Annotated in this window: 49 protein-coding genes (1 of these 49 running past the window's edge); 21 read left to right on the top strand and 28 right to left on the bottom strand. The window is 47.5% G+C overall.

Annotated features, from left to right (window positions below; all coding sequences use genetic code 11):
• On the bottom strand, positions 1-773 hold the 5' end (the start) of the coding sequence (locus AWU77_RS06780) for a CPBP family intramembrane glutamic endopeptidase (RefSeq protein ID WP_062060666.1). It extends 2,575 nt beyond the left edge of the window; 773 of the gene's 3,348 nt are visible here — the first part of the coding sequence; it begins with the start codon at positions 771-773; its stop codon lies beyond the left edge, outside the window.
• A 264-nt stretch (positions 774-1,037) separates the two neighbouring features.
• Here AWU77_RS06780 and mobA point away from each other — a divergent pair, with 264 nt between their 5' ends.
• The 3 genes from mobA to AWU77_RS06765 all read left to right on the top strand — a co-directional run bounded on the left by mobA (position 1,038) and on the right by AWU77_RS06765 (position 2,813).
• Positions 1,038-1,661: a molybdenum cofactor guanylyltransferase MobA gene (mobA, locus tag AWU77_RS06775; protein WP_062060663.1), complete on the top strand. Its 624-nt coding sequence runs from the start codon at positions 1,038-1,040 to the stop codon at positions 1,659-1,661.
• A gap of 97 nt (positions 1,662-1,758) precedes the next feature.
• A complete protein-coding gene (locus AWU77_RS06770; protein WP_062060660.1) occupies positions 1,759-2,142 on the top strand; it encodes a VanZ family protein in 384 nt (127 codons plus the stop codon).
• 56 nt (positions 2,143-2,198) lie between these two features.
• A complete protein-coding gene (locus AWU77_RS06765; RefSeq protein ID WP_062060657.1) occupies positions 2,199-2,813 on the top strand; it encodes a DUF1287 domain-containing protein in 615 nt (204 codons plus the stop codon).
• Here AWU77_RS06765 and AWU77_RS06760 read toward each other — a convergent pair.
• From AWU77_RS06760 to AWU77_RS06735, 5 genes are all read right to left on the bottom strand, one after another.
• A complete protein-coding gene (locus tag AWU77_RS06760; protein WP_062060655.1) occupies positions 2,782-3,795 on the bottom strand; it encodes an alpha/beta hydrolase in 1,014 nt (337 codons plus the stop codon). The genes AWU77_RS06765 and AWU77_RS06760 overlap by 32 nt on opposite strands.
• A 179-nt stretch (positions 3,796-3,974) precedes the next feature.
• The gene (gene aceF / locus AWU77_RS06755) at positions 3,975-5,591 is read right to left on the bottom strand and encodes a dihydrolipoyllysine-residue acetyltransferase (protein WP_062060652.1); all 1,617 of its coding nucleotides are present in this window, start codon (positions 5,589-5,591) and stop codon (positions 3,975-3,977) included.
• A 95-nt stretch (positions 5,592-5,686) separates the two neighbouring features.
• On the bottom strand, positions 5,687-8,338 hold the full coding sequence (aceE, locus tag AWU77_RS06750) for a pyruvate dehydrogenase (acetyl-transferring), homodimeric type (RefSeq protein WP_062060649.1): 2,652 nt from the start codon (positions 8,336-8,338) through the stop codon (positions 5,687-5,689).
• A gap of 452 nt (positions 8,339-8,790) precedes the next feature.
• The gene (locus tag AWU77_RS06740) at positions 8,791-11,700 is read right to left on the bottom strand and encodes an insulinase family protein (RefSeq protein WP_238582333.1); all 2,910 of its coding nucleotides are present in this window, start codon (positions 11,698-11,700) and stop codon (positions 8,791-8,793) included.
• A gap of 118 nt (positions 11,701-11,818) precedes the next feature.
• Entirely contained in the window at positions 11,819-12,079 is a 261-nt protein-coding gene (locus tag AWU77_RS06735) for a sulfurtransferase TusA family protein (protein ID WP_152625294.1), read from the bottom strand.
• A gap of 212 nt (positions 12,080-12,291) precedes the next feature.
• On the opposite strand from AWU77_RS06735, the gene AWU77_RS06730 reads away from it, so the two are divergent.
• Positions 12,292-13,776, top strand: a complete 1,485-nt coding sequence (locus tag AWU77_RS06730; protein ID WP_084618155.1) for a M48 family metalloprotease — start codon at positions 12,292-12,294, stop codon at positions 13,774-13,776.
• Positions 13,777-13,795: 19 nt separating this feature from the next.
• Here the strand turns inward: AWU77_RS06730 and AWU77_RS06725 are convergent, their stop codons facing one another.
• The 3 genes from AWU77_RS06725 to AWU77_RS06715 form a co-directional block, all read right to left on the bottom strand.
• A complete protein-coding gene (locus AWU77_RS06725; RefSeq protein ID WP_062060644.1) occupies positions 13,796-16,363 on the bottom strand; it encodes a bifunctional diguanylate cyclase/phosphodiesterase in 2,568 nt (855 codons plus the stop codon).
• A gap of 195 nt (positions 16,364-16,558) precedes the next feature.
• Positions 16,559-16,780 carry a SlyX family protein gene (locus AWU77_RS06720; protein ID WP_062060642.1) on the bottom strand — a complete coding sequence of 74 codons (222 nt, stop codon included), beginning with the start codon at positions 16,778-16,780 and terminating at the stop codon, positions 16,559-16,561.
• Between the two features lie 16 nt (positions 16,781-16,796).
• Entirely contained in the window at positions 16,797-17,987 is a 1,191-nt protein-coding gene (locus AWU77_RS06715; RefSeq protein ID WP_062060640.1) for a serine hydrolase domain-containing protein, read from the bottom strand.
• A 99-nt stretch (positions 17,988-18,086) separates the two neighbouring features.
• Here AWU77_RS06715 and yciH point away from each other — a divergent pair, with 99 nt between their 5' ends.
• From yciH to AWU77_RS06665, 10 genes are all read left to right on the top strand, one after another.
• Positions 18,087-18,416 carry a stress response translation initiation inhibitor YciH gene (gene yciH / locus AWU77_RS06710; protein WP_062060638.1) on the top strand — a complete coding sequence of 110 codons (330 nt, stop codon included), beginning with the start codon at positions 18,087-18,089 and terminating at the stop codon, positions 18,414-18,416.
• Between the two features lie 2 nt (positions 18,417-18,418).
• Entirely contained in the window at positions 18,419-18,640 is a 222-nt protein-coding gene (locus tag AWU77_RS06705) for a DUF3820 family protein (protein WP_062060635.1), read from the top strand.
• Between the two features lie 188 nt (positions 18,641-18,828).
• Positions 18,829-19,365: a hypothetical protein gene (locus tag AWU77_RS06700; RefSeq protein WP_062060632.1), complete on the top strand. Its 537-nt coding sequence runs from the start codon at positions 18,829-18,831 to the stop codon at positions 19,363-19,365.
• Between the two features lie 185 nt (positions 19,366-19,550).
• Positions 19,551-20,636 carry an AI-2E family transporter gene (locus AWU77_RS06695; protein WP_062060629.1) on the top strand — a complete coding sequence of 362 codons (1,086 nt, stop codon included), beginning with the start codon at positions 19,551-19,553 and terminating at the stop codon, positions 20,634-20,636.
• 38 nt (positions 20,637-20,674) lie between these two features.
• Positions 20,675-21,001 (top strand): rhodanese-like domain-containing protein, encoded by a 327-nt coding sequence (locus tag AWU77_RS06690; protein WP_152625293.1) that lies wholly within the window; start codon positions 20,675-20,677, stop codon positions 20,999-21,001.
• 227 nt (positions 21,002-21,228) lie between these two features.
• Positions 21,229-22,446 (top strand): hypothetical protein, encoded by a 1,218-nt coding sequence (locus AWU77_RS06685; protein ID WP_062060626.1) that lies wholly within the window; start codon positions 21,229-21,231, stop codon positions 22,444-22,446.
• 65 nt (positions 22,447-22,511) lie between these two features.
• Positions 22,512-23,030, top strand: coding sequence for an FMN-binding protein (locus AWU77_RS06680; protein ID WP_062060623.1), 519 nt, complete (start codon positions 22,512-22,514; stop codon positions 23,028-23,030).
• Positions 23,031-23,101: 71 nt separating this feature from the next.
• The gene (locus AWU77_RS06675) at positions 23,102-25,615 is read left to right on the top strand and encodes a YgiQ family radical SAM protein (RefSeq protein ID WP_062060620.1); all 2,514 of its coding nucleotides are present in this window, start codon (positions 23,102-23,104) and stop codon (positions 25,613-25,615) included.
• A gap of 122 nt (positions 25,616-25,737) precedes the next feature.
• On the top strand, positions 25,738-27,927 hold the full coding sequence (locus AWU77_RS06670) for a bifunctional serine/threonine-protein kinase/formylglycine-generating enzyme family protein (protein WP_152625292.1): 2,190 nt from the start codon (positions 25,738-25,740) through the stop codon (positions 27,925-27,927).
• A gap of 93 nt (positions 27,928-28,020) precedes the next feature.
• Positions 28,021-28,857, top strand: a complete 837-nt coding sequence (locus AWU77_RS06665) for a hypothetical protein (protein ID WP_062060614.1) — start codon at positions 28,021-28,023, stop codon at positions 28,855-28,857.
• 91 nt (positions 28,858-28,948) lie between these two features.
• Here AWU77_RS06665 and AWU77_RS06660 read toward each other — a convergent pair whose 3' ends face one another.
• From AWU77_RS06660 to rpsB, 18 genes are all read right to left on the bottom strand, one after another.
• Positions 28,949-29,896, bottom strand: coding sequence for an acetyl-CoA carboxylase carboxyltransferase subunit alpha (locus AWU77_RS06660; RefSeq protein WP_062060610.1), 948 nt, complete (start codon positions 29,894-29,896; stop codon positions 28,949-28,951).
• Between the two features lie 253 nt (positions 29,897-30,149).
• Positions 30,150-30,602, bottom strand: a complete 453-nt coding sequence (locus AWU77_RS06655) for a CBS domain-containing protein (RefSeq protein ID WP_062060607.1) — start codon at positions 30,600-30,602, stop codon at positions 30,150-30,152.
• A gap of 188 nt (positions 30,603-30,790) precedes the next feature.
• Complete coding sequence (gene dnaE, locus AWU77_RS06650; protein WP_062060603.1) at positions 30,791-34,324, bottom strand: DNA polymerase III subunit alpha; 3,534 nt, start codon at positions 34,322-34,324, stop codon at positions 30,791-30,793.
• A 26-nt stretch (positions 34,325-34,350) separates the two neighbouring features.
• A complete protein-coding gene (gene rnhB / locus AWU77_RS06645; RefSeq protein ID WP_084618153.1) occupies positions 34,351-34,959 on the bottom strand; it encodes a ribonuclease HII in 609 nt (202 codons plus the stop codon).
• A 19-nt stretch (positions 34,960-34,978) separates the two neighbouring features.
• Positions 34,979-36,124: a lipid-A-disaccharide synthase gene (lpxB, locus tag AWU77_RS06640; protein ID WP_062060600.1), complete on the bottom strand. Its 1,146-nt coding sequence runs from the start codon at positions 36,122-36,124 to the stop codon at positions 34,979-34,981.
• A 67-nt stretch (positions 36,125-36,191) separates the two neighbouring features.
• Entirely contained in the window at positions 36,192-36,962 is a 771-nt protein-coding gene (gene lpxA, locus AWU77_RS06635; RefSeq protein ID WP_062060597.1) for an acyl-ACP--UDP-N-acetylglucosamine O-acyltransferase, read from the bottom strand.
• Positions 36,963-36,995: 33 nt separating this feature from the next.
• Positions 36,996-37,433 carry a 3-hydroxyacyl-ACP dehydratase FabZ gene (fabZ, locus tag AWU77_RS06630; protein WP_062060595.1) on the bottom strand — a complete coding sequence of 146 codons (438 nt, stop codon included), beginning with the start codon at positions 37,431-37,433 and terminating at the stop codon, positions 36,996-36,998.
• Positions 37,434-37,462: 29 nt separating this feature from the next.
• A complete protein-coding gene (gene lpxD / locus AWU77_RS06625) occupies positions 37,463-38,488 on the bottom strand; it encodes a UDP-3-O-(3-hydroxymyristoyl)glucosamine N-acyltransferase (protein ID WP_062060593.1) in 1,026 nt (341 codons plus the stop codon).
• A gap of 17 nt (positions 38,489-38,505) precedes the next feature.
• Entirely contained in the window at positions 38,506-39,018 is a 513-nt protein-coding gene (locus AWU77_RS06620) for an OmpH family outer membrane protein (protein WP_238582331.1), read from the bottom strand.
• Positions 39,019-39,055: 37 nt separating this feature from the next.
• On the bottom strand, positions 39,056-41,710 hold the full coding sequence (gene bamA / locus AWU77_RS06615; RefSeq protein ID WP_084618151.1) for an outer membrane protein assembly factor BamA: 2,655 nt from the start codon (positions 41,708-41,710) through the stop codon (positions 39,056-39,058).
• Positions 41,711-41,782: 72 nt separating this feature from the next.
• Positions 41,783-43,135, bottom strand: a complete 1,353-nt coding sequence (gene rseP, locus AWU77_RS06610) for an RIP metalloprotease RseP (protein WP_062060589.1) — start codon at positions 43,133-43,135, stop codon at positions 41,783-41,785.
• 22 nt (positions 43,136-43,157) lie between these two features.
• On the bottom strand, positions 43,158-44,357 hold the full coding sequence (ispC, locus tag AWU77_RS06605; RefSeq protein ID WP_062060587.1) for a 1-deoxy-D-xylulose-5-phosphate reductoisomerase: 1,200 nt from the start codon (positions 44,355-44,357) through the stop codon (positions 43,158-43,160).
• On the bottom strand, positions 44,358-45,212 hold the full coding sequence (locus tag AWU77_RS06600; RefSeq protein ID WP_062060585.1) for a phosphatidate cytidylyltransferase: 855 nt from the start codon (positions 45,210-45,212) through the stop codon (positions 44,358-44,360).
• On the bottom strand, positions 45,205-45,939 hold the full coding sequence (uppS, locus tag AWU77_RS06595; RefSeq protein WP_084618149.1) for a polyprenyl diphosphate synthase: 735 nt from the start codon (positions 45,937-45,939) through the stop codon (positions 45,205-45,207). Before uppS ends, AWU77_RS06600 begins: the two co-directional genes overlap by 8 nt.
• Positions 45,940-46,087: 148 nt before the next feature.
• On the bottom strand, positions 46,088-46,645 hold the full coding sequence (frr, locus tag AWU77_RS06590; RefSeq protein WP_062060581.1) for a ribosome recycling factor: 558 nt from the start codon (positions 46,643-46,645) through the stop codon (positions 46,088-46,090).
• On the bottom strand, positions 46,642-47,376 hold the full coding sequence (pyrH, locus tag AWU77_RS06585) for a UMP kinase (protein WP_062060579.1): 735 nt from the start codon (positions 47,374-47,376) through the stop codon (positions 46,642-46,644). Before pyrH ends, frr begins: the two co-directional genes overlap by 4 nt.
• Positions 47,377-47,580: 204 nt before the next feature.
• Positions 47,581-48,450, bottom strand: coding sequence for a translation elongation factor Ts (gene tsf, locus AWU77_RS06580; RefSeq protein WP_062060577.1), 870 nt, complete (start codon positions 48,448-48,450; stop codon positions 47,581-47,583).
• A 124-nt stretch (positions 48,451-48,574) separates the two neighbouring features.
• Entirely contained in the window at positions 48,575-49,312 is a 738-nt protein-coding gene (gene rpsB, locus AWU77_RS06575; RefSeq protein WP_152625291.1) for a 30S ribosomal protein S2, read from the bottom strand.
• Positions 49,313-49,715: 403 nt separating this feature from the next.
• Between rpsB and map the strand changes: the two genes are divergently transcribed.
• The 7 genes from map (at position 49,716) to AWU77_RS06540 (ending at position 57,420) form a co-directional block, all read left to right on the top strand.
• A complete protein-coding gene (gene map, locus AWU77_RS06570) occupies positions 49,716-50,486 on the top strand; it encodes a type I methionyl aminopeptidase (protein WP_062060573.1) in 771 nt (256 codons plus the stop codon).
• A gap of 99 nt (positions 50,487-50,585) precedes the next feature.
• Positions 50,586-53,276, top strand: coding sequence for a [protein-PII] uridylyltransferase (locus AWU77_RS06565; RefSeq protein ID WP_062060772.1), 2,691 nt, complete (start codon positions 50,586-50,588; stop codon positions 53,274-53,276).
• An 18-nt stretch (positions 53,277-53,294) separates the two neighbouring features.
• Positions 53,295-54,494: a succinyldiaminopimelate transaminase gene (gene dapC / locus AWU77_RS06560; RefSeq protein ID WP_062060571.1), complete on the top strand. Its 1,200-nt coding sequence runs from the start codon at positions 53,295-53,297 to the stop codon at positions 54,492-54,494.
• Positions 54,491-55,174: an endonuclease III gene (gene nth, locus AWU77_RS06555; protein WP_062060569.1), complete on the top strand. Its 684-nt coding sequence runs from the start codon at positions 54,491-54,493 to the stop codon at positions 55,172-55,174. The genes dapC and nth overlap by 4 nt, the downstream gene beginning before the upstream one ends.
• A 4-nt stretch (positions 55,175-55,178) precedes the next feature.
• Positions 55,179-55,523, top strand: coding sequence for an ArsC family reductase (locus AWU77_RS06550; RefSeq protein WP_062060567.1), 345 nt, complete (start codon positions 55,179-55,181; stop codon positions 55,521-55,523).
• A 27-nt stretch (positions 55,524-55,550) separates the two neighbouring features.
• Positions 55,551-56,582: a 2,3,4,5-tetrahydropyridine-2,6-dicarboxylate N-succinyltransferase gene (dapD, locus tag AWU77_RS06545; RefSeq protein WP_062060565.1), complete on the top strand. Its 1,032-nt coding sequence runs from the start codon at positions 55,551-55,553 to the stop codon at positions 56,580-56,582.
• Positions 56,583-56,718: 136 nt separating this feature from the next.
• Complete coding sequence (locus AWU77_RS06540; protein ID WP_062060563.1) at positions 56,719-57,420, top strand: YebC/PmpR family DNA-binding transcriptional regulator; 702 nt, start codon at positions 56,719-56,721, stop codon at positions 57,418-57,420.
• Between the two features lie 43 nt (positions 57,421-57,463).
• On the opposite strand, the gene AWU77_RS20725 is transcribed toward AWU77_RS06540, so the two are convergent.
• Positions 57,464-57,671: hypothetical protein (locus tag AWU77_RS20725; RefSeq protein WP_238582330.1), on the bottom strand; the 208-nt coding region annotated here is incomplete at its 5' end.

Raw genomic sequence — 57,671 nt, 5'->3', positions numbered from 1 at the left:
AACAGTACCGCCATAAAATAACTGGCGATTTGACTAATCTGGGTGTTGAGCGAACGCATTTCATTAAAGCGCTGATCAAAAGCCTCGGGGATATGTTTGAAGGTATCGACGGCGATTAATTTGTCGCCCGCCACTTTCAACTCCAGCCGAAAGCGCGCCTCGTTTGCACTAAGACTGCTGTGCTCATAGGTAAAACTGTAATCCACACGCCCGGACGCTTGGCGTTTTTGTTTAGTCTCCAAGGTTTTATAAGCGTTGAAACGCTCGCCCATAAAAGAGCGTGCGCCCGCCTCGGCAAGCTCACGCGCAGCAGACTCATCTAACGCGGCTCCCGGTGTTTTATCTGGCATCAAATACGCAAACGAGATTGGCTCGCCGCGCGGGCTGAACGCCATAATTAACTCTTCCTCTTGCCCCGCTGCAAAATTGCGCACTTTCCAGTAGTGCGTCACCGCATCCAACTGCGGGATCAACTGTTGAAATGCATCGACCCCACCCGCTTCCAACTCCACATAATTTTGCAAGCCACGATCACTCACAAACACAGTGGCAGAGCGCTCGGTGGTTAACTCCGGAAATTGACGCTGTTGGAATTGCTGCGCAGCGGCAACGGCTTGTTCGCGGGAAAAGGTGATATCGACATTGAGACCCGGTGCAGCCACAAACATCAACTTGATGGCGGCTACAGCTGCAATCAATGCAGCGACTAAAAAAATCGCCCAGAACAACCGGGATTGAAATGAAAAAAAGTGCTGGGAAGAAACCTGCATCATCCATTTTCCTTATTGATTATCGTGATATTGTCCATCACGGAAACACATTGAATAGACAAGGTGCGAATCCTATAGGGAATTACAAAGGAGGGAAAGTTTGTGGCAAATCCACACACTGGTCAGCACTTCACATAAAAATCATGGTGATGCGCTCACTCAACAGCTACACTAGACACTATATGCAAACAATGATTAATGTGCCAAACACTAGGATGCGCACCAGATTAATCGCCAACGATAATTCTGAGCCAGTCAAAAACACCTATGAGTAATTTCCAATCCGTTGTCGGTATTATTCTTGCCGGCGGACTTGCCAAGCGTATGGGCGGGGGTGATAAATGCCTGCTGCCTCTGGGTGGCAAAACACTACTACAACGGACTGTCGAGCGCGCCCAGCCACAAGTTAGCCAACTGCTACTCAACGCCAACGGCAATAGCCTGCGTTTCGCCCGCACTCGCCTGCCGGTGATTCCAGATGTTTACCCCGGCAATCTCGGCCCGCTGGCAGGTATTCACGCGGGTTTATCCTGGATGCAAACCAAGAACCCGGATGCGGAATGGCTGGCCAGCTTTGCATCGGACACGCCCTTCTTTCCTGCCGATTTGGTTACTCGTTTATTCGATGCTGCCACAGGCCAACATGCGCAGCTCGCCGTCGCCAAATCCCAGGATCGTACCCACCCTATTTTTGCACTCTGGCATGCATCGCTGTTGGGTAAGATTGATCAACAACTGCAAACGGGCGATACACCCCGCCTACAGGATTGGATCAAACAACAAAAGCTGGTGGAAGTAGAATTTGCAGTAGAAAACTACGATCCTTTTTTTAATATTAATGTCCCGCAAGACCTATACGCCGCAGAACCGCTAGTCGCACTGGTCAAGTAAATTAGCCCGGCAATAACCCTATTGCTGAACGCAATCGTTACATCAGCCCACTTCAAAAAACTGTTATGCTCTGCCGAACTTTTACGGAGAGCGAATTATGCTTTGGCGTTGTTTGTGCGTGATGCAATTTTATGGCTTGTTAGCGATTTATACCTACCTGGGTTTAACACCCCACCCTGAAAATAACATTCCAGTGTTTAATGATTTGCTGATGCACTTTACGGGTTACTGTATTGCAGCATTTTCGATTAGTTTTGCGCGGCCGACTTGGCCTATATGGCAACGCGCAGCATTTTTAATTGCCTACTCCATTGCGATTGAAGTCGGCCAGTATTTCAATCCGCCGCGCACATTTAGCGGAATGGATATTCTTGCCAATAGCGGCGGCGTTTTATTAGGGTTAACGATAATTATGCTTTTGGAAAAAACAGTAGCGCCTTTTGCCAAGCTGTTGTATTGGAACAGCAAAACTCAGCAGTAAACCTCCAGACTGAAGAGTAACCCCCTATACGTAATTTAAACTTAAGGATAAGTCCGATGACTAAATTATTAACATCTTTTCTCAGCGGGTTGATATTTCTCGTCGCACAATATTGCAACGCAGAAAATATTACCGCGCACGCAGATAAGACCCAGCAACTAATTGCAGCAGCAGTGGCGCAAACGCAAGAGCGGGTAACCTACAACGGAGCCTACTTTAAAATCACCTACCCCATGGGGGATGTACCGGCGCAATACGGTGTATGCACTGATGTAATTATTCGCGCGTACCGCAAGCTTGGGATCGATCTGCAACAATTAGTGCATGAAGATATGCGCAAAAACTTTGCACTTTATCCAGCAAAAAAGAATTGGGGACAAAACAAAACGGATACCAATATCGATCATCGCCGCGTGCCCAATTTACAAACTTTTTTTACTCGCCACGGCAAAAAGCTCGCAATATCAAACCAAGCACAAGCCTATCAAGCAGGCGATTTAGTCACTTGGATGCTGCCGGGGAACTTGCCGCACATTGGCATTGTAACGAATCGCTTTTCCGCCGATGGTCTGCGCCCATTAATTGTCCACAACATTGGCGCAGGCCCACAGCTTGAAGATATGTTATTTGACTACAAGATTAGTGGGCATTATCGCTACGCGCTGTTTTGAACTGCCGATCTAAAAAATTCACTACAACCTCCACCGAAGGCTGCAGCCAGGGATCGAACAGCCAAAAAGAATGTGGTGAATTCGGAATTTGAGCTACTTGGTAGGGAATACCAAAAGGCTTCATTTTTTCAATCATCTCTTTATGCCCAACACTAAAACGCTCTTGCGCGCTGATTAGAAATAAAATCGGCGGCGTGTTTTGGTTTACATAAAAAGTTGGCGATGCCTCATGCCACAATGCAGTTTTTTCAGCGTAGCGCCCGCCAAACCAGGCGCCCGCTGCCGAAGGATTCTTGCGCGGGTCATCCTCATGGAAACGTGCCGCTTCCGAGGTAAAATCAGACAGACCATCTATATTCACAATCGCTTGTACTGCACTTAAAACAGATGATTCAGTTGCTTGCGGATCAAAATTTTCCAAACCATTGGTCATGCCTGTCAAGCTGGCAATTTGCCCGCCCGCCGAACCACCACCCACGGCAATTTGATCAGGGTTGACGCCATATTTTTTAGCATTTTTGCGCAACCAGCGAATAGCCGCCTTCACATCGTGAATCGCCGCAGGATATCGTGCCTCCGGAGACAAGCGATAACTGATGGTTGCTGCTACATAGCCGTGCTCCGCCATAGCAATCGCCATGGGGGTAAAGTTAGTGCGATAGCCCGCACGCCAACCACCGCCATGAACAAACACAATGCCCGGCTTTTTATGGGATGACGCAGATTTAGGCAGATATAAATCCAACTGCAATGCGCGCTCACCGTAACGAACATAGGTGATATTTTTAATTTCCCTTACAGACTCAGGCACAGCACGGCTGGCAATATCAATAAACGGAAATTCGCCGATCAGTTTTTGGTAAGTCGTTTCGGGGGTATATGTGTTGGTAGGATCATCGATTTGCGTAATGCTTTGGCAGCCAATTAAAGCAGCAAACCACAGCATTATCGAAAAGCGCAAAATATTTGTTACATAGGTCATCGTTATATCACTCAGTAGAGAAATCACATGACCAAATAATTGCCGATAAAATTTTTTATTAAGTGTAACTAGCTATAACCAAAAAGCAAAACTGATAAAAACATCAAACAAAAACAAAAACAAAAACAAAAAAGGGCCAGCAATTGCCGACCCTTTTGTAACTGCACAAACTCAAATTATTACAATAACAAGCGACGCAAATCGCCGATTACCGATACCAGATAAGTCATAAAGCGACCGGCATCAGCACCGTTTACTGCACGGTGATCGTAAGACAATGACAGTGGCAACATATTGCGCGGAATGAACTCTTTACCATTCCACACAGGCTTCATTTGTGCACGGGACACACCCAAAATACCCACTTCAGTTGGTGCAGATACCATTGGTGTAAAGCCGTTTCCACCCATAGCGCCCAAGCTGGAAATGGTGAAGCAACCACCCTGCATCTCTGCTGGGGTCAACTTGCCATCACGTGCTTTTTTGGCGAGCACATTAATTTCATCGGCCAGTTCAAACAAACCTTTTTTATCCACGTTGCGAACAACCGGCACCAACAAACCATTGGGTGTATCAACTGCGATACCAATGTGTACAAACTTTTTATGCACAATACTTTCGTTGTCTTGATGCACAGAAACATTAAAGGAAGGCTCTGCAACCAAAGCAGCAGCCACTGCCTTAACAATAAACGGCAATGGAGTCAATTTACTGCCACGCTTCTCTGCTTCAGCTTTCATGCTGTTGCGGAAAACTTCCAGATCCGTGATATCAGCATCGTCAAACTGGGTGATGCGCGGAACATTCAACCAACTACGAGTCATGGCATCAGCAGTCAGTTTTTTGATTTTGCTCATTTTAACAATTTCGATTTCACCAAACTTGGAGTAATCGACTACGGGTAATGCGGGAATGCCTGAACCGCCAAAAGATGCGCCGGATTGCGCCGCTTGCACTATAGGTTTTACATAAGCGCGTACGTCGTCTTTCAACAGGCGACCACGTGGGCCAGTGCCAGACACTTTGCCCATATCAACACCGAGTTGACGAGCCAGTTTACGCACCGCTGGGCCAGCATAAACATCGCCGGTTTGAGCAACATCAGCAACTGGGGCAGACGCCGCCTTTGGTGCTTCTACTTTCGGAGCGGCTACGGCAGGAGCTGCTTCTGCTTTAGCCGGTGCAGCCGCAGGTGCTGCTGCAACAGGAGCGCCGCCGCTGGTGGCGAGCACACCAATTACTGAACCTTGAGAAAGCTTATCGCCCACTTTTACCGCAAGGCTAACAATTTTACCGGCAGCTTCGGCCGGAATTTCCATAGAGGCTTTATCGGTTTCGAGCACGATCAATGAATCGCCAGCATCAACCTCATCGCCAACATTTACCGAGATCTCGATCACTTCGACACCCTCGGCGCCACCTATGTCCGGAACTACCATTTGTACTTCGGTTCCGGCAGCCGATGCTGTGGCAGTGGCAGCAGCAACTGGCGCAGGCGATGCAGCAGGTGCAGGTGCCGGAGCCGCCGCTTGTGGAGCCGGAGCAGCAGCGGCACTGCCTTCTGCTTCCACTTCAAGCAATACAGCATCTTGCGATACTTTATCGCCAAGATTTACTTTAATAGCGACAACCTTGCCTGCAACATCGGCCGGGATTTCCATTGAAGCCTTGTCGGTTTCCAGCACGACAATCGAATCGCCTTCAGCGATAACATCGCCTACATTTACGGAGATCTCGATAACTTCAACGCCTTCTGCGCCGCCAATATCAGGCACTTTAATTGTTTGAATTGCCACTGTAGTAGTTCCTCGCTAATCGGTTATTTCTACATTTGATAAATGTTTTGGACGGATACAAACAACATCGCCCTCTTTGTGAGAGGGCGACGGTTTTATACGCTCATTGGATCCGCTTTTTCCGGATCAATGCCAAACTTTTTGATGGCCTTGGCAACCACATCGGCTTTAATCTTGCCTTGGTCCGCCAAAGATTTAAGTGCTGCAATCACCACAAAGTAGCGGTTTACTTCGAAGAAATGACGCAATTGGGTACGGGTGTCACTGCGACCAAAACCTTCAGTACCCAATACGGTGTACGAACCTGGAATATAGGCACGCAACTGTTCAGAGTAGGTTTTCAAGTTATCAGTTGAAATAATGAATGGACCTTCCGCCGCTTCTAACACTTGAGTGATATAAGGTTTACGCGGAGTTGCAGTCGGATTCAACATATTCCAACGGGTAGCGCGCTGACCATCGCGAGTCAGTTCATTCACGCTGGTTACGCTCCACACATCGGCTTCAACATCAAAGTCGCTGCGCAGAATTTCTGCAGCAAAACGCACTTCGCGCAAAATAGTACCGGCACCCATCAATTGAACGCGGTTTTTGGCTTTGCCAGTACCTTTCTCTAGTTGATAAATACCTTTGATAATGCCTTCTTGTGAACCTTCTGGCATTTCAGGGTGTTGATAATTTTCATTCATCAAAGAGATGTAATAGAACACATTCTCTTTATCGTGATACATGCGCTTGATGCCGTCCTGAATGATCACCGCTAACTCATAAGCATAGGTTGGGTCATAGGTACGGCAGTTAGGAATGGTATTCGCCATTACGTGACTATGGCCGTCCTGATGCTGCAAGCCTTCGCCGTTCAAGGTAGTACGGCCAGCGGTAGCACCGAGCAAGAAACCACGCGCTTGCGAGTCGCCCGCTGCCCATGCCAAGTCACCGATACGTTGGAAACCAAACATGGAGTAGTAAATGTAGAACGGAATCATGGGTACACGGTAGTTGCTGTAGGCAGTTGCTGCAGCAATCCACGAAGCCATAGAACCTGCTTCGTTAATACCCTCCTCCAGAATCTGGCCAGTAGCCGACTCATGGTAAGACATCATTTGGCCAGCATCATGAGGGGTATATTTTTGACCTTCGGATGAATAAATACCGATGGTTTTAAACATACCTTCCATACCAAAGGTACGCGCTTCATCCGGCACGATTGGCACAATTTGTTTGCCGATTTGTTTGTCCTTAACCAGTGACGACAGAATCCGTACAAAACTCATGGTGGTAGAGATTTCACGCTCGCCGGTGCTTTTCAGCTGTGCAGCAAAAGCCTCTAATGCAGGCGCTACAACTGGATCGAAATCCGATTTGCGCGATGGTAAATAGCCGTTCAGGGTATTGCGGCGCGAACGCATGTATTGCATTTCAGGACTATCATCCGCTGGACGATAGTAAGGCAGCGAAGCCAATTCTTCATCTTTAAACGGCAACTCAAAACGGTCGCGGAATTTCTTTAAATCTTCAACCGCCAAAGACTTGGCAGAGTGAGTTTTGTTGATTGCTTCGCCCGATGAACCCATGCCGTAACCTTTAACGGTTTGAGCAAGCACAACAGTTGGTTGACCCTTGGTATTCACTGCATTGTGATAGGCGTTATAAACCTTTTTAACGTCGTGGCCGCCGCGCGCAAGATACAGAATATCTTGGTCAGACATATCGCTTACTAACTCCAACAACTCCGGGTATTTACCAAAGAAATGCTCACGAGTATAAGCTCCGCCATTTGCTTTGTAGTTTTGCATTTCGCCATCGACTACTTCGTCCATGCGCTTTTGCAACAGGCCAGTTTTATCTTTTTCCAGCAGGCGGTCCCAACCGGAACCCCACAGAACTTTAACTACATTCCAGCCAGCACCGCGGAATACACCCTCAAGCTCTTGCACGATCTTGCCGTTGCCGCGTACCGGGCCATCCAAACGTTGTAAATTACAGTTGATCACAAAAATCAGATTATCGAGTTTCTCACGCGCCGCGAGAGAAATTGCACCCAAGCTTTCCGGCTCGTCACATTCGCCATCGCCTAGGAATGCCCATACCTTGCGGTCACTTACCGGAGTAAGACCACGGGCTTCCATATAGCGGTTAAAACGCGCTTGATAGATTGCTTTGATTGGCCCCAAGCCCATAGATACGGTAGGGAACTGCCAGTAGTCCGGCATTAACCATGGGTGAGGATAAGACGACAAACCGCCACCGTTTACTTCACGACGGAAATTGTCCAAATGAGATTCATCGAGGCGACCCTCAACATAAGAACGGGCATACATGCCAGGTGATACGTGACCTTGGAAGTAAACCAAGTCACCAGGAACTTCACCGTCATTACCACGGAAGAAATTGTTGAATGCTACATCGTATAAAGTAGCGGAAGACGCAAATGAAGCAATGTGACCACCTAAACCATCATCGTTATCGTTGGCCTTCATTACCATGGCCATAGCGTTCCAGCGAATGATCGAGCGAATTTTACGCTCCATTTTCAGATCGCCAGGATAGTCAACTTCTTGTTCGACAGGGATGGTATTGCGATAAGCGGTACGAATAGATGAAGGCTGTTCAATGCCATGGTTAACGGCGGACTCAGACAGTGATTTCAACAACTCAGCAGCGCGGTCTTTACCGGCGTGACGTACGACTGACTTTAGGGCGTCCAGCCACTCTTTTGTTTCAATGGCATCAATATCTTGTAGCATTCAAATCTCCTCAGCTATGCGCATAGCGCATATCACGTAGCAGTAGTATCTAATACAGGAATTTGGATCTGGGCATCGCACAAAATTTACTCATTAGTTGAAAAATGAGCAGAGATTTCATGGAGTTACAGGAGGAATATTCCTTTTACTTGTGTAAAAAATCCCCGAATTCTTGCATAAATGGGAATTTTTTACCAGCCCTAGCCAATTTGGTAACACTCTGGAGGGGCACAACTTTAGTGCACAAATCGCTGAACCAAGCGCTTTAAATACAGCTGCGCTGTTAAAAAAACACGTTCGCAACAAGGCTGGCATTATTACCCAAACTTTTGTGATTCACCAAGCAGTAATCAGTAAAAATAATGATAAATTTCTTTTTGCTTGCACCAAAAAACAGCATTAGAACGAATGAACTTGCAACTCCGAGCTTTATATATCCCATCATGCACCAACTAAGGCTGTGCAATACTTTGCATCTGCTGTTTATGCATCAGCAAATCATTGACACGAAAAAAATTTTCATGCTCCGAAAGAGCATCCGATGTTAACCAGAGCCTTCTATTTTTATCCATAAATACCACGCGATAAAAATCAGCGAGCGAATCAGGTGTGATGCGTGCTACTGCATCAGCAAGCTCAAGACGGCGAGAGAAGTGATTATTGTAGGTAGTGATTAGGCTCCAGTAGCGCTCGCCCTGCTCTTTCAGCGAACGCGCAGGTTCGCGCATTTTTTTTATCAGTGATTGCTGATTCGCGTTAAAACCCTCAGATAATTGCGTGTACTGCTCATCCAAAAACAGATCAATTTCTTGAATAATTTTTTCTTCAGTCACATTAGGGGATTGAACAATAAGCAAACTATTTTCGAGATTAAGTAGTGGCGCTGCCGCAGCGGCCACGACATAGCCAAATTGTTTCTCTGTACGCAACTGATTATAAAATGCAGGCTGCAACAATTGCAGCGCAAGCATCATATGTGCTGTATCGTCAACTGACAGAGACGGGCTTTGAATAAGTAACTCAACTACTTTATCGCCATGCTCTAACGGATGGGTATAAAGCCAAGGTTTATCTGTACCTTTAGGCAAGAATAATAATTTTGTGGGGGGTAAATCGCGCCCAGTCTGGCGACCTAATAATTCATGCTCAACCAAAACAGCAAGCTTTAATGCTTCAGCGCGAAAATAGTTACCATAAAAAAGCGCATCCACTTTTGCATCAATTAACTGCCGATTGGAAAATTGAGCAAATTGTTCGGATGTTTTATTTTCCAGTGCTGCGATTAATTGCGCATTACTCCAGTAAGGCGCGGACTGTAATACCGGTATTTGCTTGGCAAGAACCTGATAGGGCAAGTCTTTATTCTGATTGCGCCACGCGCGCAACAAACTTTCTTTGATTAGCGAAAACCGTTCCTCTTTAAATTTACTGGTGCGCATAACTTCCATGATTTTATTCATCAGCAAACCTTGGCGACTTGAGTAACCAAAAACGCTAATGTCGTAACCGCGCGAATTTGCCACTATATCGTGATCAATTCCTGCCAGTTTTGCCGGATATGCGTATTCATTGAGCTGATCAGAAATCAATGCAGCAAACAATTGAGCCTGTGCAGCACCTTCTGCACTACTGGCAACCAACGGTGATTTTATGCGCAGATTAATCGCTGCGCGCGGCTGCATAAATTGCTGATCCTGCGCATACCACACCTGCATATTTTTGCTATCTAAAATAAGCTGCGGCTGGGCGTCAGCTACACTGTTCTCATCCAAAAGCGAGCCAGGTTTCACTGTTAATCGCTTAGGCAAAAAAAGATTTTTTTCTGGCAAAAATAATTCTTTGCGCACCGCTGGCTTTAGGTCCAGCAATTCAGGAATGCCGGCGCGCACTACAAATGGTGCCGAGTACAATGCCGATATGCGGTAGGGCTCAACATCTGGCGCAGTCAATACCAAGAGCAAATTATCACTACTCAAATACGACAAGCTTTTCTTGATTAGTCGCTCATCATAGACCGAGTAAATATAGTCGCCACGTAAAATATCTCTCGGCGTGTACAACCTCATCGACTCCGCCAATGCACTAACAGTTTGAATGGGGGCACTCTTTTCCTGAAAACGAAAATTTAAATCGCCCATTTGCTGCAATTCACTATAGCGCCAGGATGACATACCGCGCTGCTGGAGCTGCTCTATGCAGTGAAACACCAAGGATACAATTTGATCGCGAGCACGCACTCCTTGAGGTGTTAATTGAATATTTAATTGAAACACTGCATCTTTACGGCTTTGTAAACCAATACTGGTATAGAGCGCATCAGCCCAGCCCAACCGCTTGAGCAAGGACAGCAAACTACCCTCAGCCTCGTGCCCCAAGAGATTGGCGATGTAAGCGAATGGTTTTTTCTCGTAAAACTGATCTGGATTGGGAATGGGAAAATTGAAGGTGAGCTGGCGCAGTTCTTTTTCCGGCTTTATAGCGACACTAGCAGGCAGGCGCTGCTTGTCAAACAGCGAAGGATAATGACTGGAAATATTGATATCCCGCTTTGGAATTGCACTAAAACGAGCGCGAACTCTCTTTTCAAGCGTATCCAGATTATCGCGACCTAACACAACTAAACTCATTAGGTGTGATGAATAGTGCTGCTGGTAAAACGCAATCATATCATCGCGTACAGAACGACCATCTCGATCGGCTAGCGTCGTCAAGTTACCTACAGAAAATTTTGCGCTGGGATGCTGGGGGTTCATCAGCTCGCGATATACATCCCACTCTCGCCGCCCATCATCTTTTAATTTGGCGAGATACTCAGAATTTACCGCATTGCGCTCACGCTCAACATAGTCGGCACTAAACAGCGGCGCAATAAAAAATTGCGCAAAACGATCCAAAGCAGGATCTAGTTGATCATTATCGATATCGAAAAAATAGTTGGTATTTTCCGCTGCGGTATAAGCATTAAAACTGCCACCATGCTGGGAGATAAACTCTTGATACTCACCGGCTAGCGGGTATTTTTCAGTACCCAGAAAAAGCATGTGCTCAAGAAAATGAGCGAGCCCAGCGCGATCTTCAGGATTTTGATTTGCACCGACGTTCACATCCAGCGCTGCTGCCGATTTTTCAGTAGTAGCATCCGATATCAACAGCACCCGCAGCTGATTATCTAATACTAAATAGCGATATGAACGTTTGTCATTTTCACTCTTGATAACACCTCTGGTGGTATTAAGATCGATAGTTGCGTTAAAGATGGAATTAACACCGCCCTCTGCTCTAGGGCTCTCGACACCGCCTTGAGCGATCAGTAGTTGACTGGCAAACAGGAATGCAACTGCCGCCAACGTAGAGGCACACAATCTCAGATTACATCTGCACAACAATTTCACCATAACAAACTCACTTAGCCATCAGTAGTATCTGTGCAGCAACCTACTGGCAGCAACCTACTGATAAATCAATTTTCACGCGCTGGCGCTATGCCACAGTTTTTTTAAGCAGATAACAATACACCGCATCCCGCTCTGCAAACGCTAATAACGTCTGCCCACTTAGCTGGGCATAAGCTTGAAAATCTCGTACTGAACCTGCATCGGTTGCCAATACTCGCAGTACCTGGTCCGTAGCCATATCGCGCAATGCTTGCTTGGCTTTAAGCAATGGCAGCGGGCAACGCAGGCCGGTGGTGTCCAACTGTCGGGCGACAGGATGGTTAAAGCAGTCAATAATGTCACTCAAAACATGCTACCTATATAGAGTGCGCGCGCGTCTAAGGACAATACCTTAGGCTGCCATCAGCATTTGCTGCCAAGTTTATCGAACCAGTCATCAAGCATATGGTCATAAAAGGTTGCTAACCTAGTCTTTACACATCAAAAAGGCTAGAGTTACGCCCTATTTTTTGCCGCCAAATCTCTCAAGGCGGATTCCAGCAGGAGTCGATCAATACTGTGTTTATCTCGTTTCAGCGCCATCTATCCACCATTAGCAAACGTCTACTAACACCGGTCAGCCTCACATTTCTATTGGTTGGCGGCTTGGTTGCCAACCCATTTGCAAGCCACGCAGAGATAGACCTCCCCAATCTAGGCGATACCAGCTCGATTATGATTTCTCCCGCGCAGGAGAAGATACTGGGGCAGCGCTGGCTCAGAGCGTACCGCAGCCAAGTACCCACGTCGTCTGATCCCATGATTATCGACTATCTGGAACAACTGTTTGCGCGCCTGATTCCTCATAGCCAGCTGGATGAGAAGCGGATTGATTTGGTTGTCGCCGAAAATAACACGCTTAACGCCTTTGCGGTACCCGGAAATATCATTGGTATACACACCGGCTTGCTGATGTATGCAAAAACCGAGAATCAATTAGCCGCCGTACTCACTCATGAACTGGGGCACCTAAGTCAGCGCCACTATGCACGCCGATTGGAACAGCAAAAAAACATGATGATGCCGATGCTGGCGGGCATGCTCGCTGGTTTAGTATTAGCCGCAAACAGCAATAGCGATGCAGGCATGGCCGCCATTATGGGTACTCAAGCTGCCGCACAGCAGGCATCACTTGCCTTTAGCCGCCAAAATGAACAAGAAGCCGATCGTATTGGCATGCAGACAATTGTTGAAGCCGGCCTGGATCCCTACGCTGCAGCTGATATGTTTGAGCAGATGGTGCGCGCCAACCGCCTCAATCGCCGCCCGCCGGAATACCTGCTCACTCACCCAGTCAGTGAAACCCGCGTAGCCGATGCGCGCAACCGCGCAATGCAATACGAACGTAAACCCGTTGCAGACAACCTTGAATTTTTGCTGGTGCGCACCCGAGTCAGAGTGAAGGCAGAGGAAACCCCTCAACTTGCGGCAAGAATGTTCAAGAGCGAATTAGACAAAGAGAGCGACAACCCAGATGCCAGCCGCTATGGCCTTGCGCTGGCGCTCACTGAAGCCAGCCAGTTTGATGCGGCACGCGATGCGCTCGCCCCGCTACTTGAAAAAGATCCTACCCGCGTCACCTATCAAATTATGCGGGCAGATATTGAAATCGCCGCCGAGCGTTACAAAGCCGGACTGGATATTCTTGAGGCGCAACTAAAACAGCATCCCCATAGCTACCCGTTAATCATCCGCCATGCGGAAGCATTGATGAAAGCGGGCCTTTACCAGCAATGTGCAGATATTCTGGATCGCTACTCGCGCAAACGCAGTAACGATGACTATGTGTGGTATTTATTGGCAGAAGTGAATGGCTTAGCAGGCAATATTCTCGGAGTGCATGAGGCTCGCGCAGAATATTTTATTTTGAATGGTGTGTATGACCGCGCACAAATTCAATTGCGCAACGCTTTGAAAATGACACAAGGCAACAGCTATCGCACTGCATTAATTGAAGAGCGGTTGAAATATGTTACCGCGCAAATGCAAGCTGAAGGCTTTTAATCTCAAGCACAGCCATCACTCAAGATGGCTGTTTTATCCACCCGGATTCAACAATCCATTCATCGGCATTAAGCACGGCCATAGGCCTGCCAATAAAATATCCCTGGGCTTCATCGCACCCCATTTCGGCGAGGCGCGCCAATAATGCTTCGTTCTCCACCCCCTCGGCCACAACGGTTAAACCCAAATTGTGGGCGAGGTGGATAGTGGAATTAACAATCAATTCATCTTGCGCATCTTCCAACATATTGCGCACAAAAGAATTATCGATTTTGAGTGTTTGCACCGGAAGACGCTTCAGATAAGCAAGCGATGAATAACCCGTACCAAAATCATCAATCGCCAAGTGCACTCCCAATTCATGCAATGCATCGAGATTGCGTAGTGCACGGTTGGGGTCGGTCATGATGGTACTTTCGGTAATTTCCAACTCCAAGCGCGAAGCAGGTAGCTGATATTTGAGCAAGAGCCGCTCCACCAGCTTAGTAATATTGTCATCCATTAAATTCCGCGCCGATAAATTCACCGCAATGCTTAATGACATTCCTTGATCTTGCCAACGACGGCACTGCTCAATCGCGTTTTCTAGAACCCAAGCAGTGAGTTGATGAATAAAACTGGTTAATTCAGTAATAGGAATAAAATCAGCCGGAGGCACAAAACCCAACTCAGGGTGAATCCAGCGAATTAAGGCTTCAAATCCGTAGCAGCGCCGCTCACCCAATATGACTTTGGGTTGGTAGTACAAACACAATTGATTTTCACGAATGGCGCGCCCTAGCTCACCCACAATTGCCAAGCGCTTGGTTGAGTGCGGATCGTACTCGGGGCTGTAAATCGATAAACCCAGCATCTGACTTTTGGCGTAATACATAGCGATATCGGCGTAGCGCATCAAACTGTGATGATCTTTCGCCTGTTGCGGCGAAATTGCAATTCCAATACTCGCAGCAATTTGCGTGGTAAATCCATCGAGATCAAACTCCTGTGCGAGCGCATCCAATAGTCGATGCCCAAATACCACCGCTTGATGGCTACTGCGAATACGCGGCAAAAACACCGCAAATTCATCGCCTCCCAAACGCGCTACTGTGCCGGGCACCTCAGCCATTTCATTCGCTAAGCGCGGGCCGATCAATTGCAATAAGTGATCGCCCACATTGTGCCCGAGCGTATCATTTATTTCTTTAAAGCGATCCAGATCAATTAATAACAATGCACTGATTTGATCAGCACTACGCTGCGAAAAACACTCTTCCATATCAGCGTAAAGTTGTTCGCGATTGGGTAGATCGGTAAGCGCATCGTGAAAGGACTGATAGCGCAGCCTTTCTTCATAACGTTTGCGCGCTGTAATATCTTTAGTAGTACCCCACACGCGCTTTAAATAGCCATCTTCAACAATACCTGTGCAGGAGATTTGAAAATAATAATTTTTCCCGCGCGGATCTTGTCGCACAATATCGTGATCAATCATTATGTACTGGTTATTTACAAAGAAATGCAGATCAAACACATAATTTGTTGAGCCGCTTTCCATTAAGCCCATGCCCAATATATCGTCCAACGAGTCTGCGCCAAGCATACGCAGCAACACTTTATTTGCCTCAATCAAACTCGCGCTCTGTGCGATTTTTTTGACCTGCACTTCTAATTCCAAGTTAGTCGCAACCGGCGGCTGCATGTCGTAACACCATATCGCTTCCGAACTATTGGTGATAAATGCTTTGTAGCTGGCCTCGCTCTCTTGTAATGCATCGCGCGCACTTTTTTCGCGCGACAAGTCCTGCAGTTGAACTAACACACGATCAACATTGCCCTGCCGATCGCGAATCGGCAAAAAGCTTGCTCGAAAATATAAATTTTTATCGCAAATAAAACGACTGCGATGAATGTTGCCCAAGGAATAATTCATTTCAAGGGTTTGTATCACCCCATCTAAATAGACCGAGCGAAGCGCAGCTGATAACTCTGCATCAGCACCAATACGTTTATCGCGTAAGACTGAATAAAAACCCGCTGCACTTTCAGCTTGGCGATGCGAGAGATGGAATAACCGCTCTACCGCTTGATTGAGATGAAGAATGACACCGTGCCGATCAGTAATAAGGCTAGGAATAGGACTTTCAGCAAACAAACCAGACAGAAATTGCAAAGCATATCCCTCACCGGCACCCGCGAGCAGATGTCGCGCACTAATAGCCATACCCGCAAAACGGCGCACTTTAGTATCCTGATCTAGTTGCAAACGCCCGACAAATCGCACGCGGGGCTCACCAGCAACCCCTGTCAGACGCACATCGCAAGAGCGCAAACGCTCCGTATCCTGATCCTGCGAATCAGCATTAAAGGCCTGCAAAAACAAGTATTTGTCGGCTTTGGGTAATAGCGCTAACAGGTCAGCTAGGCGGGATAGGGTCGGTACTACCTCAGCCAGTGATTCAATAAGCTCAGGCGAAATGTACAAATCCCCATTCAGGACATCCATATTCCAAGACGCAATACTGGACGCATCCAGCGCGCTCTCGATGGCGAAATCACTCGGCAATGGGGTTGCTGTGCCGCTCGTGGAATTGGAATGTTGCATAGTGGATGAAGTCGCCCTGTGCGCAAATAAGACTTGTCAATTTCAAAGTGTAGACAAGAATTTTTTGATTGCGCTGTCGTCGGGAATTAGTTCATCGTTATTGTTATTTATGTAAATTTTGGCGCCAAAATTATCTGCATCGACGCCAAATAGCTGCACGCCAATAAAGTTCGCCGAAGGGCCGCAATGAAACTGTCAATAATGCGGCGGCCTATCGTTAGTAATTTCGATATCGCCTCCCTGTGCCGGGTCGCGCGCCAACTCATCCAAGCGCTGGGCAAGCAGGCGCATCTGCTGTTTCAACTGAACTATCTCGGCATCCTGTTTGGTAATTACCTCGTTTAGTTGCGCCAGCGTATCTTCCTGGTAAGCAACACGGGTTTGTACATCAATTAATTGCTCTTCAATATCAGACATTTTTTAATTCCTCTCTCTATTCGAGAACTGCATAAGCGGCATCGATCAAACGCACCGCGCGCTCGTCGATTAAAATTCTATTGCCCATGCGATGGGTGACGTAACCAAAACCCAATTCAAAATCCGGATCGGCAAAACCGATACAACCACCCGCACCAGGGTGACCAAAGGCGCGTGCGCCGCGACCGTAGCGACAATCAGCACGATCCGCTTGCGACAACATAAATCCATGACTAAAACGCAACGGCAAACCGAGGGTGCGATCCTGTTCAAAGGTTTGTTCTTGCCAGCACAATGGCAATGCAGATTCAGCCAACACATTTTGTTGCGCATTTGCTAAAGCGCCGTAAATAGTGGCGAGGGCGCGCGCATCGGCATGGGCGCCTGCTGCCGGAATTTGCGCCTGCCGCCATTCACGCGAATTAGTCGCGGTCATTAAACTGATCGGGTTAGAAAAAGCGCGATTGGTGACGCCGCGCGGATCGGCTTTCATTAATTTCCCCAGCGCGATGCTATCGGCGCCAGTAGAACTCGCCATCACCCCCAAGGGGCGTTTAAGTGGGCCGGTATCCGCAACACTATCCAATAAAAAGTCTGGCACACCAAAATGGCAATTCGCGTTCAAAGGCTGCGCCACATACTGCTGGAAATACTCGTTAAAACTTGCACAGCCGCTGGCACGTTTTACCAGCTCACCCAAAATCCAACCGAACATAAACGGCGAATAGCCCTGCGCCGTATTTGGCGCCCACCAAGGTGACTCAGCGGCGACAGCTTGCGTCATAGCAGCCCAAGTAAAAATTTGCTCATTGGAAATATGCTGATGAAACGCCGACATGCCTGCGCGATGGCACAGCAGCTGTCGCAAAGTGATTGAGCTTTTGTCTGCTTGTATAAAATCAGGCCAGATGCTGGCGACCGGCTCATCCAACTGCAACTTGCCCTCGGCCACCAGCTGCAATACGCACAAAGCCACCAGACCTTTACCGGCTGAAAAAATATTGACCAGCGTACCCTCACTCCAATCGGTTCGCTCTATACCAGCGAGCTTATTACTGCGCTGGCCAGCCCACACATTCACCACCAATTCCCCACGGTGCACCAGCGCCAGCCCGGCGCCCTCCTCGCCTTGTTCTGGGGAGAAATTAGCGGCAAAGGCATCGATAAGCGGCTGCCATTGCGGCAACCATTGGCCGTTAATTGTCATAGCAAAACCTCTATCAAATGAGGAACGAATAAAAAGTTGCGCGCATTCTACCAGTGCCCGAGGTTAGAATTGGCAGCTAGTTTCCTGCGAGCGATTACCATGAGCAAAGATAAAAACTCCCGCCTTGTCTATTCCACCGAGACTGGCCGCATCAAAGAAGACAAACCCGCTGCAACCATTCCACAGGGCGATGGCATAGTGCGCATCCGCCGCGAGACCGCCGGCCGCAATGGCAAAGGCGTCACCACCATTACCGGCGTGCCGCTGGATGAAACCAAACTAAAAGACCTCGCCAAAGCCCTCAAAGTTACGTGTGGTGTGGGCGGCTCATTGAAGGATGGTGTCATCGAAATCCAAGGCGACCAGCGCGACAAACTTAAAGCCGAGCTGGAAAAGCGCGGTTTCACCGTAAAACTGGCAGGCGGTTGAGCGTGGACGAGTTTCCGTTTGATCCCCAACTCATCAAAGAATTAGTCACCACTCCTATGCCCTACGGTAAATATGCCGGTCATATGATTGCCGACATCCCCGAGCATTATTTGATGTGGATGGGGCGCGAGGGCTTCCCCAAAGGCAAACTTGGCCAATTGCTGGGCTTGATGTATGAGATTCGCTTGAATGGTTTGGAGCCAATACTCAAACCCTTGCGTTAAACCCCTCTCGTCACTCCCGCTTGCGGGAGTCTAGCTTTTGATTTTAAAACCTATGGATCCCCGCTAGCGGGGATGACAACTTTCTTACAAAATCAAGCAAGAGCAACTCAACACCTCTGGCCTATTTCTTGCTAAACCTCTGTTAACGAATCAAAACCGCCGTTTTTCTGACAGAGGGGCACCAACATATGAATAGCGAGCTTTTTCTACAAATTACTGACACTTCATTGAAAATCGGTTTGGGCGCAATTATCGCCGCCGCAACAGCTTGGGTTGTACTGCGCCGCAGTAACCCGCAACCGGTCGCCAGCGCGCGCGACAATCGCCGCTTGCAGATACTGGAAGATGTATCCACCCAAGTAGGCACCGTCACCCATATCTTCGCCAAATATTCGTCGCTGGTGGTGGAGTCCATCCAATTTGGAGAGCGCTGGCCACAGGCACGCCGCGCAGAGCTAGATGCTGTCAACAGCGAACTGGTCGCCGAGTTTAAAAAACTGGCCGAAGCCGAAGCCAAATTATTGATGCTGGGAGAAAAAAATCTGGAGCGCAGCCTGCGTTTGTACGGCGCCAAGATCGCGGTATACCGCAAGCAGGTTTATATCGGCCGCAAGGATATTTCGCTGGAGCAGATAACCGCACTGAAAAACACCATAGTGCAAGTCCGCGAGCAGTTTTACGATATGCTCAGCCGCAAATACGATCGTTTACTCGCCAGCGCCTAACCGCCCTCTCGTCAGAAATGCCAGATTGCGCCCGCTCTTGCGGGCGCAATTGTTTTACTCGGCAGAATACCGCCACCGGGATTACATTTTTTAGCGCGCGGGAACACCCCAAGCTTGTTATGCTAAAGACCTTAAGGCTATTCCCAGCTGATTTTTAGTTAATCCTCCAAGGCACACCAATCGCTATGATTAAAATTTTTCGCAACTGGCTTGATCGCTATTTTTCCAATGAAGAAGCCTTACTGCTATTACTTCTGTTGGCATGCGGGCTGATCGCCATACTGACTATGGGGCAAGTATTAGCGCCGATGATCGCCGCTATTGTGATTGCATTTTTAATGCAGGGTTTAGTTGTACACCTACGCAGCTGGGGCGCACCGCATTGGCTGGCAGTGAGCATCGCCTTTACTGTACTTATGTTAATGCTGAGTGCTTTTTTGTTATTGGTATTGCCCATTTTATGGAACCAGTTGGTTCGTTTTTTTAGCGAATTGCCGCGCATGTTTATTGAAGGGCAGCAACTGCTGATGCTGTTGCCAGAAAAATACCCAAAGCTAATTAGCGAGCGCCAACTTGAGCAAGTATTTACCTCGATGACTGCAGAGATTAGTGGCCTCGGGCAGGATGTTGTCAGTTTTTCGGTGACCAATATTCCCATGCTAATCGGCTTATTAATTTATTTGATTTTAGTGCCGATACTGGTGTTCTTTTTCCTCAAAGACAGCCAGGTCATCATCAACTGGGGCAGCAAATTTCTCCCTGAAAACCGCCCGATGATGAGCAAAGTCTGGCAAGAAATGAATCAACAATTTGCCAATTATGTGCGTGGCAAAGTGATCGAAATCTTAATTGTGGGCGCTGTATCTTATATCGTGTTTGTGCTGCTCGGGCTGCACTATGCGGCACTGCTGGCGATTGCGGTTGGCCTGTCCGTTGTGATTCCGTTTGTAGGCGCTGCGGTGGTCACTTTGCCAGTAGCTATGGTCGCCTACTTCCAATGGGGCTGGTCATCAGAGTTTATTTATTTGATGCTGGCCTACACCGTCATTCAAGCATTGGATGGCAATGTGTTGGTACCCCTACTCTTCTCTGAAGCCGTTAATTTACACCCGGTTGCGATTATTCTCGCAGTGCTGGTGTTTGGTGGGCTGTGGGGGTTTTGGGGAGTATTTTTTGCGATCCCCCTTGCGACACTGGTAAAAGCCATTCTTTATGCATGGCCTATCGCCGTACAAGAAGTCACCCATGCGCACGCCAGCGATAATCCATAATGATCATCAAACCATTAAAAATGATGAAGGGGATTGTTATGTCTAACACTTTCTACCGTTTATTTATCACAGGGCTCTTACTGATTATGTCTAACCTCACACTCGCTACTGATATTTGGATCGATGTCCGCACCACCGACGAATTTAACGCAGGCCATATTGAAGGCGCGGCGCATATCCCCTACGAGGAGATCGCGATGCGTATTGCTGAAGTGACTACCGACAAAGACGCAAAAATTCATCTCTACTGCCGTTCCGGCAATCGCTCCGGCATTGCCCAACAAACACTGCAGGCGATGGGTTTTACCAACACCATCAATGAAGGTGGCTACGAGCAAATCTTAACCAGACAAGCAAAAGACTAGTTTTAGTGATGAGCCGTTATATCCTGTAACGGCTCCTTGTCATGCAACCCCTCTGAATTCAGCTCTTCCTCTCCAGCACCATATCACTCAAATTTACTCAACCGGCTATTTACCTCATAACACGAACTTGATATGACTGAGATGCAATCTCAGTTGATATTAACTCTCGAAATAATTAAGATGGGCGCAAATACGAATCATTCTTTTTTACGTTTAAGGGTAAAACTATGCTCAAAAAATCTTTGCTGGCATTGTCACTGGGACTCATCGCGTTAAACACTAGCGCTGCAGAGAAAGCCCCCACTAATGCCGAACTTTGGAAAATTATCAAAGAACAACAGGCAGAACTGGACGCCCTAAAAAGCCAACAACAAGAAACTGCTAAAAAAGCCGATGCGACCGATGCAAAAGTCGAATCGACTGCCGCAGCTCTAGATCTAAGCAGCACAGCAAGCAATCAAAACAAAACTGTTATTGGTGGCTATGGCGAATTGCATTTAAACCGTTGGGATAACGATAAGCCCGGCGGCAGCGATAAAAAAGAAATGGATTTTCACCGTTTTGTATTGTTGTTCAGCCACGAATTCAGCGACACAGTGCGCTTCTTCTCCGAATTTGAGCTGGAGCATGGCGTAGCTGGTGAAGGTAAAAAAGGCGAAGTTGAATTAGAGCAAGCCTATGTAGAGTGGGACTATTCCGCTAAGCACAGCCTCAAATCAGGGGTGTTTTTAGTACCTGTAGGCATCATCAATGAAACCCATGAGCCAGACACTTTTTACGGTGTAGAGCGCAACAGCGTAGAAAACAAAATCATCCCCAGCACTTGGTGGGAGGGTGGCGTTGCTTTCAGTGGTGAACTGGCACAGGGTTTAAGCTACGACTTTGCCGCTCACTCTGGTTTGGCTTTGGCTACCGGTAAGTTCCAGGTGCGCGATGGCCGCCAAAAAGTATCGGAAGCAAAAGCTGACTCTTTCGCTTATACCAGTCGTTTGAAGTACACCGCGATCCCCGGTTTAGAGCTCGCAGCCAGTGTGCAGCTGCAGGAAGATTTCACTCAAGGTGCCGGGGCCACCGAAATTGGTGCAACCCTGTTTGAAGCTCACGCCGTGTACCAAACCGGCCCCTTTGGCCTGCGTGCGCTCTATGCCCAATGGAATATCGATGATGCCATCAATACCGTCGCCAGCGGCGCCGATAAGCAATCGGGCTGGTACATAGAGCCATCTCTACGTCTGAACGAACAGTGGGGTATTTTCACTCGCTACAACGAGTGGGACAACCAAGCAGGTGACAGTGCCGATTCCAACTACAGCGAATGGAATTTGGGCGCCAACTTCTGGCTCAGCGAGACTACTGTGTTCAAATTTGACCTAATGCGCCAAGAAGTTCCAGCAGGTAAAGATGAATACGCCGGTTTCAACCTGGGTGTTGGCTACTCCTTCTAAGTTGTAGATCGCAGAACCAGAGTCTCCTCTGGTTCTGCTTACAGCAAATCTTGCAGAGGTAAATAATGCGGTTTTTGATGTGCATAGTGGTATTGCTCCTCAGCGCGCAACATGTTTTTGCCCAGCGCGGTAGCTACATTACTGAAGCCGAACTTGTCGCCCAATATCTGCCCTCAGCAACCGCCAAAACGCTCTGGCTGCAAGGCGAGCAGCGCACCACAGCTGAAGCCATCTGGAAACGCAAATTACCTCTACGGATTAGCTATCAACAGGTCGACAACACCACCCTCTGGGTATTGCAAGAGATAGGCAAAGAACAACCTATTACTATCGGTGTAGTTATCACCGACAACCGCATCAAGACCATTAAAGTCATGGAATACCGCGAAAGCCGTGGCGGTGAAATTCGCTACGATTTTTTCACCAAGCAGTTTCTAGACGCCGAACTGCAGGACGATATGCGCAATCTGGATCGCAATATCGATGGCATCTCTGGCGCAACCCTATCGGTACGAGCGATGAAAAAAATCGCCACACTTGCTCTCTACCTGCATCAACAGGCTCTGGTTAATACAGATAACTGAGAAAAACCTACTGCCAAAGGTCTATTTCTGGGACAATGGCCGCCTGATTCTTACCCAGCGCAGCCCCCAGCATGAACAGTACCGCCAAACACCTTTTCTCCTACCCAAAACCCAACATCCACGCCCAGGCTAAAACCTATAAGCCCGCGCCCTTTCTGCCGATGAGCCGTGCCGAAATGGACAAACTCGGCTGGGAGACCTGCGACATTATCGTCGTCTGCGGCGATGCCTATGTGGATCACCCAAGTTTTGGTATGGCGGTGATTGGCCGTTTTCTCGAATCCCAAGGGTTTCGCGTGGGCATTATCGCCCAGCCCGACTGGCGCAGCGCCGAACCCTTTAAAGCCCTCGGCAAACCCAACCTGTTTTTTGGGGTGAGCGCGGGCAACATGGACTCCATGATTAACCGCTACACCGCCGACCTGCGCATGCGTTCCGACGATGCCTATACCCCCGGCGGCATGGGCGGCCAACGCCCCGACCGCGCCGTGACCGTATACAGCCAGCGCTGTAAAGAAGCCTATAAAGATGTGCCGATTGTGCTCGGTGGGATCGAAGCCAGTTTGCGCCGTATCGCCCAGTACGATTACTGGAGCAACGAAGTGCGCCGCTCGGTGTTGATCGACGCCACCGCCGACATTTTGTTGTACGGCAACGCCGAGCGCGCGATTGCAGAAGTAGCGCATTCTCTTGCAGCTGGTAAAAGCGTAAAAGAGCTGGATAGCATTCGTGGCACTGTGGTTATCAAAAAAGAACCGCCCGCAGGCTGGACCGAAATTGATTCCACCCGCATCGATTGGCCGGGCAATATCGATAAATTGCCTAACCCCTATGAATATCAACACAACGCCAAATCCGTGGTCGATGCCGCACAAACTGACATCAACAATTCGCAAATTGGGTTGCGCCAGCTCGACCCAGACAAAATGGCCGAACAAATTGCCGCGCTGAATCCGGAAGCCGCCAATCAATTGGCTACCCAAGGCTGCCCAGCGCAGGGCATTGAAAGCGAAAAAGCCTTTGACCCGAATGAACCACAACCCATTCGCATTATTCCCATGCCGCTGCAAAATCGCAGTGATTTGGTTGATAACGAAAAAGTCTACGTGCGCCTACCCTCCTTCGATAAGGTGCGCAAAGACCCAACTTTATATGCACACGCTTCACGGGTTTTGCACCAAGAGGCAAACCCTTACAACGCGCGCCCGATGATTCAAAAACACGAGAACCGCGAAATTTGGATTAACCCACCGCCGATCCCGCTCGAAACCGACGAGCTCGATGGTGTGTTTGATTTGCCTTACGCGCGTGTACCCCATCCGGTGTATGGCAAACAAAAAATCCCCGCCTACGAGATGATCAAAACCTCGATCAATATCATGCGCGGTTGTTTTGGCGGCTGTACGTTTTGTTCGATCACCGAGCACGAGGGGCGCATTATTCAAAGCCGCTCGCAGGAATCGATCCTCAAAGAAATTGAAGATATTCGCGATAAGGTGCCCGGCTTTACCGGCCACATTTCAGATTTAGGCGGCCCCACGGCGAATATGTATCGCCTCACTTGCAAAGATATGCCGACGCTCTCTAAATGTCGTCGCTTGTCGTGTGTATATCCAACCATTTGTAAAAATTTAACGACCGACCATAAACACACCACGAATTTGTATCGCGAAGCGCGCAAAATTCGCGGCGTTAAACGGGTGTCGGTTGCATCGGGTTTACGTTATGACTTGGCCGTGCTCGATCCGGAATACGTTAAAGAATTGGTGACTCATCACGTCGGCGGTTATTTAAAAATCGCACCGGAGCACACCGAGGAAGGTGTGCTCTCGCAAATGATGAAACCGAAGATGAGCAGCTACTACGAGTTCAAACGCATGTTTGATCAATTCTCGAAAGAAGCGGGCAAGGAACAATTTTTAATTCCCTACTTTATCGCCGCGCATCCGGGCACGCGCGATGAAGATATGCTCAACCTTGCGCTCTGGTTAAAGAAAAACAATTTTGAAGTGGATCAGGTGCAAACCTTTTATCCATCGCCTATGTCACTCGCAACGGCGATGTACGTGAGTGAGCGCAACCCGCTGAAAAAACTCACCTACAAGAGCAAAAAAATTAATATACCGCGCGGCATAGAACAGCGTCGCTTACAAAAAGCCCTGCTGCGCTACCACGACCCAGCCAACTGGCCGATTATCCGTGAAGCCCTGCGCGCCATGCGCAAACCGCATTTGATCGGCAACAGCGCCTCGGCATTGATTCCAGATGAGCAGGCCGATGCGCGCAATACTGGCCGCGGCCACAACCCCAATGCCCGCAAGCTAGGCAAACCAGCAGGAAAATTTGCGAGCAAAAGTGGCCATCAACAAACCGGCGCTAAAACAGCCAGCAAACCGGCAGCTAAAGCTTTTGGTGATAAATTTGAAAGTGCAAAAAAATTCAATGCACAAACCACCACAGCTAAAAGTGCTAGTGCACCAGCGAAAAAAGAATTTACTGGCAGCAAAACAAACAAGCCGCAACCCAGCAATAATCGCCCTGTAGGAAAAAACTCCCGCAGTAAACCGGGTGCACCTAAAAAATAAAAAGCCATCGCTTTGCACAAAAGGATTTGTGCAAATTAGCCAGTTTCCATTCAGAAAATTTCGTTAAACTGGCCGCTCTTACATCCCCCACCTGCCCACTTAAATCTGATTTATTTCTAACCATGCAAATCCCTGGCTACACCCTTATCAAGAAAATTAACAGTGGTGGTATGGCGACTGTCTACCTTGCAACCCAGCATAGTGTTGGACGCACGGTCGCGTTAAAAATAATGAAACCATCGCTGGATAAAGACCCTGAGTTTCACCAGCGCTTTCAGCGAGAGGCAACCATTATCGGCCAACTTTCCCACCCGAATATCATTCCAATTTACGATATTGGTCGGCATCAGGAATTTAATTACATTTCCATGGAGTTTTTACCAAAAGGCTCTCTGGATGAAAAAATCGCGCAAGGAATCACAACACAAACCGCTTTAAAAATTACTCTGGGAATTGCCGCCGCACTGGAGCATGCCCACAGCAAGGGCTATGTGCATCGCGATATCAAACCGGAAAATATTTTATTCCGCGAAGACGAGTCACCAGTACTGACTGATTTTGGTATAGCGCGCACGATTAAATCAAAAGCGAATATGACGCAAGTGGGCGCGGTAATCGGCACCCCCTATTACATGAGCCCAGAGCAAGCGAAAGGAGAAACCAGCGACGGGCGCTCAGACTTATACAGCCTTGGTGTAGTGCTTTATGAAATGCTCACTGGCAGCCGCCCATTTCAAGCGGACAGTTCACTTGCGCTGGGCATAAAACATATTCATGAACAGGCACCGAAACTTCCGCTGCGCCTATTTGCTTTGCAACACATTATGGATAAGTTGCTCGCCAAAAAACCGGAACAACGCTTTCAAACAGCACGGGAGTTAATTGATAGGCTTAATCCTATCATTAACAATAAAAAATCCTTACTTGTCACCAACAGCGCTACCAAGCCAGTGGAATTATTAATAAGCTCAGGAAATTATCTTCAGCAAAACCTTATTATTTTTGCAAAAAAAACAACTGCACTTGTAAATCAAATAAAAAATAGATTTCTTAATGTCGCAGCAGAACCGAAGCTTGTTACCGGATCACAGCTAGATCAAACTTTAATAGCGCCGCCAACTCCTCTTAACGAACAAGCGCCAGCTGAATTAGACGATAAACGCAGAAAGATAAACTGGCGTTATGGTTCACTCGGTTTTCTCACATTAATAATCATTGGGTTTATTTTCTTTAGCGATCGCCCCAACAACAGTACACGCGAACAATGGGCGCAGCTGTCTGGCAGCAAGAGCAACTCAACTAGCGCACCGCAGGACACTAAGCGCTTATCGCTAAGTATTAATCCTATCCCCGCTGAAGCGCGGGTTCGCATACTCAATATTAAAGAAAAATATTCCCAGGGGGTAAGTTTGCCTCCTGGTGCTTATCACATTGAAATAAGCCATCCCGGCTACATCACTAAAACCAAGTGGATAAGGCTCAATTCACACAATCAACACTGGGAAATAGCGCTACAAAAATCAAACCTGAGCGCGAACGAAAATCAACTTCCGCTTCCGGAAATGGTCGAGGTTTATGCTAGTGAATTTTTAATGGGCGACGCCACTACCGAGTCGGCCAAAACAGCGCGTATCGATAAGGACTTTTTAATCAGCCGCTACGAAATCACATTTAATGAATACGATTTTTTTGCGCTTGCGACCAATCGGGCACTACCTGATGATATGGGCTGGGGCCGCGGCGAACGGCCAGTGGTGAATATTAGTTGGGACGATGCGATGGCCTATGCAAATTGGCTGAGTAAAACCACTGGGAGATATTACCGTTTACCTACCGCAAGCGAATGGGAATATGCCGCACGCGGCAATACCACCAGTAGTTATTGGTGGGGCAATAATGAAGATGACGCAACAGAACGAGCCAACTGCCGTTATGGCTGCAAATCATTATGGGCAATTTTTTTTGATAACGAAACCAAACCCGTGGGAAGTTTTCCGCCAAATGATTTCGGCATTCACGACACCGCTGGCAATGTTGCCGAATGGGTTAACGACTGTGCCGATAAAACACCTGCGCCAGCGTGCCTAAAACGCGCGGTGCGCGGCGGCTCATTTGCAAGCAAAGTAGAGGCTATTACCGCTTATTCTCAAGTTGGGATTAGCGCAAATAAATCGCGTAAATCTATTGGCTTCAGGCTGGCGCAAGACATTCCAACAGCGCAAAAAAATAATGCAATTAAAAATGAGCAAAGACCACGGAGGCGCAATATCTTCCGGGAGATTACTGACAGTATTTTCAAACGGGATAATTAACCAAAAGAATTGCACTGCAACAGATGTATCTGTTAACTTCAAACAGCCAGCATAATGCTGGCTTTTCAATTTATTAATAAGGAGTTTTAACACATGAATATTATTGCGCGCTCGCTAAGCATTACTCTGATGACTCTCGCCAGTACCGCCACCTACGCAAAAACATTTAAGTATGACCTGCTGGGTGTACACTCGTCTAATGGTGCCATCCATTATCCAGGGTTAGATTTTAGTCAGATAAAATCAGCGGTATTAACGATTAACAAAGATCCACTCTCTCCTGATGTGCAAATCAATTCAGCTGAGCTGACCTTCCCTAATGCAGCGAAGCTCTTAGCGACAGGATTCAAAAAAACGGAATTTGGTAGCTACCGCGCAATAGTCAATGATGTGTGGATTTATCGACAAGTAATTGTGGAAATACAGGACACAGATTTTAACTACGCACACCCAACACCCGTTTCTATTTCAGTTTCTATATCCGAAAAGTCTGTATTTATTCAACCTGAAGATGATTCTAAAGGGCAACCTCTGCTTCACGTTGAAGGTATTGCGCGCGATATCACATCAAACAAAGTAGTAGACACAGAATCGGTAATCGCAGAAGGAAAACGCCTGAATTTATCTCTAAAAGAAAATTTAAGCTTTGCTTCGCCTGAAGCAAATATTACAGGAACGCGTGAAGGCTTCGTACTGGATACGCTATGGATGGGTAAAGGTCAGAAAACCTTATATCTACCCGCCCCTGTACCGCAAGGCGAATTTGATCGATATACCGCTATAGGATTAGTAATGGAGACAGTGAATGGTCCAGAAGGCCAAGAATATTTTTTTAGTGTGAAATTCACAGACTCTATGGGCGGCGAACAACTGACTCCAAGCCTACCATTAAAGCATCTACTCGACACCGCATATAACTCAGGCTTTTAACTGACCTTTTAATCAACTAATGATTATCCCTCCACAAAAAAACCGCTGACTCTCATCAGCGGTTTTTTTATTTTCATCGGGTTTTATGCGTTTAATTGCCGTAACTCATCAAACGTTGATAACGGCGCTCAAGCAGAGCATCAAGCGGCTCTTTGCTTAAGCGATCGACCTGAGCAACTAAACGCTCTTGCAGTTTTTTGGCCATGTCATCGACATTGCGATGCGCACCGCCCAGTGGCTCAGGGATAGTTTCATCAACAATACCCAAGTCTTGCAAAATTTTTGAGGTAACACCCATCGCCTGAGCCGCTTCCGGCGCCTTGGCAACAGTTTTCCAAATAATATTGGCGCAACCTTCAGGTGAAATAACAAAATAGGTCGAATACTGCAGCATGTTGAGCTGATCGCCCACACCGATTGCCAATGCACCGCCAGAGGAGCCTTCACCAATTACGGTACAAATAATAGGCGTGCGCAAACGCGACATTACTGCAAGGTTTTGCGCGATAGATTCAGAAATACCACGCTCTTCCGAGTCAATACCAGGGTAGGCACCGGGGGTATCAATTAGGGTTAATACGGGGAGCTTGAAGCGCTCCGCCATTTCCATTAAACGCAAGGCTTTGCGGTAGCCCTCGGGGCGCGGCATGCCGAAATTGCGCATCACTTTTTCATTGACAGTACGGCCTTTTTCTTCACCAATAACCATCACTGGCTTGCCATCTAAACGGGCAACACCACCAATAATGGCCGCATCATCACCAAAATGACGATCGCCGTGCAGCTCATCAAAATCGGTGAACACGCGGGAAATGTAATCAGAGGTATAAGGGCGATGCGGATGACGCGCGACCTTTACAATATCCCAAGCAGTTAGCTTGGAATAGATAGACTCGGTTAACTTGGTGCTTTTTTCGCGCAACTTGGCGATTTCATCGGCGATATTCACATCGGAACTGTTGCCGACCAGTTGTAATTCTTCAATTTTGCCTTCGAGTTCGGCGATGGGCTGTTCAAAATCCAGATAATTCAGATTCATAGCGAGCTCTTGATCCGGGTAGCAAACTACCATTTTGACTTATAGGGTGAGTGCTGGAGCCTGATGTGATGACTTTTTGAACAGTCCAACAGGTAGCACAATTGGGGCGCTACCTTACGCGAAATGGGCGATTTAGTCGATCTTTTCCAGTGAAAATGAAGTGAAGGAATCTGCGGCAAAAACAAACGAGGATTGGTGCAGCCCACCGGATTTGCTCTAACTAGAACAAATCCGGAGCTGCGATGAGCCAGTATCAGACTAAGGAAGATGTTACTGCAAAACTAGGGCGCTCACGGGCTGGCGAAAAATAGCTACCGTTGTGCTGCTTGAGCGCCTGCAGTATGTGGCGGCGATTAATCAAACCCACCAGCTTACCGTTCTCGACAACAGGATAGTTCTTGGGTTTGTTGCCGAGCATGATTTCAGCAATCTCCAGAATGCTAGCATCCGGCGTTACGCTCAGCACATCGCGCCGCATAATGTGGGTTACCTGAGTAGAATCTTCAGCATAAAAAGCGCTGTTCAACATCTCTTTCATACAGTCCTGCTCAGACACAAATCCAATCACCTTCATGTCTTCATCAACCACGGGCGCACCGGTAATATTCGATTTAAGCAAATACTCGACGACCTCCCGCACACTGGCATCGGATTTGACGGCTAACACATTGGCCTGCATATAATCTTTAACAAGAATCGATGACATAGTACTGCCCTCCATCATTCAATTTTTTTAACCCTTCAATTAAAGTCTAGATGGATAGAGCGAAAGCAAGAGACGAAAATAATCTTGAGCTGGTCATTTTTTAGATCGAGTTAATCTAAAGAAAAACAGGCAGACGATAAAAAGGCTGCAATAGCAGCCTTTTACACCATAAAGAAAGTTCGAAACAATTAATAAACCAATCTCACCTTGGCGCTACCATAGCTGTCGCGTAAGCGCTGTAATAGTTCATCTTCCGGGCGCACATTCCATTGGCTGCCAAAACGCAGCTGAGCGCGCGCATCGCTGCGTAAATAATCCACCACAATAGCGCAGCGTGCATCTTGCTGAGGTGACTGACGATAAGGATCGAGCATCTCACTCAATTCACGGGTAAAGTTAGCGGGTAACGCACCCGATTCCAGCTCAAGCCAAAGTTCACGCACTTTTTCCTGACGTACATCGGCCAGCAGACGAATATTATCGGCACTCATTTTTAACATGCCGCTAAAGTCGTCATAGCGAACTTGGCCGCTGATCACCAGCAACCCATCCTTTGACAGCACATCGCGAGAATTATTAAATGTCTCCGCAAAGAGTGTGACATCCATGCGTCCGGTGCGATCATCAATGGTTAGAATCGCCATGTTGTCGCCGCGCTTGGTGCGCACAATGCGCTGGGAAATAACCAAACCGGAAATCGTTTGGGTACTCTTCTCAGGTTTTAAATTGGCGATACGCGAGCTAACCAAATGGCTCAATTCGCTTTCGTATTCATCAATCGGATGACCAGTGAGATAGAGACCGAGCGTTTCTTTTTCTGCATTCAACCGCTCTTTCATCGTCCAGGTGCGCACACGGCGAAATTCAGTGTACACATCAATTTTGGAATCATCACTGGCGATCACCGCGCCGAATAAATCCATCATGCCCGCATTGGTATTGGCCATCGCCTGCTCAGCCGTTTTAACCGCTTCGCCCATAGCGGCAAACATGACGGCGCGGTCGTGATCAATATTGTGTTGCGGCGTATTACTGGTAGGCCCGAGATTGTCTGCGGCGCCGGAGCGGATAATCGCTTCCATTGCGCGCTTATTAACTTTGCGCGGATCAACACGCGCACAAAAATCGAAAAGATCTTTAAACGGACCACCAGCATTGCGCGCAGCAATAATTGATTCAACCGGCCCCTCACCCAAACCTTTAATTGCGCCCAAGCCATAAATAATTCGGCCGGCATCGTCCACCGTAAAATGAAACTCACCGGAGTTAACATCCGGCGGTAACAATTTTAATTTCATGGTGCGACATTCTTCGATAAAGGTAACCACCTTATCGGTTTTATCCATGTCCGACGACATAGTCGCCGCCATAAAATGCGCGGGATAATGCGCTTTTAACCAAGCAGTTTGGTAAGAGACAATTGCATAAGCAGCAGAGTGAGATTTGTTAAAACCGTAGCCTGCAAATTTTTCTACCAGATCAAAAATTTTAATCGCCAACTCAGGATCAACACCCTGATTTTTTGCACCGGTTTCAAAAACCTCGCGCTGTTTGGCCATCTCTTCCGGTTTTTTCTTACCCATCGCACGGCGCAGCATGTCCGCGCCACCAAGTGTATAACCGGCAAGCACCTGCGCAATTTGCATTACCTGTTCCTGGTAAACAATAACGCCATAGGTCGGCTCAAGTACCGGCTTTAAGGTGTGATGCTGAAATTTTGCATCGGGATAAGCGACCTGCGCGCGGCCGTGTTTACGGTTGATAAAGTCATCCACCATGCCCGACTCAAGTGGACCGGGGCGAAACAACGCCACCAATGCAATCAGGTCTTCGATATTATCTGGCTGTAAACGTTTGATCAGATCTTTCATACCGCGAGATTCCAACTGGAATACCGCCGTTGTTTCTGCGCGTTTTAATAAACCAAATGTTTTGGCATCATCGAGTGGAATGGCGCTGATATCCAGCGGCGCTTCACCTTTTTTAAGGCGCTGCTTATCGATCATAATGCGCGCCCAATCGATAATGGTAAGGGTACGCAAACCGAGGAAGTCAAACTTCACCAGACCCGCTTCTTCTACATCACCCTTATCGAACTGAGTTACCAAACCGCCACCGGATTCATCGCAATACAGCGGTGAAAAATCGGTAAGTTTAGTGGGCGCAATCACCACACCACCGGCATGTTTACCGACATTGCGCGTGAGGCCTTCAAGCTGAACAGCCATCTCCCAGATTTCACCGGCATCGCCGTCTTGTTCAATAAATTCTTTGAGTTGTGGCTCTTCTTGCAGCGCTTGCGCAAGGGTCATGCCCGGTGTTGCCGGAATCATTTTGGAAAGTTTGTCGGCGAGACCGTAAGATTTTCCCTGCACCCGCGCCACGTCGCGCACCACCGCTTTGGCCGCCATGGTACCGAAGGTAATAATCTGACTTACCGCATCGCGACCATAATTGTCGGCCACATACGAAATAACTTTGTCGCGATTATCCATGCAGAAATCGATATCAAAGTCCGGCATGGAAACCCGCTCTGGGTTTAGAAAGCGTTCGAAGAGTAAATCGTATTCAAGCGGATCGAGATCGGTAATTTTTAAGGAGTAAGCAACGAGCGAACCCGCACCCGAACCACGGCCGGGGCCAACCGGAATATCGTGATCCTTCGCCCATTGAATAAAGTCCATTACGATAAGGAAGTAACCAGGGAATCCCATCTGGTTAATAATATCTAACTCAAATGTTAAGCGGTCTTCATATACCTTGCGCCGCTCAGCATAATCCGGTGCGGATTTATCCAGGATGCGCTCAAGCCGTTGCTCCAAACCTTCGAAGGAAATTTTGCAAAAAAACTCCGCCTCGGTTAAACCTTCAGGCACAGGGTACTCGGGCAAAAAGTATTTGCCCATTTGAATCGTCACCGTACAGCGCTTGGCGATTTCAATGGTATTGGCGATAGCTTCGGGAATATCGCTAAATAATTCCGTCATTTCTTCTGCCGTGCGGAAATATTGCTGATCACTGTAGCGACGCTCGCGACGTGGATCATCCAGTGCGCGTCCTTCACTAATACACACGCGCGCTTCATGCACTTCAAATTCGCTGGCTTTTAAAAAACGCACATCATTGGTCGCCACCACCGGGCAATTCATTTCAGTAGCAAGTGCGACTGCTGCGTGCAGATGATTTTCATCATTCTCGCGCCCGGTACGCTGCAATTCCAAGTAAAAGCGGTCGGGAAAGTCCTTCATCCAACCCTGCAATAATTCACTGGCTTGCGGTGCTCTGCCTCCCAACAAGGCCATGCCCACATCACCGAATTTTCCGCCAGAAAGAGCAATCACACCCTCGCTGAATTCGCTGATCCATTCGCGCTGCACATAAGCCACGCCCTGTTGTTGTCCCTGCCGCCAAGCACGCGAAATCAATTCGATAATATTTTTATAACCGCGATCATTAATCGCCAACAAAGTGATGAGTGTTGGCTTGCCTTCGTTATCGCTACTGGCAATCCAAAAATCACTCCCGACTATAGGTTTTACTCCTGCACCCTGCGCGGCTTTATAAAATTTAATCAGCCCGTAAAAATTAGTCTGATCAGTGATGGCACAGGCGGGCATATTTAATTCTGCGGCGCGCTTCACCAGCGGTTTAATTCGCACCAAACTATCGCTTAGTGAAAACTCGGTATGTAAACGCAGGTGGACAAAATTAGCAGCAGGCATAATCGTTTTCTAAGTGAGTCGAAAGATTAAAATAATTTCATTTGTTCGATTTTAGCGCGCACGGGAGCGTAGGAGGTGCGATGAATCGGGGTAATACCTAATTTGTCCAATGCGTCCATATGGACTTGGGTGGGATAACCTTTGTGACCGGCAAAACCATAACCAGGATAGATTTTATCGAACTCAATCATCTCACGATCGCGCGTCACTTTAGCCAGAATGGATGCGGCGCTTATCGCAGCTACGCGGCTATCACCTTTTACTACAGCTTCAGCGGTATAGGCCCACTTGGGTAATTTATTGCCATCAACCAGTACATGCTCAGGTTGAATATGCAGACCTTGTACGGCGCGAGTCATAGCTAACAAACTGGCCTGCAATATATTAATTTTATCGATTTCAGCAACAGAGGCTCGTGCAATACACCAGCTCTTGGCTTTCTGCTGAATTTCGATAAACAATTGCTCACGTTTTTTTTCGGTGAGTTTTTTGGAGTCATCCAAACCTGCAATAGGAGTTTCCGGGTCAAGAATCACTGCCGCCGCAACAACATCACCCGCCAGTGGCCCGCGCCCTACTTCATCACAACCGGCAAACAAAAAACCTTGGTAAACACTGACAAAAGGCTCAAGCACAAAACCACCTGCTAATAAATTATTGTTGTCGAATTAAACGCGCTACTGCATCAGCTGCGCGCGCACTGGCATCGCGCTTTAATTCGATATGCATTTCTGCAAACGTCTGACTGAGTGCTTGCGCTTCATCAGGATTATCAAAATAGTTCATTACTGCCGCACTGAGCGCTTCAGGTGTTGCCTTGTCCTGCAATAATTCTGGCACCAACATTTTTTGTGCCAATAAATTAGGCAATGAAACCCAAGGAGTTTTGACCAACCAGGATAAAATTTTGAAGGTCAGAGAAGCCATTTTGTAAGCGACTACCATTGGCTTTTTCAACAGTAAAGCTTCAAGCGTAACCGTGCCCGATGCCACTAAAACCACATCAGCAGCGGCCATAGCCTCATGAGAGTGACCGTTAAGCAACTCAATAGGAAAATCGACATAATCAGTCATTTCGATATGCAATTGACGATAGCGATCAGGGCTCGCCGCAGGAATAATAAAGTGTAAGTTCGGATCTTGTTCCAAGCAATAAACGGCAGTTCGCATAAATAGCTCGCCCATGCGATCTACTTCGCTCGCGCGACTACCAGGTAAAAGTGCGACTATGCGCCCTTCTTCAGGTAAGCCCAGTGATTGACGCGCAACAGTTTTATCGACTGATAGTGGAATCTCATCGGCAAGATGGTGCCCGACAAACTCTACTGGAACATTGTGATCCTGATAAAACTTCGCTTCAAAGGGCAGCAATGTCAGCATTAAATCGACTGCGCGCGCAATTTTAATAATACGTTTCTGTCGCCATGCCCACACCGACGGGCTCACATAATGAACTGTTTTAATACCTTGCGCTTTTAGTGACTCTTCCAATGAAAGGGTAAAGTCAGGTGAATCCACGCCAATAAAAACAGTGGGCGGGTTAGCAATAAAATGTTCGCGTAAAAATTTGCGGATACGCAGTAATTCCGGCAAACGTTTCAAGGGTTCGATCAGCCCCATCACCGCCAAACGATCTTGAGGAAAATATGAGTGAAAACCCTGCGCCAACATACGCGGGCCACCGATACCGGAAAATTCTGCCGTAGGAAAATGTTTGCGCAGCTCTTGCATCAACGCCGCGCCGAGAATATCTCCGGAGGCCTCTCCGACTACAATACCTATGTGTATGTGATCAGACACTCAGCCTCCAGATTTTTAGTGTGTATTTCGAAGGGATAAATTAGATAAGTAATTGCACAAAAAATACTTAACGAACGATACCGCGAGTCGAACTATTGAGAGAGTCAATCAACACCTGCAGCGCAGGGGATTCAGTAGCTAATGGATTTAATTCTGCCAAAGCTTCATCTAAGGTCAAGCCGCGACGATAAATGGTTTTGTACGCTTTGGTAAGCAAACCTATATCATCTTTTGTAAAACCGCGTCGGCGCAGGCCTTCCACATTAATATTTTTTGCTTCGGCAGGGCTGCCATTGACCATCACATAGGCGGGAACATCTTTACCAATCGCACTGCCCATACCAGAAAAGCTATGCGCACCAATTTTGCAAAACTGATGAACCAGAGTAAAACCACTTAGAATTGCCCAGTCGCCAATATGTACATGGCCAGCAAGTGCGGTGTTATTGACCAAAATACAGTGATTGCCAACCACGCTATCGTGCCCAATATGGACATAAGCCATTAGTAAATTATGATCGCCAATGGTAGTTTCACTGCGATCCTGTACTGTGCCGCGATGAATCGTGACACCTTCACGAATCACATTGTGATCGCCAATAACCAAACGTGTTGGTTCACCTTTGTATTTTAAATCAGGGGTATCTTCACCAATGGATGAGAATTGATAAATGCGATTATGTTTGCCAATAGTCGTTGGCCCTTTCATCACCACATGAGAGGCAATAATACTGCCCGCACCAATTTCCACATCTGGGCCAATAATGGTCCAGGGGCCGACCTGAACATCAGGTGCCAATTTTGCACTGGGATGAATAATTGCAGAGGAATCTATCAAAATATGTTCTCGCTGATTACAGGCTAACGCGAATTAAACTTTGCGGTCCGCACAGAGAATAGTGGCAGACGCTGCCAATACACCATCAACGCTGGCTTTACATTCAAATTTCCAAATTCCACGTTTTTCAGATATGACACGGGACTCCAACTGCAGACGATCACCAGGAATCACCTGACGTTTAAAGCGCACATCATCTACGCCGGCAAATAAATAAATTGAACCATCTTGTGGCTTTTTGTTCATGGTTTTAAAACCAAGAATTCCCGATGCCTGCGCCATTGCTTCAATAATCATCACCCCCGGAAATACCGGGCTTTGCGGGAAGTGACCATTAAAGACTTCTTCGTTAACCGTGATATTTTTGTACGCGACAATTGATTCGCCCTCAATCAACTCCACTACGCGATCCACTAATAGAAAGGGATATCGATGCGGTAAATATTCGCGAATTTCGTTAACATCCATCATGGTACAAACCCCAAGCAATCTATGAAAAATTATTCCGCACCATGAGTGCGTTCGAGTTTTATTAAGCGTGTTGCTAATGAATCTAACTGACGAAAACGCGCTGCATTTTTACGCCAGTCTTTAGTCGGCGCCAAGGGAGTACCTGACGAGTAAGAGCCTGATTCAGTAATAGAAGCCGAGACCATGCTCTTACCGGTAATATGCACTTTATCCGCCAGCGTTAAATGGCCAGCGATAGCAACTGCACCTGCGATGGTGCAGTTAGCTCCAATAGTTGTACTGCCCGCAATAGCAGTATGCGCAGCAATAGCAGTATTTTTACCTATACGAACATTGTGGCCGATCTGTACCTGGTTATCGATAATAGCACCATCGCCAATGTAGGTATCATCAAGCGCACCACGATCGATACAGGTACAAGCACCAATTTCTACTTTATTGCCAATCTGCACACTGCCGAGTTGATGGATCTTTATCCAACCACTTGCGTCAGGCGCGAAGCCAAAGCCATCTGCACCTATAACGCAACCACTATGCAACATACAATCAGCACCGATGCTCACGCCATGATAAATACTGACATTGGCTGCAAGCTTGGTATTGGCGCCTACCTCAGTATCATCGCCAATGTAACAACCAGAGCCGATAACCACGCCATCCGCCAAAGTCACACCATCGCCAATAACCGCATTAGCACCAATAGAAATATTATTTCCCAAAACACAATCCGATCCCAAAACTGCAGTGGGATGAATACCTGAGTACGGAGCACGAAGAAATTCAAATATTGCCGATAAACGGGCATAGGCAACATAGGGGTTATTCACGACTAATTTATTGCCGACATAATCATTAGCAAGATCGGCATTAATTAGTAATGCACCTGCCTTAGTTGACGATAGATATTTTTTGTACGCTGGATTAGCAATAAAACTTAAATCAGTTGCACTAGCAGACTGTAAGGTCGCAAGCGCACTTATTTCTTGCTCTGCATTGCCACGCAACTCTGCACCAAGCAATTGCGCCAATTCAGCCAATAAATAAGAGCGCTTCATCTACAGCGAAACCTATCTTACTTGGCTTTATCAAGTAAAGCGGTTACTTTGGGGGTCAAATCATTTTCAGGTTTTGACATCATCACAGCTTTTGCATCAACAATCATACTGATGTTGTCTGACTCTACCAATTGCTTAACAACTGTTTCCATTTTTGGACCCAGTTCTTGCATGATTTGCTGCATCAACGCTTGCTGTTCAGTCTGTAATTTCTTGCCTTGGAATTGATAATCTTGACCAAGACTTTGCAATTTCTTTTCTTTTTCCGCGATTTGCTCAGCACTCCACACCGACTTATTTTTCTGATAGTCAGCCTGCAATGCTTTAATGTCGGCAGCCAAGCCATCCAGTGACGCCTTAGCAGCAGCAAATTCAGCGCTCTTTTGCAATTTTTCAAACTTAGCTTTTGCAGCCGCGGTGCCCATCACTGCAGCAGTTGGATCTAGCACAACGATTTTCCCTTGTGCCCATGAAACAGCTGACATGAGTGACAATACAATAACAGCAAACATTTTTTGTGTAGCAGCCACAATCTATTCCTCTTGAAATGATATTAAAAACTTATTGTTAAAAGGTTTGCCCCAAGGAGAACTGGAACACTTCTGTACGATCATATTCATTTTCCCTAAACGGTTCGGCAATACTAAACGTCATAGGGCCAAAACCGGAAATCCAAGTTAAACCAAAACCAACCGATGCATTTAGGTGATTAATATCGACATCGTAGCAATTTAACTGGGTCGCGCCGCAATCGGTATCAAACACGTTACCAACATCCAAAAAGAATGTGGTCTGTAACGAACGCTGGTCTTTGATAAAGGGGAGAGGAAATAAAACTTCTGCACCGCCCTGAATCAATACATTACCACCGAAGGCACCACGAGTACGGCTAGTGTAAGTACTGCCAAGAACAGCATCACTAATCAACTCTCCAGGATTACATATCCGAACCACACCATTTTGACCGCTCGATCCTACACCTGGCGCCTCAGTGTCTTCACACAAAATATAGGCATAGCCACCAACTTCACCCGCTTGCTGTATACCATCAGCATTCAAGTCATCCCAAACAGTTGAGTTACCAACTGCAGTTCTCTGTGGTGAGCTGCGTGGGCCGAGAGTGTTTCGTTCAAAACCACGCACCGAGCCAAAGCCGCCGGCATAATAATGCTCAAAGAATGGCAAGTCGTCCAAGTCGCCATAGGCACCGGTGTAGCCCAAACGGGTATGCAAACGCAAGGTGAGGGAGCGAGTCAAAGGTGTAAAAATTTGGCCAGTGTAATCAAATTTGTAATACTGCAGATCGCCGCCAGGCAGTGACAGCTCAAATGTAAATTGTTGTGATGTACCGCGGCTAGCCAACACTCCACGGTTTAAGGTTGAGCGCAGCCAATACAGACTGACTTGAGCATCATTGAACGTGTCACCATAAATATCCAAGAACCCAGGCTCGCCCAACATATCTTCAGTAAATGGCTTGCGTTCGTAGCTGCCACTGGGGTAATCGATTCCCTGCACAAACCGTTGCACTAAATCATAGTTTTCAGATTGAGTGATGTAACCAATATCTGGATTCCAGGAAGGGCTGCGGATAATTTCCTGAGAAGAATAACTTGTAGGTTCTACCTCAAGACTACGCAAACCTATGTCAAAACCGATACGTTCAATATCTGAAATTGGGTAACCAAAGTTCAGCTTTCCACCATAGATGTTGGTACTGTAGGGGGTGACGTTGTATGAGCCATAATCGCTTTTGGTGTAGTACAAACTTACACCGCGACTGACACCGTCAGGAGTGAAGTAGGGATCGTTGTAGTTAAAGTTATACGCGGTTTGGTAGCGATTGTGGCTAAAACTGAAGCCCACTTGTTTACCGGTGCCGAACCAGTTGTTCTGCTGAATACTTGCGGAAAATAAAAGGCCCGAGTACTGCGCATAACCAACCTGTAACCCCATACTGCCGGACGGCTGCTCCTCAACTGTATACTCAACATCAATTTGATCTGATGTACCAGGCACTTCTTTATTTTCTACTTTTACTTCTTTAAAAAAGCCAAGACGCTCTAAGCGTACCTTAGAGTTTTCAATTTGCGCAGTGTTAGCAGAACCACCTTCCATCTGACGCATTTCACGGCGCAAAACTTCGTCTACCGTTTTAGTGTTGCCACGGAAATTAATACGATTTACATAGGCACGTTTACCCGGATCAATAAAAAAAGTAATTTTTACCGTTTTATCAGCATCATTACGCTCCGGCATGCCCTCTACTTTGGCAAAAGTATAACCTTCATTACCCAAGCGTTTAGTCACATACTCTTCTGATGTGGTCATCAGAATTTGTGAAAAGGTTTGATCTTTGCGCATCAAGATCATGCTACGGATGATTTGTTCATTAATAGCAGGGTCACCGGCTAATTCAATATCACTGACCTTGTAGATGTCACCCTCAGTGATATTCACAGTAACAAAAATTTTTGCCTTGTCGGGACTTAATGAAATTTGCGATGAATCAATTTTGAAATTCAGATAACCGCGATCCATATACCAAGACTCAAGGCGTTCCAAATCCCCTTTCATTTTTTCTTTATTGTATTTGTCGTTACCAGAAATCCACGACCACATGCCAGTCGTTTTCAACTCGAACAAATCGATCAATTCTTCTTCTGAATAGCTATTATTACCAATAATATTAATTTGCTTAATGCGCGAGGGACTACCCTCATCAATTTTCACCAACACCTTTACTTGGTTGCGCGGCATATCTTCAATTTCGATATTAACGCTAGCGCCATAACGGCCTTGGTTTACATATTCGCGCTGCAATGCTTGAGTGATACCTTCCAGCGTAGCGCGCTGAAAAATTTGCCCTTCGGACAAATTATTATCCTTTAAGCTATCCATCAGATTTTCAGTTTTGATGGCTTTATTGCCCTTCAGCTCAATTTTATTAATCGCTGGGCGCTCTTTGATCACCAATACCAGCACATCGCCATCGCGTTTGATGGCAACATCAGAGAAATAACCAATTTTAAATAATTCGCGGGTCGCATTTTGAATATCAGCCTGATTCAGAACATCGCCTACTCGAATAGGCATCGCACTGAAAACAGTACCTGCGGATACGCGCTGCAAACCTTCTACACGGATATCGCTTACACGAAAGGTTTGCGCCTGCACCGCAAAAGACAGGAAAAGCGCTAGAAAACAGCCAATAACTCGCATCAAAACTCGCTTCATAGAATCTGTTCTAATCATAAATGAATGTTGGTCGCAGCCCGGCACAGAACTGCCAGATCAAAGCCGCATTATGTCGTTATACAGTGCTAGCACGCTTAGGCTGATCACCAGAAAGAGCCCAACCTGATACCCCAGCATCTGCACTTTGTCGGACACCGGTTTCCGCTTAATTACTTCAATCAAGTAATAAAATAAGTGCCCACCATCCAATACCGGGATAGGTAAAAGGTTAAAAACTGCCAGGAATACACTGAGCAAGGCGACAAAACCAATAAAGCTCCGCAGGCCACCCTCGGCTGAAGAGCCCGCCACCTTAGCAATGGTTATCGGTCCACTCAAGTTTTTCGTGGAAATTTCGCCAAGAATCAATTTTTTGACTGATAAAAGAACAAAACCCGAGGTTTCCCAGGTTTTATTGACACCGGCAACAAAGGCACCAGCTACTGAATACTCATAAGTTCTGATCATATCCTCAGGTAATGTATAAGCTTTCACCCCTACACCAACTCGACCAAGATGCTCCCCCCTATCCGCTACCAACTCTGGAACAAGAGTGACCTCTATTACTTGAGCATCTCTCTCCAAGCTAACCTGTAGCGCGCTGCCGGGGCGTTTACGTACATACTCAACCCATGTTTGCCAATCAGTGATCGTGAGTTCATCTACCTGAAGAATCTTATCGCCGGTTTTTAGACCTGCTTTTTCTGCTGGACTAGCTGCAACCACCTCACCAATGATGGGGGGGATCTTGGGGAGGTATAAGGCAATACCTAATCCAGCAACTGGATCAGGATCCATAGATTCGCGCAACCAATCAACAAGCTGAGCCTCAGACTCATAATTAAAACTGGAATCTGGATATGAAACTTTAAAACTAATCGTACCCGTCTCACCTAAACGATTCAGTAGCGCTTTATTGAGTGCTTGCCAAGTAGGGGTTAGCTGGCCATCAATCGCTACAATTTCCTGCCCTTTTTCCAACCCTGCTTGCGCCGCGATGGATCCTGGCGCAACGTTATCAATGACCGGAATCAAATCGCGCTGCCCTTGCAACAACAAACCCCAGAATAAGAGTATCGCCAACAAAAAATTAGCCAGTGGGCCAGCCGCGACAATCGCAATGCGCTGCCAGACGGTTTTATTGTTGAATGCCATATGACGCTCTTCCGGTGCAACCTCACCTTCGCGCTCATCCAGCATTTTCACGTAACCACCTAAAGGCAGTGCAGCCAAGGCGTATTCAGTGCCCTGCTTATCGCGCCAAGACCAGAGCACTTTGCCAAAACCAATAGAAAAACGATGCACCTTGACGCCACAACGCCGCGCAACATAAAAGTGACCAAATTCATGGATTGAAACCAGAATTAGCAACGCCACCAGAAAAGACACAATCGTCTGGATTAACTCCATGGATACAGCCTCAGAATAAGAATTACCAGCGAGCAATCAACTGCTGAGCCATAGCGCGAGCTTCAGCATCAGCAGCTTGGATCTGCTCCAAGCTATGTGGTTCACTGGGCGACAAATGGGTAAGCACATGATCAATCACCTGCGCTATTTGATCAAAACGAATACGGCGCTGCAAAAATGCAGCGACCGCTACTTCATTGGCCGCATTTAAAATCGCCGGCGCAGTACCCGATGCCTCTGCTGCCTCCTGTGCCAAGCGCAAGCAGGGAAAACGTTCATAATCCGGAGCGCTGAAATCCAACCGGGCAGTAGCGATAAGATCGAGACTGGAAACACCTGACTCAATCCGCTCCGGCCACGCCAATGCATGGGCGATAGGGGTGCGCATATCCGGGTTGCCCAACTGCGCCAGTACCGAGCCATCGATATACTCAACCATCGAATGAATAACGCTCTGCGGATGGATCACCACTTGCACTTGTTGTGGCCGCGTATTAAACAACCAGCAAGCCTCAATCAACTCCAAGCCTTTATTCAACATAGTGGCCGAATCAACCGAAATTTTTTGCCCCATACTCCAGTTGGGATGCGCGCAAGCCTGCTCGGGTGTCATCTTGGCGAGATCAGCAATGGGAGTATTACGGAAAGGACCACCAGAAGCGGTCAACAAGATTTTTCTGACGCCGCTCGATTTAAGTCCATCAACAAGGTAGTCAGCGCGATGATTAGGCAAACACTGAAAGATGGCATTGTGTTCGCTATCGATCGGCAGCAAAACTGCACCATGCTCAGCAACCGCGCGGGTAAATAAACCACCCGCCATCACCAAAGCCTCTTTATTGGCGAGCAGAACTTTTTTACCTGCGTTCACGGCAGCCAACGTCGGCAACAAACCAACTGAGCCGACAATAGCCGCCATGACCATATCGACTTGCTCATGAGCAGCAACAGCGGCCAAGGCATCGGCGCCTTGCAACACTTCGGTCGCACAACCCTGATGACGCAGTTCACGCTCCAATTCAAGTGCGGCAACAGGGTCATTCAATACGGCATAGCGTGGACTATGCATCAGGCATTGTGTGGCCAATAACTGCCAGCGACGATCCGCACTTAATGCAAAAACCTGGTAGCGATCAGGGTGACGAGCGATAACATCCAAGGTGCTAACACCGATTGAACCTGTAGCGCCAAGAACGGTAATTTGCTGAGGAGCAACCTGCATTTACACACCCGCACTCGCTGTAAAAGCGCCACTAGCCAAGAGTGCCAACGCAAACACCGGCGCAGCTGCAGTTATGCCATCGACACGATCAAGGATGCCACCATGACCCGGCAGGATACTGCCGCTGTCTTTGGCACCCGCATGACGTTTGACCATGCTTTCCAATAAATCACCCAGCACCGAAACCAAACTGGTGGGAACGATCAATACGAGCATCAACAACAGACTCATATTTAATAGCTGGCCAAGCACAACCGCCAATAAACAGTTCGCTAAAAATCCGCCCGCAAAGCCTTCCCAGGTTTTACCCGGACTAACCGCAGACGCTAATTTATGCCTGCCAAAACGACGCCCGGCAAAATAACCACCACTATCCGCCACTGCAACAACCAACATCAATAAGAGCACCAACCATGCACCATTATCCTGTTGGCGCACATAAACCAAGGCAACCCAAGTTGGGATTAGCACCAATCCGCCGATCATCAGCCGCAGGGCTTTGTGCCCCCACAGTACACTGCTGCTGGGATAGCTTTGAACCAGTAACAGCGCAAGCGCCCACCAGCCACAACCAACAATTAACACATCGCGGATTGCCAGAGCATTAAGGCGCGGGCTCGCCTCACCCTCAAAGCCCAGATAAAGTGACGTACCGACTAACAAAACCAATAACACCAACGAATAAACGAGTCGCTGCCATATAGCAGGAAGACCAGACAAATTAGCCCACTCCCATGCACCAATTAATAATACGGCACCGATGAAAAACGAAAAGTAACCAGATGGCAGCCCAAATAAAGCCGTAAGGAAGATAACGGCGAGTATCAGAGCGGTAATAACACGCTGCTTAAGCATTAAGTGCACCCGCGTCGATTTGATCACCTGTCAGGCCAAAACGGCGTTGACGCTCACGAAAACTGGCGGCAGCTTTTTTCAGCTCATCGCCATCAAAATCCGGCCAGAGTTTATCGCTGAAAAACAACTCAGCATAAGCACACTGCCACAATAAAAAATTACTAATACGCACTTCGCCACCGGTGCGAATTAATAAATCCAGTGGCGGTAAATCAGCAAGGCACGTATGTTGGTGCAGAGAATCTTCCGTAATCGCTGCAGGGTCCAATTCCCCAGCAGCCACTTGCTGGGCGATTTTTTTCGCCGCTTCCGCAATATCCCAGCGGCCGCCGTAGTCGGCAGCGATAACCAAGGTGGTTTTTCCGCCGCGGGTCAATTCTTCTGCTGCAGCAATAGCTTTTTGAATGGAAGGACTAAAACGCTCGCGATTGCCAATCACGCGCAAGGCAACATCTTTTTTGTTAAGCGCCTTGGCTTCATTTTTAAGGTATAACAAAAACAGTGACATAAGTGCCTCCACCTCTACCGGTGGACGACGCCAGTTTTCACTACTAAATGCAAAAACGGTAAGTACCTCTACGCCCATTTCCTGACATGCAGCCATCACATCGCGGATGCGCTCAACACCCACTTTATGGCCAGACACACCCGCCATACCGCGCTGTTTAGCCCAGCGATTATTGCCATCCATAATGATCGCCACATGGCGAAGACTATTGTCAGTCACGCAAACTCTCCCGGCAGCAGGTGTTTATCGATGAGATCGATGACCTGTTTTTGCTTTTTGTAATGGTGTGTCAAATAGTGTTGTAACTGGTGTTACCTAGCGCGATTGGATTTGCCAGAACAAGCCAAATCCAATCGAATGATGCGGACTAAACAGCCATCAAATCCACTTCTTTTGCAGCCAGCGCTTTATCCACTTCCGCGATGTATTTGTCAGTGATTTTTTGAATTTCATCTTGTGCGCGACGATCATCGTCTTCGCCAATCGCTTTATCTTTCAACAGCGCTTTAACATCGCCCAATACATCGCGACGTACATTGCGCACTGCAACGCGGCCATTCTCAGCTTCTGCACGCGCCTGCTTGATAAAGTTTTTACGGGTTTCTTCGGTCAACATCGGCAGTGGAATACGAATCAAGCCGTTGTTGGTAGAAGGATTCAAACCCAAGTCGGATTTCATAATCGCTTTTTCAATTTCAGGAACCAGGTTGCGCTCCCAAGGGCTGATAGACAGGGTACGCGCATCTTCAATATTGATGTTACCAACTTGCGCCAAGGGTGTCGGTGTGCCGTAGTAATTCACCATCAAGCCATCCAGCAGGCTTGGATGGGCACGACCAGTGCGAATTTTATTGAAGTTGTTAGAGAGCACTTCAACCGCTTTTTTCATGCGTGCTTCAGCATCTTTTTTAATGTCATTAATCATGATTTATCCTCTTCAATCAAAGTACCTTCGTTGCTACCCACAACGATATTTAACAGTGCACCGGTTTTATTCATACGAAATACCCGCACAGGCATGTCGTGCTCACGGCACAAACAAATAGCGGTCAAATCCATTACACCCAGCTTTTTGTCCAACACTTCGTCGTATGACAAACGATCATATTTAGTAGCGGTAGGATCTTTTTTCGGGTCAGCCGAATAAACACCATCAACCTTAGTCGCTTTCAAAACTATATCCGCATCAACCTCAATACCACGTAAACAGGCAGCAGAGTCTGTGGTAAAAAATGGGTTGCCTGTACCGGCAGAGAAAATAACAACCTCACCAGAGTTCAAAAAACGCACCGCGCGACGGCGATCGTAATGTTCCACCACTCCACTCATGGGGATTGCCGACATCACACGACAAGAAATATTGGAGCGCTCCAGCGCATCGCGCATCGCCAAGGCATTCATCACTGTCGCCAACATACCCATATGATCGCCGGTAACACGATCCAAGCCCGCTGCACTTAATGCCGCACCGCGAAACAAGTTGCCTCCACCAATCACCAGACCAACTTGCACACCTATACCGACTAACTGGCCGATTTCCAGCGCCATCTTGTCAAGCACTTTGGGGTCAATCCCGAAACCCTCGGTCCCCATCAGCTCTTCACCGCTGAGTTTCAACAAAATACGCTTGTACTTTTTATCCCGTGGGGTGGACATAAATGCTCTCCAAAACAATGAGTTAGCCACTAATGCCCGCCATAACCGGGGGCCGAAAAAATCGGTGCAGTGTAACAGAAAAAGCATCATCGGGTGGCGTCACTCCGTCTCTTTTTCACAGCACACAAGCCAAATCACCAACAACAAAAAACCCGCACAAGTTACCCTGTGCGGGTTTTTATCAAGCAAATTAGCGAAAACTAATTAGGCTTTTGATGCAGCTACTTGTGCAGCAACTTCAGCAGCGAAGTCTACAACAGCAACTTCAATGCCTTCACCTACTTCAAGACGCACAAAGTTCTTAACAGTTGCGCTCGCTGCTTTAGCGTACTGCGCAATAGTTTGCTCTGGATTCTTAACAAAAGGCTGATCAACCAAGCTGGATTCTTTCAGGAACTTGCTGATACGACCACCAATCATCTTCTCAACGATTTCAGCTGGTTTACCGGCCATGTCAGGTTGAGCACGGATGATTTCTTTTTCTTTTTCAACAACTTCAGCTGGCATTTGATCGGAGCTAACCACGGTTGGGTTAACTGCTGCAACGTGCATAGCAACATCTTTAGCAGTTTCTTCATTACCGCCTTCCAATTGAACCAATACCGCAATGCGGTTGTTCAAGTGAAGGTAACCGCCTACTACACCACCTTCAACCAAGCTAATGCGACGAACGCTGATTTTTTCGCCGATTTTTTGTACCAGCGCTTCACGCGCAGCTTCCAACTCGCCAGCCATTACTGCTGCCACGTCGGCTTGCTTGGTCGTGAAAGCCTTATCCAATACGCTATCAACAAAAGCCAAAAAGCCAGCGTCGCGAGCTACGAAGTCAGTTTCAGAGTTAACTTCTACGATCACACCGTAGCTATTATCTGGAGCAACCTTAACTGCAACAACGCCATCAGCCGCGGTACGACCTTCTTTTTTCGCCGCTTTCAAGCCAGAAACTTTACGCAGGTTTTCAATCGCCAGGTCAACATCACCATTGGCTTCGCCCAACGCTTTTTTACATTCCATCATGCCCAGACCAGTGCGGTCGCGCAGTTCTTTTACCAATGCAGGAGTAACAGCTGTCATGGTTGTTTCCTCTATAAAATGTTCAAATTCAGTTTGCAAAAAGGGGGCTAAGCCCCCTCTTCCGACAACCTAAGTAACCCGCATGCAGGTTACTAAAGTTTTATGGTCGTTTGATTACGTGCGATTACTCCGCAGCGCCTTCGGCAGCTACGTACTCATCTTTGTTTGGTACTGCAGAAGCAGACTTGCCACCTTCCAAACATGCGTCAGCAATAGCAGCAACGTACAGCTTGATCGCGCGGATGGCGTCGTCGTTACCTGGAATTACATAGTCAACGCCGTCTGGATTGCTGTTGGTATCAACAATACCGATAACAGGAATGCCCAGCTTATTGGCTTCTTGAATCGCAATACGCTCATGATCAACGTCGATAACAAACATTGCGTCAGGCAGACCAGCGATGTTTTTGATACCGCCGATTGAACGCTCCAGCTTCTCCATATCGCGAGTACGCATCAAAGCTTCTTTTTTGGTCAACTTAGTGAAGGTACCGTCTTGGCTTTGAGCAGTAAGCTCCGCCAGGCGACGAATTGAAGCGCGGATAGTTTTGTAGTTAGTGAGCATGCCGCCCAACCAACGATGGCTTACGAACGGTTGACCCGCGCGCTCAGCTTGCTCTTTGACGATCTTTTGCGCAGCGCGCTTAGTACCAACAAACAGAATTTTTTTCTTTTGCGAAGCCATTTGCTGCACCAAAGCCAAAGCTTCATTGAATGCAGGAACGGTGTGCTCAAGGTTGATGATATGAATCTTGTTACGTGCACCGAAGATGTACTTGCCCATCTTTGGGTTCCAGTAACGGGTTTGGTGACCAAAGTGGACACCGGCAGACAACATGTCGCGCATGCTAACTTGCATAATGATTTTCCTGTATATCGGGTTAGGCCTCTATATACCCCGCTAACCAACCATCATGATCGCCAAAACGAACATTGGGCACCCAGGTTTTGCGTGTCGGTATATATGTGACGTTGATAATTTAAGTTAAAAACAAGGTTCTCTAATTAGAGGATATATAGCCTCACCCCAAAAAGAGGCGCGCTTTATATCACAAAACGACACCAAGAGAAACCAAAAACGCACATCGTGATGAATTTGGCCTCAGAATACTCTCCCGCACTACACCCAGCGAGCTCAAATAAAGATCGCTAAATCGCGCGATTTCTGGCTATTAGGCCAATAAAGGATTGATCTTGGTCAAATAGGTCTGGAATCGTTTAGAATACCGCATCTTTTTAATCACCCGCCGAGATTGCCTGAATTCATGTCAGTTACTATCAAAACCCCGGAAGAAATCGCAAAAATGCGCATCGCTGGCCGTATGGCCGCTGAAGTGCTGGAAATGATTGGCCCATACGTCCAACCGGGCGTCACCACCGCGGAGCTCGATAAGCTCTGCCACGACCATATAGTCAATGAGCAAAAAGCCATTCCTGCCTGCCTTGGCTATCGCGGCTTCCCCAAGTCGATCTGCACATCGGTTAACCAGGTCGTCTGCCACGGCATCCCCTCTGAGAAAAAAGTACTTAAAGCAGGCGACATCATCAATATCGATGTCACCGTCATTTATGAGGGTTACCACGGCGATACCAGCGCCATGTATTTTGTCGGCACGCCGGCACCTCATGCCGAGCGTTTGGTAAATATCACGCAAGAGTGCATGTACAAGGCAATCAAATTGGTGAAGCCGGGCTGTCGCTTGGGCGATATAGGTCACGTTATCCAACAGCATGCCGAAGGTAGTTACTACTCTGTTGTACGCGAGTACTGTGGGCACGGCATAGGCAAAGTTTTCCATGAAGATCCGCAAATCCTGCACTACGGTCGCCCTGGCACCGGCATGGAATTAAAAGAAGGCATGGCATTCACCATTGAGCCAATGATTAATGCTGGCAAACCGCAAACTAAATTGAAAAATGACGGCTGGACCGTAGAAACCAAAGATGGCCGTCTCTCAGCACAATGGGAACACACAATGGTGGTAACCAAAGACGGCGTAGAAGTATTAACCGCTCGTACCGGCGAAGTTTTTTAAGCGATGAGCCTGCCTGATTTTTTCAAGCGGGTTTTTAACAAATCCGCCCCAGCCGCCGAACCAGTACCACAGCCAATTCCTCAGGAACCCAGCAAACCCATGTCGATATCTGCGGTGCCCTATTTTGAGCGGCCATTATTTTTCTTTGATCAAAGCCGCTTTCGCCGTGCGCTGAGTGAACAACCCATCATTACGGTATTTAAAGACGCAATTAATGCCGCAGGCACTCAAGCAAATCGCCGTTTTATAGAAGGAGAAGATATTCGCACACTCGTGTATGAGCGAGCATTGTTTATCGATTGTGTGCTCCACTACGCTTGGCATCAATTTAATTGGCCAGAGAGTATTAGCCTTGAAGCAGTAGGCGGTTATGGCCGCGGTGAATTACATCCGGGTTCTGATATTGATTTATTAATCTTGCATCGCCCGGAAGTATTTGAGCGCTGCAAAGACAATATCGAAAAATTCCTCACCCTTTTGTGGGATATAGGGTTGGAAATCGGCAGCAGTGTGCGCACCGTTAAACAAACCATTGAAATTGCCCAAACCGATATCACTGTCGCGACCAATATTATGGAATCGCGTACACTTGTAGGCGATCAATCGCTGCGCCACGAATTAGTGCAAGCATCCAATCCCGATAAAATTTGGCCAATTGAAGAGTTTTTCCGCGCAAAATATCAAGAGCAATTAGATCGTCACAAAAAATATAACGATACCGAGTACAACCTCGAACCCAATATTAAAAATGCCCCCGGCGGTCTGCGCGACATTCAAACCATTAATTGGGTCACCAAACGCTACTTTGGTGTGCGCACAATTAGACAGCTGGAAGGCAAAGGCTTTTTCACCGACGAAGAATTTTCTCTGCTCAATTCTGGCGAAGAATATTTATGGCGCGTGCGCTATGCGCTGCATATGATCGCCAAGCGCCCGGAAGAGCGTTTACTGTTTGATCACCAGCGTGAAATCGCCCAATTTTTTGGTTACAAGGATGGCAAAGAGGGCCTTGCGGTCGAGCAATTTATGCACCGCTACTACCGCACTGTGCTCGCATTGCGTGAGCTCAATGATGTAGTGCTGCAATTTTTGTCTGAAGCGATTTTGCAAAAAGGCAAAACTAAAAGTGTTGTATCGATTAACGAGCGCTTCCAGCTGCGCGACAACTATATCGAAGCCACGCACACTTATGTATTTGAAGAAACACCTTCAGCACTGCTGGAAATATTTGTATTGATGGCGCAAAACCCGCAGATCCAAGGTGTGCGCGCCTCTACCATTCGCTGGATTCGCGAGAGCCGTCATTTAATCGACGACAACTTCCGCTCCAATCCAAAAAACACTCAGCTCTTTATAAAACTGTTGCAACACCCAGACGGTTTGGTTGAACAATTAAGACGCATGTCGCGCTACGGTATCCTCGGTTTATATCTACCAGAGTTTGGCCAGGTGACCGGCCAAATGCAGCACGATTTATTTCATATTTACACGGTTGATGCACACACACTAAAAGTAGTGCAGAACATGTGTAACTTTTTATTACCATCAGCGAAAGAAGATTTCCCTGTGGCAGCGACAATTATGAATCGCCTGCCAAAGCTGGAACTGTTGTACATCGCCGGTTTGTATCACGATATAGGCAAAGGCCGCGGTGGCGATCACTCCACTCTAGGCGCCGTCGATGCAGAAGAGTTTTGTGTGCGTCACGGTATTTCACCGCGGGAAACACGCCTGATCTGCTGGCTGGTTGAAAAACACTTGTTGATGTCACAAGTCTCGCAAAAGCAGGACATTTCCGACCCTGAGGTAATTCATAACTTTGCCATTACCGTGGGCGATCAACTGCATTTGGATTATTTGTACTGCCTCACCGTTGCCGACATTAACGGCACCAATAAAGAATTGTGGAATACTTGGCGCGCCAGCTTAATGCGCAATTTATATTTGGATACCCGTCGCGCTTTACGTCGCGGTCTGGAAAATAACGTCGATAAACAAGATTTGATTGAGGAAACACAACAGGCCGCCATTCGTAAACTAGCGCGCAAAGGTTTGAGCAAAGAACAAGTGCTCGCACTATGGGGCGATATGGGCGACGACTATTTTCTGCGTGAAAACTTCGCCGACATCGCTTGGCACACCCAAGCCATTGCAGCTCGCACCGACGACAAGCCCTTAGTGTTAATCAAAAAAACCAGCAGTAAAGAACTGGCCGGTGCAACGCAGATTTTTATTTACACTAAAAATCAAAAAAATGTTTTTGTGGCAGCCGCTACAGTATTGAGCAACCTCAACCTGAACATTCAGGATGCAAAAATTTACAGCTCAAATTCCGGCTATACCATAGACACATTTTTTGTGCTCAATGAAGACGGCGAGCCACTGGGCACCAACCAAACCTTGTTGAAAAAAATCCAACAGGCGTTAATTGATGAACTCACGTTGGCAGATGACAACTACCGCGAAGTCATTGGCCGCCGCACACCGCGCCGCTTGAAATACTTCGCCTCACCTACACGCACCCGGCTCAACACCGATACGATTCGCAATTGCAGTGTATTGGAAGTTATCAGCCCGGATCGCCCCGGCCTGCTGGCCTGTATTGGCTATATTTTTATGGATTTTGACATCCAACTTCTCAATGCTCGTATTGCCACATTGGGCGAACGAGTGGAAGACATCTTCTTTCTCGTGGATGCCGATGGAAAACCGCTAGGCGATGCCGATCTGTGTGAAAAACTGCAGCAAGAAATACGCGAACAGCTCGATAAACGCGTCGATAAACTTTAACCGAATTAAGCCGCCATCATGAATCCGGATTTAAACCTGTTACACCCCTATCCTTTTGAAAAACTTGCCGCCCTTAAAGCGGCAGTTTCTGCGCCTGCGCAACTCAACGATATTATGCTGTCAATTGGTGAACCCAAACACGAGCCACCCGCATTCGTGTTGGAAACGCTGGTTAACAATTTGGCCAAATTATCCAACTACCCTACCACCAAAGGGTTGCCTGAATTGCGCGAAGCTATCGCCAACTGGGCGAGCAACCGCTTTCAATTAAACGCCGGCAGTTTTACTGCCGACCAACATGTGCTACCAGTGAATGGCACCCGTGAAGCACTCTTTGCTTTTGCACAGGCGATTGTGGATCGCAGCAAACCTAATCCATTAATTGTATCGCCCAATCCGTTCTATCAGATTTACGAAGGCGCAGCGATTTTATCTGGCGCAGAACCGTATTTTTTAAATTGCACACCAAGCAACAACTTTATTCCCGATTTTGCCGCCGTGCCCGCATCGGTGTGGGAACGCTGCCAATTATTATTTATCTGCTCACCGGGCAACCCCACAGGCGCCGTCATGAGCAGCGCGCAATTAAAACAATTAATTGCGCTTGCCGATCAATATGATTTTGTTATCGCCTCCGACGAATGTTATTCAGAATTGTATTTTGATGAACAGAATCCACCGGTTGGCCTGTTGCAAGCCTGCGCAGAATTAGGTCGCGATGATTTTGCTCGCTGCGTGGTATTTCACAGTTTATCCAAGCGCTCCAACTTGCCCGGGTTACGCTCCGGTTTTGTCGGTGGCGACGCAAAAATTCTCGCAAAGTTTTTGCTCTATCGCACTTATCACGGCTGTGCCATGCCAGTTCCAACGCAGTTGGCCAGCATGGCCGCGTGGCAAGATGAACAACACGTTATCACCAACCGCGATGCCTATCGCGCCAAGTTTGATGCTGTATTAAAAGTACTTGATGGCTGCCTGGATGTGCAAAAACCTGATGCGAGTTTTTACCTCTGGCCAAAAACGCCGATCAAAGGTGAAGATTTTGCACAGCAATTATTTGCCCAGCAAAAAGTGACGGTATTGCCCGGCAGTTATTTAGCGCGCGAAACCAATGGTATAAATCCCGGTGAAGATTACGTGCGCTTGGCGCTAGTAGCACCACTGGCCGAATGCATTGCTGCAGCAGAGCGAATCAAGGCTTTTGTACAATCGCTATGAGTGAAAGCAGCAGTGAAAAAAAAGGGTTAAGTAAAGCGGCGCGAGTAGAATTTATTTTGCACAAGCTGCAAAGCCTCTACCCCGCTCCGCCAATTCCGCTCAATCACAAGGATGCCTACACATTACTGATCGCGGTATTACTCTCGGCGCAGTGTACGGATGAGCGTGTTAATACAGTAACACCCGCACTGTTTGCGCTGGGGGACAATCCGTTTGCTATGGCGAAAGTGCCGGTAGAAAAAATTCAGGAAATTATTCGACCTTGCGGATTGTCACCACAAAAATCCAAAGCGATTTCGGTGTTATCGCAAATGTTGGTCAACGAACACGGCGGGCAAGTACCTGCCGATTGGGCAGCCTTGGAGCGATTGCCCGGTGTGGGCCACAAAACAGCCAGTGTGGTGATGAGTCAGGCCTTTGGTATTCCGGCCTTTGCGGTGGACACCCATATTCATCGCTTGGCGCAACGCTGGGGTTTAACCAACGGCAAAAATGTAGTGCAAACCGAAACAGATTTAAAACGCCTTTTTCCACAAGAAAGTTGGAACGCATTGCATTTGCAAATTATTTATTACGGCCGCGAATACTGCTCCGCTCGTAGTTGCGATGGCACAGTGTGTGAAATTTGCCGCACTTGTTATCCGAATCGAAAAAAACCCAAAATTGTATTGAAACCTTGAATCTATGATAACGCTATACGGCATTAAAAACTGCGATACAGTCAAAAAAGCCCGCACCTGGCTTGAGCAAAATAAAGTGGATTATCATTTCCACGATTTTCGTGCAGATGGCTTAACCGACACACAAGTTAAAAGTTGGATTGCCGAAATCGGCTTGGACACACTCGTCAATAAACGCAGCACCACATGGAAAGAGTTAGACGAATCCACCAAAACCAATTTCGATGAAACCACTGCGGTAGCCATCATTAGCGCAAATCCAACGCTAATTAAACGCCCCTTGCTCGATACCGGCACACAAAAACAGGTCGGTTTCAAAGACGCAGAATACACCCGCATTTTTAATTAATTCTTGAAACTATCCTTAGGAAAAATTATGACTCAACTCTACGCACTCGGTTTAGGTATAGGCACACAAAATTTAAAAGGCGAATGGCTTGAGGTATTTTATGCGCACCCCGTATTAAATCCATCAGAAGCCAGCGCACGTGCTATAGCGAACATTGTGGGTTACAGCGAAGGCAACCAAGCCATCGCCCTAACCAATAGCCAAGCAGGCGAAATCGCCCAGGCGCTGACTATCGCGGGCGATACTGCACAAGCTGAGATAGCTAAAGCATTGGTCAACAGCAAGCGTCCTTTAGTCGCGACATTGCTTGCAAGCGACACCAATCCTGCATCGGTGCCAGAAGGCTATTTGAAATTACATTTGTTATCACACCGTTTGGTTAAACCGCACAACACCGTGCTCGCCGGAATTTTTGGTGTGTTGCCCAATGTTGCCTGGACTAACCAAGGCGCTATCGATGTCAACGAATTACCTGCACGTCAATTACAAGCGCGATTGAACGGCGAAGAACTGGAAGTATCCTGTGTGGATAAATTCCCCAAAATGACCAACTACGTTGTACCCAAAGGTGTACGTGTAGCACACACCGCGCGGGTGCGTTTGGGCGCTTACTTGGGTGAAGGTACCACCATCATGCACGAAGGTTTTGTAAACTTTAACGCGGGCACCGAAGGCCCGGCGATGATCGAAGGCCGCATCTCTGCCGGTGTATTTGTTGGCGCCGGTTCCGATTTGGGCGGCGGCAGCTCCACCATGGGCACACTCTCTGGCGGCGGCAACATAGTCATCTCCGTTGGCAAAGAATCCTTGATTGGCGCCAACGCCGGTATCGGTATTCCGTTAGGTGATCGCTGTAAAGTAGAATCTGGTCTCTACATCACCGCCGGAACCAAAGTAGTGGTATTGGATGATGCGGGCAACGAAGTAAAAACGTTGAAGGCGCGCGAACTTGCAGGTGTATCTGATCTGGTATTCCGCCGCAATTCAATCACCGGCCGCGTAGAAGTTGTCACTAACAAAAGTGCACTGCAATTAAATACCGCATTGCATGCGAATTAATTTTTAAGCTTTGTAGGGGCGCAATTTATTGCGCCCTGATAAATTCACAACAGATAACACCCAACGAGCGCAGCAAACAGCGCTCCTACCGATAAACTAAGCACAATGGGTTTGTGCAAACAGCGAGGCGATAATTATGGGCGCACAATGGAAAGCAAAACATAAAGAAGAAGCAGCAAGTGCTAAGGGGAAAATTTTTACCAAACTCACCAAAGAAATTATGATCGCCGCCCGCTCTGGTGCAGATCCGGACATGAACCCGCGCCTACGCCTCGCAATCGTTCAAGCCAAAAAAGCATCCATGACCCGCGAGACCTTAGAGCGTGCGATTAAAAAAGGCTCTGGCCAACTCGACGGCGCCGCCAGCTACGAAAAAGTTGTCTACGAAGGTTACGCACCACATCAAGTTCCGGTGATCGTTGAATGCCTCACCGACAACGTTAACCGCACCATCTCCAATATTCGCGGCCTGTTCCGCAAAGGCCAATTGGGCACGTCCGGTTCAGTATCCTGGGATTTTGATCATTTGGGCATTATCGAAGCCACTGCAGCAAACAGCGATGCCGATGCCGAAATGGCCGCGATTGAAGCAGGCGCACAAGACTTTGAATTAGATGACGACGGCACCGCCACTTTCTACACCGACTTAACCGATTTGGATATGGTACAAAAAGCGTTACCGGATCAAGGTTTCACCGTTGTCTCTGCCAAACTCGGCTACAAGCCTAAAAACCCTGTGAGCTTATCAGGTGAAGCACTGGACGAAGTCGAAGCCTTCCTTGCTGCTATTGATAACGATGATGATGTGCATGAGGTTTATGTGGGATTGGCGGGGTAAATTACACAGGAGGGGATATGTGACATATCCTCTCCATATTCAGCTAGGGTAGCGAAAGTAGATCAACAAGATGTACACGCCCGGATAAAATCAACTTTTCTTGGCTTGAAAACCACCTATCTAAAGGCACTCTGTTAACACCTCCACCACTACTGGAATGATCCCCTCCGCCAACTTCGGACAGTTCACTAACATACATTTCTTGCCTCAAAGCGCTCTGGGCTAATAAAGCCAATAGCGCTGTGACGGCG

The organism is Cellvibrio sp. OA-2007 (assembly GCF_000953825.1).
In the GTDB taxonomy this organism is placed as follows: domain Bacteria; phylum Pseudomonadota; class Gammaproteobacteria; order Pseudomonadales; family Cellvibrionaceae; genus Cellvibrio.
Note: the sequence above shows the minus strand (reverse complement) of the source record. Positions and strands in the feature narration are given on the sequence as shown.

What these genes read in the sequence shown, in the direction of transcription:
- AWU77_RS06670 (WP_152625292.1), top strand. Translation starts at nt 25,738, where the DNA reads ATGCAAATCCCTGGCTACACCCTTATCAAGAAAATTAACAGTGGTGGT.
- AWU77_RS06690 (WP_152625293.1), top strand. Translation starts at nt 20,675, where the DNA reads ATGTCTAACACTTTCTACCGTTTATTTATCACAGGGCTCTTACTGATT.
- AWU77_RS06715 (WP_062060640.1), bottom strand. Translation starts at nt 17,987, where the DNA reads ATGACAATTAACGGCCAATGGTTGCCGCAATGGCAGCCGCTTATCGAT.
- dapD (WP_062060565.1), top strand. Translation starts at nt 55,551, where the DNA reads ATGACTCAACTCTACGCACTCGGTTTAGGTATAGGCACACAAAATTTA.
- AWU77_RS06655 (WP_062060607.1), bottom strand. Translation starts at nt 30,602, where the DNA reads ATGTCATCGATTCTTGTTAAAGATTATATGCAGGCCAATGTGTTAGCC.
- yciH (WP_062060638.1), top strand. Translation starts at nt 18,087, where the DNA reads ATGAGCAAAGATAAAAACTCCCGCCTTGTCTATTCCACCGAGACTGGC.
- frr (WP_062060581.1), bottom strand. Translation starts at nt 46,645, where the DNA reads ATGATTAATGACATTAAAAAAGATGCTGAAGCACGCATGAAAAAAGCG.
- AWU77_RS06700 (WP_062060632.1), top strand. Translation starts at nt 18,829, where the DNA reads ATGAATAGCGAGCTTTTTCTACAAATTACTGACACTTCATTGAAAATC.
- fabZ (WP_062060595.1), bottom strand. Translation starts at nt 37,433, where the DNA reads ATGATGGATGTTAACGAAATTCGCGAATATTTACCGCATCGATATCCC.
- AWU77_RS06565 (WP_062060772.1), top strand. Translation starts at nt 50,586, where the DNA reads ATGTCGATATCTGCGGTGCCCTATTTTGAGCGGCCATTATTTTTCTTT.
- tsf (WP_062060577.1), bottom strand. Translation starts at nt 48,450, where the DNA reads ATGACAGCTGTTACTCCTGCATTGGTAAAAGAACTGCGCGACCGCACT.
- AWU77_RS06550 (WP_062060567.1), top strand. Translation starts at nt 55,179, where the DNA reads ATGATAACGCTATACGGCATTAAAAACTGCGATACAGTCAAAAAAGCC.
- AWU77_RS06695 (WP_062060629.1), top strand. Translation starts at nt 19,551, where the DNA reads ATGATTAAAATTTTTCGCAACTGGCTTGATCGCTATTTTTCCAATGAA.
- AWU77_RS06720 (WP_062060642.1), bottom strand. Translation starts at nt 16,780, where the DNA reads ATGTCTGATATTGAAGAGCAATTAATTGATGTACAAACCCGTGTTGCT.
- AWU77_RS06725 (WP_062060644.1), bottom strand. Translation starts at nt 16,363, where the DNA reads ATGCAACATTCCAATTCCACGAGCGGCACAGCAACCCCATTGCCGAGT.
- AWU77_RS06540 (WP_062060563.1), top strand. Translation starts at nt 56,719, where the DNA reads ATGGGCGCACAATGGAAAGCAAAACATAAAGAAGAAGCAGCAAGTGCT.
- bamA (WP_084618151.1), bottom strand. Translation starts at nt 41,710, where the DNA reads ATGCGAGTTATTGGCTGTTTTCTAGCGCTTTTCCTGTCTTTTGCGGTG.
- nth (WP_062060569.1), top strand. Translation starts at nt 54,491, where the DNA reads ATGAGTGAAAGCAGCAGTGAAAAAAAAGGGTTAAGTAAAGCGGCGCGA.
- AWU77_RS06680 (WP_062060623.1), top strand. Translation starts at nt 22,512, where the DNA reads ATGCGGTTTTTGATGTGCATAGTGGTATTGCTCCTCAGCGCGCAACAT.
- lpxD (WP_062060593.1), bottom strand. Translation starts at nt 38,488, where the DNA reads ATGAAGCGCTCTTATTTATTGGCTGAATTGGCGCAATTGCTTGGTGCA.
- AWU77_RS06770 (WP_062060660.1), top strand. Translation starts at nt 1,759, where the DNA reads ATGCTTTGGCGTTGTTTGTGCGTGATGCAATTTTATGGCTTGTTAGCG.
- AWU77_RS06660 (WP_062060610.1), bottom strand. Translation starts at nt 29,896, where the DNA reads ATGAATCTGAATTATCTGGATTTTGAACAGCCCATCGCCGAACTCGAA.
- rseP (WP_062060589.1), bottom strand. Translation starts at nt 43,135, where the DNA reads ATGGAGTTAATCCAGACGATTGTGTCTTTTCTGGTGGCGTTGCTAATT.
- map (WP_062060573.1), top strand. Translation starts at nt 49,716, where the DNA reads ATGTCAGTTACTATCAAAACCCCGGAAGAAATCGCAAAAATGCGCATC.
- AWU77_RS06685 (WP_062060626.1), top strand. Translation starts at nt 21,229, where the DNA reads ATGCTCAAAAAATCTTTGCTGGCATTGTCACTGGGACTCATCGCGTTA.
- pyrH (WP_062060579.1), bottom strand. Translation starts at nt 47,376, where the DNA reads ATGTCCACCCCACGGGATAAAAAGTACAAGCGTATTTTGTTGAAACTC.
- aceE (WP_062060649.1), bottom strand. Translation starts at nt 8,338, where the DNA reads ATGCTACAAGATATTGATGCCATTGAAACAAAAGAGTGGCTGGACGCC.
- AWU77_RS06765 (WP_062060657.1), top strand. Translation starts at nt 2,199, where the DNA reads ATGACTAAATTATTAACATCTTTTCTCAGCGGGTTGATATTTCTCGTC.
- AWU77_RS06600 (WP_062060585.1), bottom strand. Translation starts at nt 45,212, where the DNA reads ATGCTTAAGCAGCGTGTTATTACCGCTCTGATACTCGCCGTTATCTTC.
- AWU77_RS06675 (WP_062060620.1), top strand. Translation starts at nt 23,102, where the DNA reads ATGAACAGTACCGCCAAACACCTTTTCTCCTACCCAAAACCCAACATC.
- ispC (WP_062060587.1), bottom strand. Translation starts at nt 44,357, where the DNA reads ATGCAGGTTGCTCCTCAGCAAATTACCGTTCTTGGCGCTACAGGTTCA.
- mobA (WP_062060663.1), top strand. Translation starts at nt 1,038, where the DNA reads ATGAGTAATTTCCAATCCGTTGTCGGTATTATTCTTGCCGGCGGACTT.
- dnaE (WP_062060603.1), bottom strand. Translation starts at nt 34,324, where the DNA reads ATGCCTGCTGCTAATTTTGTCCACCTGCGTTTACATACCGAGTTTTCA.
- dapC (WP_062060571.1), top strand. Translation starts at nt 53,295, where the DNA reads ATGAATCCGGATTTAAACCTGTTACACCCCTATCCTTTTGAAAAACTT.
- AWU77_RS06760 (WP_062060655.1), bottom strand. Translation starts at nt 3,795, where the DNA reads ATGACCTATGTAACAAATATTTTGCGCTTTTCGATAATGCTGTGGTTT.
- AWU77_RS06665 (WP_062060614.1), top strand. Translation starts at nt 28,021, where the DNA reads ATGAATATTATTGCGCGCTCGCTAAGCATTACTCTGATGACTCTCGCC.